Here is a 56423-nt window from a genome sequence, read left to right on the forward strand (position 1 = left end):
ATTCCCGGTCCGCTGTCTTCAATACTCAGCACGCCGTTTCGCACGCTGGCGGTGACCATGCCGTCCGCCGGGGTATATTTCAATGCGTTATCCAGCAGGTTAGCGCACAGCTCGGACAGCAGCAGCGCATCACCGGCCACCCGGCAGCGCTCATCGCCCTCGTAGCCCAGATCGATCTGCCGGCTGCGCGCCTGATTCAGACTGAGCATACAGGCTTCCTGTACCACCGCCACCAGCTCCAGCGGCTGGCGCGAAAGCGCAGCCTGCTGGTGCGCGCGCAGCCGCGACAGCTGGAGCAGGCGATCGGTCAGGGTAATGGTGTCGCTGAGGGTGGCACGCATCCCCAGTAAACTTTCGCGCCACTGCTGGGGATCGTGGCTTTTTAACGCCATTCCCACCTGGGTGTTCAGAATGGTCAGCGGCGTTCGCAGCTGGTGAGAGGCATCGGCGCTGAATCGCGCCTGTCTGTCAACCATCTGCCGCAGCCGCGCCTGGAAGTGGTTAAATGCCAGCATCAGCGGCTGCATCTCCGACCAGGGGATGACCGCCGGCAATGGCCGGAGATCGCCCGGATCGCGGCGCATCAGAATAGCGGAAAGGTGGCGCAGCGGCCGCAGCAGGCGACGAATCAGCAGCGCCACCAGCAGCAGCGTAATCAGCACCAGTGCACTCTGGCTAAACAGTGCGGTCATCAGCAAATTACGGGCAAACTCCCGGCGGGAATTGAGGGTCTCCGCCACGAGGATCAGCGCCATCCCCTCGACGCCCCCCTCATTTACCGGCTGCCAGAGAGCGGCAATCCGAATCGGCTGTCGGCGATAGCGCGCATCATAAAAGTGCACCAGCGCCGGGTAGTGCGGCGACATCTGCGAAGTGATGGGGATCGGTGGCAGATCGTCAAAACCGGACAGAGTGTGGCCGTCCGGTGAGATCACCTGATAAAACAGCTGATCGTTCATGTTGCGCTCGAAAGTGTCGAGTACCACCCAGGGCACATCCACCTCCAGTCGGTGCTCCCTGACCCGCAGGCGTTCCGCCACGGTGCGCGCCGACGCCAGCAGCGAGCGGTCATAGGCCTGCGTCGCCGCCGCCAGCGCGCTCTGATAGTGCGTCCAGACCGACAGCGCCCACAGCAGGAGCAGCGGCAACCCCAGCCACAGCAGCAGCTGCCCACGCAGCGATCGGGTCATTGCGGGCACTCAAGGGTATAGCCCAGACCGCGAAGGGTCACGATCGACACGTTACTGCCGGCCAGCTTTTTGCGCAGCCGGTGAATATACAGCTCAATGCTTTCGAGGCTGGCCTCATCGTCCAGGGTGAACGTCTGCTCATACAGATACTGTCGCGACACCGGTTTACCCGGGCGCTGCATCAGCGTGGTCAGCACGCTGGTTTCGCGCGGCGTCAGCGACAGCGACCGGTCAGCCAGCACGAAGTACCCCTCTTCGTGCAGTACCAGTTCGCCAAAGTGCTGCGCCTCCTGCCCCAGCCCCTGGCTGCGGCGCAGCAGCGCGCGTATCCGTGCCTCCAGCTCCTCCAGCTCGAAAGGCTTGGTCAGGTAATCATCCGCCCCCTGATTCAATCCTTTCACCCGATCGGCAACATCGGCCCGCGCGGTAAGCAGCAATACCGGCGTGCTCTGGCCGCGTTTGCGCATGCGCGCCAGTAAATCCAATCCATTTAGCCGCGGCAGTGAGACATCCAGCACCACCAGCGCATAGCGCTCGCTCAGCAGCACGTGGTCAGCCGCCACGCCGTCGGCTACCCAGTCCACGGCAAAGCCCGCCTGACTGAGCGCTTTCTGCAGCCAGTTGGCCAGTTCAACCGTATCTTCCACCAGTAAGAGACGCATATCACATCCTGTCACATTAATTCCGCATTGAAAGGTAAATGAAAGGTTAAGGGGTTAACAATTCAGCAACCCCCAATTCGCGGGGCGCTTCACAGTCTGAAATAAAAATAACCGGAGTACCCTATGAAAACAGCGATCCGCACCGTCCTTGCCACCCTGACGCTGAGCGTTGCCGTCCCGGCCGCCGTTGCCGCCGATGCCCCGTCGCGTACCGAATGTATTGCCCCCGCGAAGCCCGGCGGCGGCTTTGACCTGACCTGTAAATTACTGCAGGTGTCGCTGCAGGAAACCGGACAGATTACATCGCCGATGCGCGTAACCTACATGCCGGGCGGCGTTGGCGCCGTGGCTTACAACGCCATCATTGCCCAACGCCCGGCGGAAGCCGGCACCGTGGTCGCGTTCTCCGGCGGTTCACTGCTCAATCTGTCGCAGGGCAAGTTTGGTCGCTACAGCGTGGATGACGTGAAGTGGCTGGCCGCCGTGGGCACCGATTACGGCATGGTGGCAGTGCGCGCCGATGCGCCGTGGAAAAATCTCGATGAGCTGCTCGAGGCGATGAAAAACGATCCCAACAAGGTGGTGGTCGGTGCCGGCGCGTCGATCGGCAGTCAGGACTGGATGAAAACCGCGCTGTTGGCCCGGTCAGCGGGCGTGGACCCGCGCAAGATGCGCTACGTGGCATTTGAAGGCGGCGGCGAATCGGTCACCGCACTGTTAGGCAATCACATTCAGGTGGTCTCCGGCGACATGAGCGAAATGGTGCCGCACCTGCAAAGCGGCAAAATGCGCGTGTTGGCAGTGATGTCCGAGAAGCGCCTGCCCGGCGAACTGGCCGCGATCCCCACGGCCAAAGAGCAGGGCTATGACGTGGAGTGGCCGGTCATTCGTGGATTCTACCTCGGACCGAAGGTGAGTGACGCCGATTATCAGTGGTGGCAGCAGGCGTTCGACAAGCTGGCGGCCAGCGACGAGTTTAAAAAACAGCGCGATCTGCGCGGCCTGTTTGAGTTTAACCTGACCGGCGAAGCGCTGGACAGCTACGTGAAAAAACAGGTCGCGCAATATCGCGAGCAGGCTAAATCCTTTGGCCTCGCCAAATAAGCGGAGGCGCGCATGAGTGACAAACTGTTTGGCGGCGTCTGGCTGCTGCTGTGCCTCGGCGGCCTGGTTATCGGCTGGGGCATCACCACCGAATACAGCTATGAGCCGGTCGGACCGCGCCCGTTTCCGCTAGTGATCCTGGCGCTGATGGCGCTGTGCGCCGTCGGCCTGCTGCTGCGTAAGCCCGACAGCGTGCGCTGGCCTGACCGCCGGGTGCTGCGGCGACTGCTGGCGATGATGGTCATGCTGATGGCGTACGGCTGGGTGTTTGAAAGCCTCGGCTTTCCCCTCGCCACCGCGCTACTGACCTGCGGCATCGCGATGTTGTTTGGCGCCAGCTGGTGGGCCGGTGCACTCTCCGGCATCATCAGCGGCCTGCTGCTGTTTTACAGTTTTGACCGCCTGCTTGACGTCACTCTGCCCATCGGCAGCTGGCTTTCCTGAGGAGAGACCATGGAAACCTGGAATTTTTTAATGCAGGGCTTCAGCGTCGCGCTGACGCCCACCAATCTGATGATCGCACTGGTTGGCTGTTTTATTGGCACCATCGTCGGTCTGCTGCCGGGCCTCGGCCCGATCAACGGCGTGGCGATCCTGATGCCGCTGGCATTTGCGCTGCATCTGCCGGCCGAGTCCGCACTGATCCTGCTGGCCACCGTGTACATTGGCTGTGAATACGGCGGCCGCATCTCCTCCATTTTGCTGAACGTCCCGGGAGATGCCGGAGCGATCATGACCGCCCTGGACGGCTACCCGATGGCGCAGCAGGGCCGGGCCGGCGTCGCGCTGTCCATTTCAGCGGTCAGCTCGTTCATAGGCTCGACGATAGCCATCCTCGGCATCATTTTGTTTGCGCCACTGCTGGCTAACTGGTCGCTGGCGTTTGGCCCGGCCGAGTATTTTGCTCTGATGGTGTTTGCCATCGCCTGTCTCGGCGGAATGATGGGCAGCAATCCGGTGAAATCCCTGCTGGCGGCGCTGATGGGGTTGGCCATGGCCACCGTTGGCGTGGATGCGAATACCGGCGTCTACCGCTTTACCTTCGACAGCGTGCATCTCTCAGATGGTATCCAGTTTGTGGTGGTGGTCATTGGTCTGTTCTCGGTCAGTGAAATTTTACTGATGCTGGAATCGACCAGCAGCGGACAAAAAGCGGTACGCGCCAGCGGCCGGATGATGTTTAACGTGAAAGAGGGCCTGAGCTGCCTTGGCACCACGCTGCGCTCCTCATTCCTCGGCTTTTTCGTCGGTATTCTGCCCGGCGCCGGAGCCACCATCGCCAGCGCCATGGCCTACATGAGTGAGAAGAAAATCACCCGCAGTACCGAGTTTGGTAAAGGTGATATTCGCGGCGTCGCCGCCCCGGAAGCGGCGAATAACGCCTCGGCCTGCGGCTCGTTTATTCCGATGCTGACGCTGGGCGTACCCGGCTCCGGCACCACAGCGGTGATGATGGGCGCGCTGACGCTGTATAACATCACCCCGGGGCCGGCCATGTTCACTGAGCAGCCCGATATCGTCTGGGGACTGATTGCCGCGCTGCTGATTGGCAACGTGATGCTGCTGCTGATGAACATCCCGATGATCAACCTGTTTGCGCGCATGCTCACCGTACCGATGTGGATCCTCGTCCCGGCGATTGCCACCATCTCGGCGGTTGGCGTCTACGCGGTGCACAGCACCACCTTTGACCTGCTGCTGATGGTTGGGCTGGGGATCTTCGGCTATATCCTGCGTAAGATGGACTTCCCGATGTCGCCGCTGATTCTCGGCTTCGTGCTGGGCGAGCTGCTTGAACAGAATCTGCGCCGCGCCCTCTCTATCAGCAACGGCCAGCTGCCGATTTTGTGGGAAAGCCCGATCAGCAAAGTACTGCTGGTATTGGCGGTACTGGTTCTGGTCGGCCCGCTGTTCTGGAAGCGCTGGCGCCGCAAACAGCGTCAGCTGCTGGCCAGCGAAGGCAAGTAACTTTTTTGGCCGCCGCAAGGCGGCCGATAATAGGCTTTATCGTGCGGTTTTGTTACCATAGGCGATGCGTTTTTTTCCCGGCGGATCGACCAACAAGGATACCGCGATGCAACCTATTAGTGGACGTGGCGTCCCGCCCGGCGGCGAACGCGCCGTCGTTGACCATCAACCCGGTTCTTCCCGTCCCCACGCTGGCGAACAGCCACTCTCGCCGGCCCAGCGTACTACGCTGGAACGCCTGATCACCCGTATCCTTGCGCTCAGTAATCAGAAGGGGCCCGAACTGTGGGCCGGTATCCGTCACGAGGCTGGCGTCAAGAGTGATACCGAGCTGGTGGCGCATCACTTTCCCGCTGCCGAGCAGTTTCTGCAGGAGCGGCTAACCCAGGCACAAAGCAGCCACGCTACCCGCCAGCTGCTGCAGCAGCTGACCGACCTGCTGCCGCAGGGCAACAACCGCCAGGCGGTGAGCGATTTTATCCGCCAGCAGTTTGGCCACACGGTTCTGAGCGCGCTAAGTCAGGATCAGCTACGCCAGGTGCTGACCATGCTGCAAAACGGCCAGATGGCGATTCCGCAGCCGCAGCACGCCACACCGTCCGATCGCACCCTGCTGCCCGCAGAGCATCATGCGCTGAATCAGCAGATTGCCCGGTTGGCGGCGGCCACCGGAGAACCGCCGGCCACGCTCTGGCAGACGGCGCTCAAGCTGGTTCAGTTAAAACCGGGCGATCCGGTACCGGCCCGCCATTTTCCTCTGCTGACGCAGTATCTGCAGGTGCGTCAAACTCTCAGTCAGGTGGCAGCCCCTACCCTGCAGCGGCTGGAAAGCCTGCTGAAACAGCCGCTCGACGCCGGCGAACGTCAACAACTTGAGCAGTACAGCGAACAGCGCTACCAGATAGCACCCGGCGCGGTGCTGAGCGCTAATCAGGCGCAGGATCTGCTCAGTCAGCTGTTTGCCCGCCGCGCAGAGAAGCTGCGCGAACAGCCACTGGCCAGCAGTGAGCAGGCGCCACAGCCGCTGCTGCATCCCGGCGATACCGCGCGTCCGCCCGTTTTACAACCGCTCAGCCAGCGCCCGGCCCTGATGGTGCTGGCCGCCCTGCTACTGGCGCTGCTGCTGTTCTGGCTGCTGCGCTGATCAGCAGCTGCAGTCAGCCGGCGCCTGCGATGGCCAGCTGCCTGCCTTATCGCCGGTCACCAGCGGGTGACCGTCGCGACGCCAGAAATCCAGCCCACCAATCAGCTCTTTTACCTGCAATCCGGCGCTGGCCAGCTTCCACGCGCCCTTTGTCGATCCATTACAGCCAATCCCATCGCAGTAGGTGACGTACACCTTTTCTCGATCCAGCGTTGCCAGCGTCTGCGCATTCATGGTGCGATGCGGAAAGCAGTGCGCGCCGGGAATATGCCCCGCCAGCCAGGCGCTCTCGGCCCGGGTATCAATCACCACCAGCGCCGTGACGCCGGCGGCCAGATCGGACGCCAGGTCCCAGGCATCGGCATAGTGAGCCAGCTTACCGGCCAGCCACGCCACGCTTTGTACCGGGCTGGCCGGAGGAAACTGCAGAACCTGCGATTCGCTTGTCATGGTGATGCTCCCGTGATGTTTTCGTTATATTAACGTAAAAATGGTCTGGATAATCAGACCATTTCCCGCCGGGAGATAAGACCATGTTGCACCACGACGCCGCGCTGCTGCACGCCTGGCAACAGCATGATGCGCCCACGCGCAAAGCGCGTCTCTGCCTAACGCTGCGCGCGCTGCTGCGTCAGCAGCAGCTGCCCGCCGGCAGCCGCCTGCCTGCTTCACGGCGGCTGGCCAGCCTGCTGTCGCTGTCGCGAGTCACCGTTGAGGCCGCGTATGCCCAGCTGGAGAGTGAGGGCTGGCTGCTCCGTCATACCGGCCGCGGGACCTTTGTTGCCCTGCAGCTGCCGGCGCCCGCGCCGCGCCAGGGGCCCACCGACGCGCTCCCGCTCTCGCCGCGCGCCGCGGCGCTGCTGCGCCAGCCCGGATGCCAGGATCCGCTGTTTCCGCGCGCCTTTGCCGCCGGTTCACCCGATCTGCGTGCCTTCCCGCTGGCGCTGTGGCAGCGCCTGGGAACGCGCAGCTGGCGGCTACAGGGTGATGCCCTGCTGCGCTACGGCGATCCGCAAGGCTATGCCCCGCTGCGCGAGGCGCTCACCCACTATCTGGCCGAAATGCGCGGCGTCCGCTGCCACGCCGGGCAGATCATGGTGTTAACCAGCTCCCAGCAGGCACTGCATATGCTGGGGCTGCTGCTGTGTGACGCGGGAGATCGCGTCTGGCTGGAAGATCCGGGCTACGCCGGAGCGCGGCAGGCGTTTCTCAGCGCGGGCGCGGTGGTGTCCGGACTGCCGCTGGACGCGCACGGCGCCCGCCTGCCCGAGGCAGCGGACGTCGCCGGCGGGCTGGCCTACCTGACGCCCTCCCACCACTACCCGAGCGGCTGTAGCATGAGCCTGTCGCGCCGGCTGGCGTGGCTGGAGTATGCTCGCCAGCGGCAGATCTGGATAATCGAAGATGATTACGACAGTGAGTTTTGCTATGACGGGACGCCGCTACCGGCGCTACAGGGACTTGACCCTCACGGGCGGGTCATTTACGTGGGCACCTTCTCCAAAACCCTGTTCCCTTCGCTGCGGCTGGCGTATCTGGTGCTGCCGGAGGCGCTGGTTACCCCGCTGTGCCAGCTGCGCAGCGTGATCGATGGCCACAGCGCCCAGCAGCCGCAGGCGGTGACCGCGGCGTTTATCGCGGAGGGGCATTTTGCCGCGCATCTGCGGCTGATGCGCCAGCTGTACCGCAGCCGCCGCGATCTGCTTCGGCAACAGCTGGCGGAAAAGCTCGCGGGGGAACTGCAGCTGCTGCCCGCCAGCGGCGGCCTGCAGCTCACCGCGATGCTGCCCGGCGGCGGGGAGTCGCGGCTGCGTCAGCAGGGGCTGGAACACGATTTGCTACTGCCGGGGCTGTCAGGGCTGTCGCAGCAGCCTCACCCGCCACAGGGCCTGATCCTCGGCTACGCCGCCCTCCGTCCGGCGGAGATCACCGCGGCCGTCGATCGGCTGGCGCGCCTCGATTACTGACGGCGGGCAAACGCGCCAATCAGCATCAGCCCGCCCAGCGCCGCAAGGGCGCCGGCAAAAAATACCTCGCGGTAGCCGAAACCGCTGGCCAGCAGCCCGGTCAGCGGACCGCTCAGGCCGTAGGCCACGTCCTGAAACGCGGCATAACCACCCAGCGCGGTTCCGCGCACCTGTGGCGGCACGCGCCTCACCACTTCCACCCCCAGCGCCGGAAAAATCAGTGAACAGCCACAGCCGGTCAGCGCCGCGCCCAGCAGTGCCAGCCCGGCGCCCGGCGCCAGCCCCAGCAGCAGCAGACCGCCGATTTCCACCGCAAACGATACCCCCGCTACCCGAATACCGCCGTAGCGATCCGGCATCCAGCCGAACAGCACCCGCATCGCCACAAACGCCAAACCAAAGGCGCTGAGCGCAAAACCGGCATTTCCCCACTGCTGGCTGGCAAAATAGAGGGAGACAAAGGTGCCGATCACCGCAAAACCCACTCCCTGCAGCGCCAGCCCGGCACCCGGCAGGCTGATTGTTGTCAGCACCGACCACAGCGAAGGCCGCGCGCCGCCGTGGGGCGCCACCGGTCGTACCCCAAGGTTAGACAGCAGCGCCAGCAGCGGCAGGATAAGCGTCGTCACGCCCAGCACGGCGAAACCGCCGTAGCCATACAGCAGCAGGCCCACCGGTGCCCCGACCGCCAGCGCACCGTAAATCGCCATACCGCTCCACGACATGACTTTACCCGCGCGGCCGGCGGCCACCAGCCCCAGTCCCCAGGTCAAATTGCCGGTTAGCAGCTGGCTTTCACCAAATCCCAGTATCAGCCGTCCCAGCAGCAGCAAAGCAAATTTGCCCATCACCGGCAGCGGCAGCAGCGCGGCCAGCAGGTAGGCCACGCCCGCCAGCGAACAGGCCAGCAGCCCCTGGATGGCCGAGCGTTTGGCACCGCGCTGATCCGCCAGGCGTCCGGCATAGCTGCGGGTCAGCACCGTGGCCAGAAACTGGATGCCCACCGCCACGCCCACCATCACATTGTTCAGTCCCAGCTCGTGGTGCACCCAGAGGGGGATCACCGGCAGCGGCAGGCCGACGGTCAGGTAGCCTAAAAACACAGCGAAGGTAATGCGGGCGAGTGAACGGTTTTCGCTGCCGGGCGTGCCGGTAATCATACAGAGGCTCCTTGCCAGATAAAAAAATGCCCCCTGACGCAAGCGACAAGGGGCGGATCTCGCGCGGGCCTGCCGGCCCGGCGCGTCAGGGATCAGTGACGCACATCAGGCGTATTTACGCATCACCAGCGTGGCGTTGGTGCCGCCGAAGCCAAAGCTGTTGGACATCACGGTGGTCAGCTGACGCTCGGTCGGCTGGGTGATGATATCCATGCCCTGCGCGGCCTCGTCCAGCTGCTCAACGTTGATGCTCGGCGCGATAAAGCCGTGCTCCAGCATCAGCAGGGAGTAAATGGCTTCCTGCACGCCGGCGGCGCCCAGTGAGTGGCCGGTCATCGCTTTGGTGGCTGAGATAGCCGGGGTGCGGTCGCCGAAGACTTCGCGGATCGCGCCCAGCTCTTTCACGTCGCCCACCGGGGTGGACGTACCGTGGCTGTTGAGATAGTCAATCGGCGTGTCCACACCGTGCATCGCCATCTGCATGCAGCGCACCGCGCCTTCGCCGGACGGTGCAACCATGTCAGCGCCGTCAGAGGTGGCACCGTAGCCAACGATTTCGGCATAGATGTGGGCACCGCGCGCCAGCGCGTGCTCCAGCTCTTCAACCACCACCATGCCGCCGCCGCCGGCAATCACAAAGCCGTCGCGGTTCGCATCATAGGTGCGGGAGGCCTTTTCCGGCGCATCGTTGTATTTGGTGGACAGCGCGCCCATGGCGTCGAATTCGCAGGCCATTTCCCAGCACAGCTCTTCGCCGCCGCCGGCAAACACCACGTCCTGCTTACCTAACTGAATCTGCTCAACGGCGTTACCGATACAGTGCGCAGAGGTCGCGCAGGCCGAGCTGATGGAGTAGTTAACACCGTGGATTTTGAACGGGGTCGCCAGGCAGGCGGATACGCCGGAGGCCATGGCTTTGGTCACCACGTAAGGGCCAACCGCTTTCAGGCCGCGCGGGCTGCGCATGGCGTCAGCACCAAACACCTGATATTTCGGAGAACCGCCGCCAGAGCCGGCAATCAGGCCGACGCGGGGGTTATTCTGATACTGTTCGTTCGTCAGACCAGCATCTTTAATCGCTTCTTCCATGGAGAGATATGCATAGATGGACGCGTCACTCATGAAGCGTACAACTTTGCGGTCGATGAGACCTGTGGTATCGAGCTTAACGTTACCCCAGACGTGACTACGCATGCCGGAATCTTTCAGCTCCTGGGAGAAAGTAATACCTGAACGCCCCTCACGCAGAGATGCGAGCACTTCCTCCTGGTTGTTACCGATGCTGGAGACGATTCCCAGGCCAGTAATCACTGCACGTTTCATTCAAAACCCCTTCCACTTCATATTCAGGGTCTCAGCCCTGGTTCACAAGAGAGCACAGCCTAGCTTACACTTGTACGCCGAACAAGTCCGATCAGCGATTAACTTTTGTAAATTTGCGTCACGTCACCCCGGGGGGTAAAATCGCGCCATCGCCTGAAATACGAGCCCTTCTTGTGAAATACTCCGCCGTTGAGCACGCCAATTTACGCTGGAACGAACAGGGTACACCTGTTTCCCGAGTCTTTGATGACGTCTACTTCTCGAACCAGGATGGCCTTGAAGAAACCCGCTATGTATTTCTCGGCGGCAACGGCATTCCGGCGCGTTTTGCCGATCACGACCGCGATCGGTTTGTGGTGGCGGAGACCGGTTTTGGTACCGGCCTGAACTTCCTCACGCTGTGGCAGGCGTTCGACGCTTTCCGCCTGCAGCAGCCGGGCGCCGCGCTGCGTCGCCTGCACGTCATCAGCGTGGAGAAATTTCCCCTGCGCCGCGACGATCTGGCCGCCGCGCACCGCCGCTGGCCGACGCTGGCGCGGTATGCAGACGCGCTGCAGCAGCAGTGGCCGGCGGCGCTGCCCGGCGCTCACCGCCTGCAGTTTGCCGACGGCACGATCGTGCTCGATTTGTGGTTTGGCGATGTTAACGCACTGATTGAACAGTTTGATGACAGCCTTCAGCGCCAGGTCGATGCCTGGTTTCTTGACGGCTTCGCGCCGGCGAAGAACCCGGAGATGTGGCACGATGCGCTGTTTCAGCAGATGGCGCGGATGGCGCGCCCGGGAGGGACGCTGGCTACCTTTACCGCCGCCGGCTTTGTCCGCCGCGGCCTGCAGGCGGCCGGTTTTACGATGCAGAAGCGTCAGGGCTTCGGCCGCAAGCGCGATATGCTGACCGGCGTGATGCACGCCCCGCCACCGCTGTCCGACCGCCAGCCGTGGTTCGTGCGGCCCGCCGCGCAGGACGACGACATCGCGCTGATCGGCGGCGGAATTGCCAGTGCCACCCTGGCGCTGGCGCTGCTGCAGCGCGGCCAGCGCGTCACCCTGTACTGCGCCGATGCGCGTGCGGCGCAGGGCGCCTCCGGCAACCGCCAGGCAGCAGTCTATCCGCTACTCAGTCAGCACGATCCGGCGCTGGCGGCGTTCTTTCCCCACGCCTTTACCTTCGCCCGCCGCTTCTATGACGCCTTGCCGCTGCGCGTGGCGCATGCGTGGTGCGGTGTCACCCAGCTGGCGTGGGACGAGAAAAGCGGCGAGAAAATTGCGCGGATGCTGGATATGGCGCTGCCGGACGCGCTGGCGGTCGCGCGGGATGCGGCGGCGGTGGCCAGCGGCTGCGGTCTCGACACCGGCTGCGGGGGTATCCACTATCCGCTCGGCGGCTGGATTGCTCCGGACGAGCTGGTGCCGCAGCTGCTGGCGCTGGCCGGGCAGCGCGGCGCGCGGCTGCACTGGCAGCACCGGCTAACCGCCCTGACCCGCGAGGACAATGAAGGCTGGACACTTCACTTTAGTCACGGCGCGTCCTCCCGTCACCGTCAGGTGGTACTGGCCTGCGGCGAGGCGATCGGCACGTTTGCGCAGAGTGCTGCCCTGCCGGTCTATCCGGTGGCCGGCCAGGTGAGCCACGTCCCATCGCAGGGTGCCCTGAGCGCCCTGAAGGAAGTGCTGTGCTACGAGGGCTATCTGACGCCGGTCAGCCCGACCCACGGTACACACTGCCTGGGCGCCAGCTATCGCCGCGGCCAGACAGACAGGGAGTACCGCGACGGCGATCAGCAGCACAATCGTCAGCGTTTAATCGACTGCCTGCCGCAGGCCGACTGGGCGCAGGAGGTGGACGTTAGCGGCGGCGATGCGCGGGTAGCGGTGCGCTGCGCCTCACGCGATCATTTACCGCTGGTCGGGGCGCTGCCCGATTATGATGCAACACGGCGTATCTATGCCGATCTGCATCGTCGCCCGCAGGAGGCGGAGGCGGCGCCATCGTGGCCGGGGCTGTTTGTGCTGGGTGCGTTGGGATCGCGCGGATTGTGCACCGCGCCGCTGTGCGCCGAAGTACTGGCCGCCCAACTGTGCGGCGAACCGCAGCCGCTGGACCGCGATACGCTGGCGGCGCTCAATCCAAATCGCTACTGGGTGCGTAAGCTGTTGAAAGGACGGCCGATCGGCTAAACCGGCCGGGGGGGCGATCGGCGCGCCGGAGCCGCGGCGCGGAACGCGCCGCCGACGTCCTCCGTCAGCCTGGCTGACGCGCCTGCTGCCAGAGATTATCCCACATGCCAATCACCAGAGCCTGATCGCGGGGCGACAGTTCGCCGCCGCGAATGGCCTCTTCAAGGCTGCTGAGCACCTTGGCCTGCAGCGCCGCCGGGGCGTGCTGGTCGGTCTGCTCCAGTTCCGCCACCGCCAGCGTCAGGTGGCCGCGCAGATAGCCGCTGGCGAACAGCTCGTCATCGCTGGCGTGCTCCACCATGTCATCGATCAGTGCCAGGATTCGCGCTTCAAACTCAGCAATCATCAACCTTTCCTCATAATATGTCGGCCCCACGTCGCTCAGCACAGCGCTTCCGGCCACGGAAACTGTGCCGCGGTCAGCGGCGGCGTGTGATAATAGTCGCGCAGCGCGGCTATAAACCGCGCCGGCCGCGCCGGTATTCCGTCTTCAAGCCAGCGCATCACCTGGGCGTGCACCTTACGCTGAAACGCCACGCGATCGGGTTCACAGTCGCCGTCGAGATTGTCACAGCTGACGTTAAACGGGAAGCCCGCGGCAGCGCAGAACAGCCACTCCAGCGCCTGCGGTTTGATCTCGACGTGCTCAAACCGGCCCTGAGTTTCGGCATCGCGGCCGTCCGGGCAGTACCAGTAGCCAAAATCGACCTGCTGACGACGCGCTTCCCCGGCGATACACCAGTGGGCTATCTCATGCAGCGCGCTGGCGTAAAAACCGTGGGCAAATACGATGCGGTGCCACGGCGAAGATGCGTCAGCGGGAAGATAGATGGGTTCATCATCGCCCTTGATCAGGCGGGTCTGATAATCAGTAAGAAAGCAGCGGTCAAACAGATCAATCAGCTGCTGGTAGTGGTGGCTGGCGGTCATGGCTACTCATCTGTCAACAAAAACGCGCCATTGTGACATTTCGCGCCCGCCGTGACGAGCGCAATCTGCCGCTGGCGCTCAGGCCAGCAGGCCGCTGAGCCAGCTGATGACGTCGCGGCCGTGGCTATCCCACAGCAGTTTGGCACTCATCACCGCCGAGACGATAACGATCATCGGTCGGATCAGCGTCTGTCCTTTACTCAGCACCATGCGCGCCCCGAGGCGCGCACCGAGGATCTGCCCGGCCAGCATCACCAGCCCGGTCCCCCATACCACCTTGCCGCCGAGCATGAATAACAGCAGCCCGCCGACGTTGGAGGTAAAGTTCAGCACCTTGGCGTGGGCGGTGGACTTCGCCAGGTTGTAGCCCGCCAGGGTCACAAACGCCAGGGCGTAAAACGATCCGGCACCCGGGCCAAAAAAACCGTCGTAAAAACCGACGCAGCCGCCGGCCACCAGCGCAAACGGCAGGCCGTGCAGCCGGCGCTGGCGATCGTCTTCGCCAATGCGCGGCATCAGCAGAAAGTAGAGGCCAATAGCGATAACCAGTAGCGGCAGCAGCTGACGCAGCAGCTCTGCCTGCACATACTGCACCAGCAGCGCACCGGTCACCGCGCCGATAAAGGTCATCGCAATGTTGCCCTTTTGCTCGCGCAGATCCACCGCCTTACGCCGAATAAAATAGAGGCTCGCCGAGAACGATCCGCCCACTGCCTGCAGCTTATTGGTGGCCAGCGCCTGCGCGGGCGACATGCCGACGGCCAGCAGCGCCGGCACGGTCAGCAGGCCGCCGCCGCCGGCAATCGAATCAATAAACCCCGCCAGCATGGCCACCAGAAACAATCCCCCCAACAGCGCCGGGGCTACCACAAACCACTCCATCGTTATCCTTATCGCCCACTCAGGCAGGCGTGTTCGAACGGATCAGCAGCGACCCCCAACTCACCGCCGCGCGGCGGCTATGCGTTATGGCAGGCGGTGCGTATCCAGCAGCGCCTGGCAGCCTGCCGGCAGCGGCGGAGGCTCGCGCCTGACCGGCGGCTGACTGCCGGGCGGGGGCGGCTGGAACCAGCTTTGCAGTTCCGTACCGCAGCCATCACCGGCCGGCGGCGGCGCCTGTTCAATGCACTGCGGGCTGTCCGCTGGACAGCGCAGGCGCACGTGCATGTGCGCGCGATGCTGGAACCACGGCCGCACTTTGCGCAACCAGTCGCGATCGCGGCCCGCCTCCAGGCAGAGCTGCTGCTTGATTGCCGGATTGACGAAAATACGCGTGACGTCGCGATCCTGCGCCGCCAGTTTAATCAGACTGGCTACCTCCGGCTGCCAGTGCTGGCGGCGAATACCTTTTCCGTCGGCGCTGACCAGATCCAGCGGCTGCGGCTTCAGCAGCTGCCGGGCGCTCCAGCGGGTTTTAGGCAGCTGCAGCCAGATATCCACGTCCAGTCCGCTCTGGTGGCTGGCGTGACCGCCGTTAAAGCGCCCGCCGGCCGGCATGCCCATATCGCCGATCAGCACTTGTCCCAGCTGCCGCTGGTGCGCCTCCCCGGCCAGCCGCTGGATAAAACGTACCAGATCCGGATGGCCGAAGTAGCGGCGCTGATCCTGGCGCATCACCTGATAATTTGCGGCGTTCAGCGGCAGCGCTTCGGCACCGACGATACAGCCATTGGAGAAGCCTCCGATGCTATCCGGCGCGCCGGGTACGGGATGGGTAATGCGCTGCCACGGCGTCGCGGCGCTGGCCGCGGAGCTGAACAGCAGTGCGCACAGCGCAAGGCGGAGGACGCTCATGGCCTTACCACCGCGGTGCGTTGCTGCGGACGTCGCCGCACTGACCGCGATGGCGCAGCAGGTGGTCCATCAGCACAATCGCCACCATCGCCTCGGCGATGGGCACCGCGCGGATGCCAACGCAGGGATCGTGACGGCCTTTGGTGATCATCTCCACCTCCTCCCCGTCGCGGGTAACGGTTTTGCCCGGAACGGTAATGCTGGAAGTAGGCTTCAGGGCAATGCTGGCAAGAATCGGCTGGCCGCTACTGATGCCGCCCAGAATGCCGCCGGCATGGTTGCTTTGAAAGCCGTCGGCGCGAATCTCATCACGGTTTTCACTGCCGCGCTTGTTGACAACCGCAAACCCGTCGCCGATCTCTACCCCCTTCACCGCGTTGATGCTCATCAGCGCGTGCGCCAGATCGGCATCCAACCGATCAAATACCGGCTCACCCAGTCCGGCGGGCACGTTGTCCGCCACCACACACACTTTGGCACCAATGGAGTCGCCCGCCTTTTTCAGATCGCGCAGCAGCGTATCGAGCGCCTCCAGCTGGTCAGCATCCGGGGAGAAGAACGGATTCTGCTCCACCTGCGCCCAGTCCTTCAGCTCGCAGGTTACGTCGCCCATCTGTGCCAGATAGCCACGTACCTGTACGCCAAAGGTCATGTGCAGGTATTTTTTGGCTATCGCGCCCGCCGCCACGCGCATCGCCGTCTCGCGCGCCGACGAACGGCCGCCGCCGCGGTAGTCACGTACGCCATATTTTTGCTCATAGGTGTAATCAGCGTGACCCGGACGAAACAGATCCTTGATCGCGCCATAATCCTGCGAGCGCTGATCGGTGTTTTCGATCAGCAGGCCGATGCTGGTGCCGGTGGTCACGCCCTCGAAAACGCCAGAGAGGATCTTCACCTGGTCTGGCTCGCGGCGCTGGGTGGTATAGCGGGAGGTGCCTGGACGACGGCGATCCAAATCCTGCTGCAGATCGGCTTCGCTCAGAGGGATCCCCGGCGGTACGCCGTCCACGATGCAGCCCAGCGCCACGCCGTGCGACTCGCCAAAAGTGGTGACGCGGAACAGTTGTCCAAGGGTGTTTGCGGCCATCACGGCTCCTTATTCTGTTTGTCTGGCGGACTCAGTCCCGGTAGATCTTAAAGTGATGCTGTGCATCGACGATTTGCTGGCGAGTCAGCATAAAAACGCCGTCGCCGCCGTTGGAGAATTCCAGCCAGGTGAACGGTACGTCAGGATACTGATCGATCATATGCACCATGCTGTTGCCCACTTCGCACACCAGCACGCCGTCCTCGCTGAGGTAGTCCGGCGCGCAGGCCAGAATGCGGCGAACCAGCTTCAGTCCGTCGCTGCCTGCGGCGAGGCCCAGCTCCGGCTCATGGCGGTACTCGCCAGGCAGGTCGCTCATGTCTTCAGCATCGACGTACGGAGGGTTGGTGACAATCAGATCATACGGCAGCTTGCTCAGGCCACGGAAAAGATCGGCACGCATTGGCGTGACCTGATGACTGAGGCCGTGCGCCTCAATATTTTGCTCGGCAACCGCCAGCGCGGCTTCAGAAATATCCACCGCATCGACTTCTGCTTCCGGGAAGGCGTGGGCGCAGGCGATGGCAATACAGCCGCTGCCGGTGCACATATCCAGAATACGCTGCGGCGCGTGCGGCACCAGGCCGACAAAACGATCGTTAATCAGCTCGGCCACCGGCGAACGGGGCACCAGCACGCGCTCATCGACGAAAAACTCGTGACCGCAGAACCAGGCTTTGTTGGTGATGTAGGCAACGGGAAGGCGTTCGTTAACCCGGCGGATCACCCGCTCCACGATGCGATGACGCTCGCTGGAGGTCAGCCGCGCATTGTACATCTGCTCTGGAATATCCAGCGGCAGCCACAGGCTGGGCAGAACCAGCTGCAGGGCTTCATCCCACGGATTATCCGTGCCGTGACCGTACCAGAGCTGCGCCGCGCTGAAGCGGCTGACCGTCCAGCGCAGCATATCCTGAATGGTATGCAGCTCATTGACTGCTTCGTCGACAAAAATCTTGTCCAAGTGGCCCTCCACAGGCGCTATTCGCGTTTGGCGGTTAATATGCCACGAAGTCAGGCAGAATTCAGCAGCCAGGCCGCGCTGACGACAGGAAAATGCCCCGCTGACTGGAGTCAGTCGCGTAAGCAGGGGTAGAATGGCCGTCCACCGGCTGAGGAAACCCACGATGAAGAAGAAGACGCCCCTGAGCGCCGAAGACCAGGCGCTGTTTCGCCAACTGATGACCGGCACCCGGCCGCTGGCGCAGGACACCATCGTTCACGCCCCGGTGCGTAAGCCGCTGCGTACGATGCCACAAAAGCGCCTGCTGGCTGAACAGGTCGATAACAGCCACTACTTTTCCGATGAGTTTCAGCCGCTGCTGGCCAGCGAGGGCGCGGTACGCTACGTGCGCGAAAACGTCAGTCACTATGAATTAAAAAAGCTGCGCCGCGGCGATTATACTCCGGAAATTTTTCTCGATCTGCACGGGCTGACGCAGCAGCAGGCGAAGCAGGAGCTGGGGGCGCTGATCGCCGCCTGTCGACGCGAGCACATTTTCTGCGCCAGCGTGATGCACGGGCACGGCAAGCACGTTCTGAAGCAGCAAACGCCGCTGTGGCTGGCGCAGCATCCCCACGTGATGGCGTTCCATCAGGCGCCAAAGCTGTTCGGCGGCGATGCCGCGCTGCTGGTGCTGGTAGAAGTGGAAGAGTGGCAGCCGCCGGTGCTGTGATCCCCCGCTCATCACTGAGCGGCGGAGGGCACCGGCGGTAAACGTCGTGGAAGATCAGATGGCTTTGGCTAATTTGGCCGGACTGACCTGCCAGAGCAGCGTGCCGAGGCCAGTGTCCAGATTAACATCGACGCAAGCGATGGCCGAAGTTGCGAACATCGGCGGATTCTCCTGTGGGCAAAGCTCTGACACCAGATAGCCGACCAGCGGCAAGTGCGAGATAACCAGCGCAGATTGCACGCCCTCTGCCGCCAGCGCCAGCAGATAATCCGCCACCCGTTCAGGATTACCGCCCGGCGTCAGTTCCGGCAGTACCTCTTCGCCATCGGGCAGCGTCAGCTGGTCACGCATGCTGGCCAGCGTTTGCTGCGCGCGCAGGTAGGGGCTGACCAGCACGCGATCGATTGACACCGACTGTGAGGCCAGCCAGCGCGCCATCTGGCAGGATTCGTCGCCGCCGCAGTGGGTGAGAGGCCGGACCGAATCACTGGCGGCGTCCAGAGCCGCATCGCCGTGACGCATAATAAAAACTTGCATAGTGCACCACTATAGTTGAGTCACACGACCAGAAAACGGAGTTAACTGGCCTTTCATTCCGGGAATGAAACGACGTGTTTTACCCCAATGCCCTGAGTATAGTCAACCGATTGCGCATTAAATAACCATCAATGCAGAACTGTGCCAGCCGTCCCCTTTTGTCTGACGCCTTCGGACAGCCGGTGCTATCTGCCGGGTCAAGCGCCGTCGGGCGGATAAAAGGTTTCGCCGCTGTTTGCCATCTGCGCCAGCCGCGCGCAGGGGTGAAAGCGATCGCCGTAGCGCGAGGCCAGCGCCGTCATCCGCGCCACTACCTGCGCGGCACCGCGCCGATCGATATCGCGGAATGGCCCCCCCAGGAACGGCGGATAACCGATGCCGAACACCGCGCCAACGTCGCCATCGCGCGCGCTGGCCACCACCCCTTCATCCAGGCAGCGCACCGCTTCGTTCAGCATCAGCAGCATGCAGCGCTCGGCGATCTCCGGCCCGCCCTGCTGGCTGTGCGGGGTGACCCGCAGCACCCGATACAGGCTGTCATCCACTTTGCGCCTCCCCCGGGTAGCGGGGCGGTCGTAACGATAGAAACCGCGGCCGTTTTTGCGCCCTTTACGTCCCTCTGCCAGCACCGCAGCAAACGCCTCCGGCATGGCAAAGCGCGCCCCCCAGGCGTCGGTGAGGATCGGCAGAATCCTGGTGCCAACGTCAATCCCCACCTCATCCAGCAGCTGCGCCGGCCCGACCGGAAAACCGGCCTGCACCAGTGCGCGGTCGACATGGTCGATAGGCTCCCCCTCCAGGATGCAGCGCATCGCTTCATTAATGTAGGGGGCAAGAATACGGTTAACGTAAAAACCGGCGCGGTCGGCGACCACAATGGGCGTTTTGCCCTGCTGTTTCGCCAGCGCAACGGCGGTGGCCAGCGTTTCCGCCGAGGTGCCGGCGTGCGGAATCACCTCTACCAGCGGCATTTTGTCTACCGGGCTGAAGTAGTGCAGGCCGATCACCTGCTGCGGACGCGCGGCCCCGGCAGCGATGTCGCCGATCGGTAGCGAAGAGGTATTCGAGGCAAAAATGGTGTGCGGCGCGCAGTGCGCTTCGACCTCGGCCACCATCTGCTGCTTCAGCGCCAGATCTTCAAAAACCGCCTCAATCACGATGTCACGCCGGGCAAAGCCTTGCCAGTCAGTGCCGCCGGTGATGCGCGCCATCTGCTGCTGACGCTGCGCCGGGGTCAGCCGGCGCTTTTTCAGCTGCGCGGTCAGCCGCGCCCAGCTGGCCTGCAGAGCGTGGTTAATCCCCTCACTGCGGATGTCTTTTAGCCGCACCGGCAGGCCAGCATTGATGGCGGTCACGGAGGCGATACCGCCGCCCATCAGACCGCCCCCCAGCACCCCCACCTGGTGAATCGCGCGCGGGGCCGCCGGCGCACCGGGATCTTTTTTCAGCGCGGTGGTGGCAAAGAACAGTCCACGCAGCGCGGCGGACTGCGGAGTCATCGCCAGCTCGCCGAACGCCTGAGCCTCCGCCTCATATCCGCTGCGGGCTCCCTGCTCGAGTCCGGTACGCACCGCCGCGATGATGTTGCGCGTCGCCGGGTAATTTCCGTGCGTTTTCGCCTCGCTCTGGCGGCTGGCCAGCCGGAACAGCAGCGCGCGCCCAAGCGGACCGCTCAGCAGCCGCTCGCGCAGCGGCAGGCGCCGGCGCGCCGGTGCGCCGGCCAGCACGCGCGCCACTGCCGTTTCCAGTAAAATCTCCCGCGCGACCACCTCATCCACCAGCCCGATCTTTTTAGCCTGGCGCGGCCGCAGCGAGCGCCCGGTCAGCATTAAATCCAGCGCGGTGGAGGCGCCAATTAGCCGCGGCAGGCGCTGGGTACCGCCCGAGCCGGGCAGCAGGCCCAGCTGTACTTCCGGTAGCCCCAGTCGGGTGCGATCGTCATCGCTGCAGACGCGCTGATGGCAGGCCAGCGCCAACTCAAGCCCGCCGCCCAGGCAGGCGCCGTGGATCGCCGCCACTACCGGTACCGGCAGCGCGGCGATCTCCGCCATCACCTTCTGCCCCTGCTGCGCCAGCTGCGTGGCCTCCGCCGCGCTGCGGCAGCCGGCGATCATCGTAATGTCGGCGCCGGCAATAAATGAATCCGGTTTGCCTGATATCAGGACGATGCCCGCCAGTCTCGGATTTTGCCGCGCCTGCTGCAGCACCTCACGGATTTGCGGCACAAACTCGGCCTTCAGGGTATTCATTTTTTCGTCCGGCACGTCCAGGGTAATGACCGCGACCTGATCGTTGCGCTGCGTCAGACGGAATGCGCTTTGCTGTCTCATTATTCGACCTCCACTACCATTGCCGCCCCGAGTCCACCCGCCGCGCAGGCGGTGACCAGCCCCAGTCCACCGCCGCGCCGGCGCAGTTCGTTCAGCGTCTGCGTCACCATGCGCGCGCCGGTGGCGGCAAAGGGATGACCGTAGGCGATCGATCCGCCCAGCACGTTAAATTTTTCTTCATTGACTTCACCCAGCGCGTGCGGCCGCTTCATCACCTCGCGGGCGTAGCGTTCATCGGCAAACAGCTTCAGATTAGCCAGAGTCTGCGCGGCAAAGGCTTCATGCATATCAATCAGGGTAAGATCGTCCAGGGTCACTCCGGCGCGCGCCAGCGCAATCGGTGAGGCCCATGTGGGCCCCAGCAGCATATCGTGCCAGACATCGATAGCCGTGAAGGCGTAGCTGCGCAGATAGCCCAGCGGGGTAATACCCAGCTCGCGGGCGCGCGTTTCGGTCATCATCACCACCGCCGCCGCGCCGTCGGTCAGCGGCGTGCTGTTGGCCGCGGTGACGCTGCCGTGCTGGCGATCAAACGCCGGGCGCAGGCGGGCATAATCCTCTGGCTTGCTGTTCTCGCGCACGTTATTGTCGCGCTCAAACGGGATTTTCCACGGCGGTACGCAGGCGGTCATCACCTCATCGCGCAGCTTGCCCTGCGCCCAGGCCTGCGCGGCCCGCTGGTGCGATCGGTGCGCCAGCGCATCCTGCTGCTCGCGGGTCACGCCGTGCGTTTTTGCCATCTGTTCGGCGGTGTCGCCCATGCGCAGGCCGGTGGAGTACTCGGCCACCGCCGGCGGCACCGGCAGCAGATCGCGGGGACGCAACCGGCTGAGCAACCGGACCTTTTGCCCAAAGCTGCGCGCCTTGCTGAGATCCAACAGCGTGCGGGCCAGCGTTTTACTGACGCCAATGGGCAACACCGAGGAGGAGTCGGCGCCGCCGGCGATCCCGGCCTGCACCGTGCCGGCCATCAGTGCGTCGGCCACGTTGGCCATCGCCTGAAAACTGGTGGCGCAGGCGCGGCTAACGCTGTAGGCGTCAATGTGCACCCCCAACCCGCTGGCCAGCACGATCTCCCGGGCAATGTTCGGCGCGGCGGGCATCTGCACCACCTGACCGAACACCAGCTGTTCAATCACGTCGGCGGGCAGTTCGCTGCGCGCCATCAGCTCGCTGATCAGCAGGGTACCCAGCTCGACGGCGGCGAGGCCCTGAAAGGCGGTCGCCTGACGGGCAAAGGGAGTGCGAAGTCCGTGCGTGATCGCGATGCGATCGCCCTGACGCGTACGCAAAGGGGAGGCCTGGTTCATCGTAGGATCCTGTTAACAGTCTGAAGTCGCTGGCATCACTGCCTGAAAAGTAAGAGGTCTGACCTGATCAGTGTTAAACAGAACGCCGCATTTCGCCAAGCCCGGAGGGGAAAAAATGCGAGTGGCAGCACGCTTTGTCGGGCGCTGCCGGCGTGTCAGCGCAGGGCCAGTTGAAAAATCATCGCCTCAGCCTGACAGCAGAAATCGACGCTGGCCCGCAGGGCGTAGCCATCGGACTCTGCCAGGATCGTCGCGTCAATCTCACAGGGTTCGGAGGCAACCGCCTGCGCTTTGCAGCGCAGCGCGTCGAGCATCGCCTGCGCCGCGGCTTCGCTGGCAAAGTGCCCCTGCCACTCTGCGCGACAGTCGCGGTTATCGATAATCGTGCCAACATCAACGCAGCAGCAGGCGGCCGTTTCCACAGCCCGCTGACCGGAAGTGATCTTATCCATTTCGCTTCTCCTCGCGGCCCACGACCGCTCCGTACAGACAGGGCTTCAGTCTATCCCGCCGCCCTTTGCGTCCTCCACGCCAACGCATGCCTGCGCAGGTGATAAGCGCCGTTTCCATGATCCACAACAATCTCCCGGCAGACGCGCCTGGTCCCTCCCGGTTTATTTGTTACAGAGATCGCTTTTCTGCTATCAAAGTAGCAATATTTATAAAACATCGTTGCAACATGTGTAGAGGTCAGACCTATACTGAGCGCACTGGTCTGATTTGTCAGTGGTACTTCAGTCCCTAGAATCCGCCGTCCATGTTACTCAATGTAACAATGTTAATAAAAAATCAGATAAATGAGGTTGTGGTTATGAACCATAAAAACCTGTTTGCAAAGTCGGCGCTCGCCGTCGCAGTGGCCATCGCTTCAACACACGTTTTCGCCGCAGGCTTCCAGCTCAACGAGTTTTCCTCGATTGGCCTGGGCCGCGCCTACTCCGGTGAAGGCGCTATGGCGGATACCGCCGCCTCCGCCAGCCGCAACCCGGCCACCATGGCGCTGATGGATCGCCCCATGTTTTCCATCGGCGGGGTGTTTATCGATCCCGACGTAAACCTGGATGGCACTACCGGCTCAGGAAACAGCCTGAAGGCCGATAATATTGCCCCCACCGCGTGGGTACCGAACATTCACTATGTCCAGCCGATTAACGATCAGTGGTGGGTCGGCGCCTCGGTGACCAGCAACTACGGCCTGGCTACCGAATTTAATGATGGCTACGCGGGCGGCCCCTTTGCCGGCAAAACCGATCTCACCACCGCCAACCTGAATCTTTCCACCGCCTGGCGCATGAACGAGCACCTGAGTTTTGGCGTCGGCTTTGATGCGGTATATGCCAAAGCGAAAATTGAACGCTATGCCGGTGAACTGTCGCGGCTGGTGCCCGGTGCTCGCCCGGATACGCAGATTGCCCACCTGAAGGGCGATGAGTGGGGCTACGGCTGGAATGCCGGCATCCTGTATGAGGTGGATAAAGATAACCGCTTCGGTTTCACCTACCGTTCCGAAGTGAAGGTCGACTTTGATGGCGACTACCGCAGTGATATACCGCCGGCGCTGAATCCGGCCGGTCAGCGCCTCGGCCTGCCGTTCGGCACCGGTGGCCAGACGATCCCGGGGTCACTGTCGCTGCACCTGCCTGAAATGTGGGAAGTATCCGGCTTTCACAAAGTGGCACCGCAGTGGGCCGTGCACTACAGCCTGGCCTACACCAGCTGGAGCCAGTTCCAGGAGCTGAAAGCCACCGGCAACAACGGCCAGCAGCTGTTCTTTAAAGATGAAAGCTATCGTGACGCTTACCGCATCGCGCTGGGTACCACTTACTACTATGACCAGAACTGGACCTTCCGCACCGGTATTGCCTTTGATGACAGCCCGGTTCCCGCCGACAAGCGCTCCATCTCTATCCCGGACCAGGACCGCCTGTGGCTGAGCGCCGGCGCGTCTTACGCCTTTAACGACAATGCGTCGGTAGACGTCGGCGTCTCTTATATGCACGGGCAGAAGGTCACCATTAAAGAGGGCACCGACCCGGTCGCTACCGCGCGTAACGGCTCACCGACCCCTTACACCTTCGATTCTGAAGGCAAGGCCTGGCTGTACGGCGCCAGCTTCAACTATAAATTCTGATCCGCCGCGGCGGTCAGAAATAACAAGGGCGCCTTCCGGCGCCCTGTTCTTTTACGGTGAATCAATGTCCTTCAAATCATCCTGAATCGCCGAAGCATTGGGATTTTCCATCGGTTTCAGCCGCCCGCCGCTGGCGAGGAAATCATGCCGCTGGAAGTACGCATTGCGCACAAACGCATAGGGGTCGGTGCTGTTTTTCAGCATCGCATCGGAGTCCAGCAGCTGCGCGCGGGTTTCCACCCCTTCCAGCGCCCACTTAACCGGCGCCATCCACCAGTTTAACCAGCTCAGCGCCGGGTAGAGGTCGTCCGCCAGGTCACCGATATCCTCACGCGGCGTCGCACTGCCGTACGCCGGCACGACGACGTACGGACCATAGCCTACACCCCAGGTGCCCAGCGTGCCGCCAAAACGCGGTGCTTCTTCGCGCGCCAGTTTTTCGTTCGCCATGCCCGCGACGTCGATAAAGCCACCGAGGCCGAGCACGGTGTTAAGAAAGAAGCGGTTGAAGTGCTTCATCCCGCGGTAGGGATCGCCACGCAGGAAGGAGTTAACCATTGCTGCCGGCTCTTCCAGGTTACCGAGGAAATTGCTGACGCCGGTGCGCGCCGGCATCGGCACGTAATTGCGCCAGGCGACGGCCACCGGCCGCACCACCCAGGGATCCAGCACGTTGTAGTTAAAGTCAAACATCGTGCGGTTGAAGCCCTCCAGCGGATCGCTGCGTCCCTGAGTGTCGCTGGCGTCTTTCGAGCTGGCACAGCCGACAAGCATCAGACTTGCCAGTACCAACCCGGGCAGGCGGTATTTCATAAGGTTCTCCCTGTACTGTTTTTTTGGGCTATCACTTCAGGGCTGGCGCTGATTCACGTTAACCTGCAGCGCCTGCGCCGGGATGAACGGCATGACGGGCGTTTCACCGTACCAGTCTCCCGGCTGCGGCGCAGCGCGGCCATCACGCGCAATGCGCGCACGCACCTGAACCCGCGTCTGCGCCGAGAGCAGGCGTTCCGGCGTCATGGCATCGCTGTCATCCAGCGTAAGCGATAATGGAAAGTGGCTCAGCGGCAGGCGCTTAACGGCAACCGGCACGGCAGATTCACCGTCTGTCACAGAAATATACAACACTCCGCCCGCCGGTAACATGTTTTGTGCGGCGGTCGACAGCGTCACCGTCAACGGTAAGCGGCCATCGCTTTGTCCGGCCGTCGATTGGGCCGCATGCAGTGCACGCGCTACCGCCTCTCGCCGGGTGTCTCCCGCCGGCAGACGGGCCAGCATCGCCTGCCAGAGGGCGATCGCCTGCCCGGTATGCTGCAGCGCTTCGGCATTTAGCGCCGCCAGCGCCAACAGCCGCACATCGTCCGGATGCGCGTTGAGCATGTCCCGCAGCAGCAGCCCGGCCTCACGCTGGTCGCGCTCATCGCCGGCACGCGTCATTATGTCAGCATAGTCCAGCCTGACGCTTTCATTATCCGGCGCCAGCGCCATCGCGCGGCGAAAGGCCGCTTTCGCCTGCGGCCCGTCGTTCAGTACCACGGCGATGCGCCCCAAAAGTCGCCAGTCTTCAAGGCGCTCAGGATGCTGCTGCAGCGCGCTGCGCAGGCCCAGAGAAAAGCGCCTGAGCATCGCCGCATCGGGCACAACGTCGCTCCCCTGCAGCAGCTGCCGGCGCAGCGCCGGATAGTCGGCCTGCGCCTGCTGCCAGGCGCGCACCTGCGCGTAGCCGCCGGTCAGGGCGTACAGCCCGAGGCTGCCCGCCACCAGCAGCAGCATACCGGGTAGCAGCACCGCCCGGTGAACGCACCGTTCTGCCGCCGGGGGGCGCACCGGTACATCCTGCAGCAGAGCCAGCTGCAGCTCCTGCTCCATCTGCTGACGCTGCGCAACCACGCCCTGCGCCTCCTCTTCATCCAGCTCGCGCAGGCGCTGCTGATAAAAGCGGGCATTCAGCGTCGCGCGCTGCGGGCCGATCGCCCGCGCCTGCGGGCGGCATACCCGGATCATCCCGACGCACAGCAGCGTCAGTATCGTGATGATAACCAGCCAGAACAGCATCATTGCGGTGTCCTTTTTTCCTCATCCAGTAGCTGGCGTAGCCGCTGCGCTGCCGCGGCATCCAGCACGACCGTGTCCGCCCGCCGCCGGCCGCGGCGGACAATCACTGCGCCACCCAGCACCACGCACAGCAGCGGCCCCAGCCAGAGCAACAGGGTTCCCGCGGTGAGCGGCGGATCGTAGGTCACAAAGTGGCCATACCGCGCCACCATGTAGTCCGTGATCTGCGCCGGCGTTTGCCCCTGCTGCAGCAGTTGCCAGACCTTGTGCCGCATATCGGCAGCAATCATCGCGTTAGAGTCCGCGATGCTGTTGTTCTGGCACTTCGGACAGCGCAAGGCAGCGGTCAGGATGCGGTACTGCTGCTCTTGCGCCGCCGACTGGAAGCGGAGCGTTTCAATTTCCGCGTGGGCCAGCGGCGTCAGTAGCAGCAGCAGAGTGAGCCAGATCCCCTTCACGATCCGCTCTCCCGCTGATATTGCTGCCACAGCGGGCGCAGCTCCTGTTGCCAGACCCGCGCGTCTATCTCACCGGCGTGGCGATAGCGAATGATGCCGTGACCGTCGATCAGAAATGTCTCCGGCGCGCCATACACGCCGAGATCCAGCCCCAGCATCCCGTCGCCATCGTACAGGCTGAGCGCATAGGGATTGCCCAGCGTGTTGAGCCAGCGTACGGCCTTCTCGCGGTCATCTTTATAATTCAGCCCAACCACTCTGACGCCCTGCTCTGCCAGACCATTCAGGTACTGATGCTCTGCCCGACAGGTGGGGCACCAGGTGGCCCAAACGTTGAGCAGAAACGGCTGACCGTTAAGCAGCATCGCCCGATCGACCGGTCTGGAAGGCGACGACAGCCCGGTCAGCGTAAAGTTTGGCAAGGGATGCCCGATCAGCGCCGACTCCAGCCGGGTAGGATCGTCCCCTCCAGCGTTGCGCAACAGCTGCCAGATCAGCGCCGCCGCCAGCAGCAGGAACAGCCCCAGCGGAATAAACAGGATCTTTTTCTTCATACTGTTCTCTTTTTGGCCGCTTTGCGGGCGCGATAGCGCGGGTCGAGAAGGCAGCACACGCCGCCCAGCGCCATCAGCAGCCCTCCGCCCCATATCCAGCGCACAAAGGGTTTATAGTAGAGGCGCACCGCCCAGCTGCCATCGTCCAGCTGCTCACCCAGCGCCGCATAAAGATCGCGGGTCAGGCCGCCGTCGATCGCCGCTTCGGTCATCATGGTGCGCGTGACGCTGTAAAAACGCTTTTCCGCACGCAGGGTGGCGATCGGTTGCCCGTCACGCGTGACCGTAAACACCCCGGCGCCGCCGACGTAATTGGGGCCGGTCAGCTCGGTGACGCCGCGAAACGTCACGCGGTAGCCCTGTAGATCAAGGTGGTCGCCGCGGGCCATGCGCACGTCGCGCTCCACGCTATACTGACTGCTGAAGACAATTCCCACCACGGTCACCGCCACACCCACATGCCCGAGCACCATGCCCCAGTGGCTGCGCGACAAATGACGCAGCCCGCTCCAGAACCTGTGGCGATGGGTCGCGCGCTCGTGCACCTCCAACAGCGTCAGCAGCCCCACCCACAGCGCCATGCACAGCCCCACCACGCTCATCGCGGTGATCCGATCGCCGATCAGCCACGGCAGCCATATCGCCAGCGCCAGGGTTAACAGCGCCGCCAGCAGCAACCGCTTGCGCAGTTTCTGCGGCTCATCACGCCGCCAGCGCACCAGAGGAGCAATCCCGAGCAGCAGTGCAAAGGGCGCCATCAGCCAGCTAAACAGCTGATTAAAGAAGGGCTCACCGACGGAAATCGTCCCCAGCCCCAGCTCTTTGTGCACCAGCGGCAGCAGCGTACCGAGCAGCACCACCAGCACCGCCGCCATCAGCAGCACGTTGTTACCCAGCAGAAAAGACTCGCGCGACCAGAGCGCATTTTGTATCCGACTGCGTACCTGTCCCCCGCGCAGCGCATACAGCAGCAGCGAGCCGCCGACCACCAGCACCATAAAAGCCAGAATAAACAGGCCACGCGACGGATCGGCGGCGAAGGCGTGTACGGACACCAGCACGCCGGAACGCACCAGGAAGGTGCCGAGCAGACAGAGTGAGAAGGCGGCAATCGCCAGCAGCACCGTCCAGGCTTTAAAGCTGCCGCGCTTCTCGGTCACCGCCAGCGAATGCATCAGCGCGGTTCCGGCCAGCCACGGCATGAGCGAGGCATTCTCAACCGGATCCCAGAACCACCACCCTCCCCAACCGAGCTCGTAATAGGCCCAGCCGGAACCCAACACGATCCCCACGGTGAGAAACACCCACGCCGCCTGCGTCCACGGTCGCGACCAGCGTGCCCAGGCGGTATCCAGCTGCCCGGCAATCAGCGAGGCGATGGCAAAGGCAAACGCCACCGAAAAGCCGACGTACCCCATATACAGCAGCGGCGGATGGACGATCAGGCCCGGATCCTGCAGCAGCGGATTAAGATCGCTCCCGTCTACCGGAAAGTCCGGCAGCGTTCGGGTAAAAGGGTTGGAGGTGACAATAATAAACAGCAGGAAACCGCTGCTGATCATCCCCATGACCGCCAGTACGCGGGCCACCGCATCCAGCGGCATCGCGCGGCTGAATATTGCCACCGCCAGCGTCCACCCGCTCAGCATCAGCAGCCACAGCAGCAGCGATCCCTCATGCGCCCCCCAGGTGGCGGCGGCGCGATAGATCAGCGGCAGCTGACTGTTGGCATTCGCGGCCACGTAGGCCACGGTGACATCGTTAACCACCAGCGCATGCATCAATATCAAAAACGCGGCGGCCACGGCGAGAAACAGCGCGCCGCTCAGCGGCCGCGCCAGTGCCATCAGCGCCGGCAAACCGCGCTGCGCGCCCCACAGCGGATAAATGGCCAGCAGCAGTGCCAGCGCCAGCGCCAGGCAGAGCAGCCAGCTGCCCAGTTCCGGCATCATGTGCCACCGCCCGCGCGCGCCGGGGCCGGCTTCAGCGCTTCGCTTATCTCCGGCGGCGTGTATTTTTCATCGTGTTTCGCCAGCACCTCCTGCGCGGCTATCACGTTCCCCGGCTGCAGCACGCCCTGGGCCACCACGCCCTGCCCTTCGCGGAACAGATCCGGCAGAATTCCGGTGTAGCTGACGGCCACGGTACCGCGGCCATCGTAGAGTTGAAAGTGCACTGCCAGGGTTGTGCTGTCGCGCCTGACGCTGCCGGGCAGCACCACGCCGCCCACCCGCAGGCGCTGACCGGGATGCGGTACCTGCTGCTCCACTCCCTTGCCATACACAATCTCACCCGGGGTGTAGAACAGATCAATATTGGCGCGCAGCGCGTACATCATTAGCCCGGTGGCCAGCCCCAGGCCGGCCAGCAGCCCCAGCCCGACCAGCAGACGAGTTTGTCGCCGCCGGTTCATCGCGGCCCCACGGCATCAGCCCGACGCTGGCGGTACTGCGCGCGCCGCTGCTGCTGACGCACGTCACGCAGTATCCGACGGCGCTGCCAAATACCGTGACCCAGCAGCGCCGCCAGCGACAGCAGCGTCACCGCAACCGCCAGCCACACATAGCGGGCGTAGCCGCCCATCAGCCAGAAATCGTGTAGAGAGGAAAAGGCAGGGGTCATGATTGAGGATCTCCTTTCGCCGCGATAGCGGCGACCCAGGGACGGTGACGTTCGCTGTACAGCAGCAGATTGCGCAGGCGCTGCAGGGTCAGGGTGATCAGCAGACAGAGAAAGCCCACTATCGCCCAACGCAGCGGCACGCGCATCGCTGGCGCAATCGCCTGCTGCAGCACGCCGGATGAACCCTGATGCAGGGTATTCCACCACGCCACCGAATAGTGAATGATCGGTAAATTGACGACGCCCACCAGAATCAGAATGCCGGCCGCGCGCCCGGCCATGCGGCGATCGTCAACGGCGTGCCACAGCGCGATCGCTCCGCCGTACAGGAACAGTAAGATCAGCTCAGAGGTGAGACGGGCATCCCAGATCCACCAGGTCCCCCACATCGGTTTCCCCCACGCCGATCCGCTTACCAGCGCGATAACCGTGAATACCGCGCCCACTGGTGCCATCGCCGCGGCGGTCAGGTCAGCCGTTTTCCACTGCCACACCAGCCCGACAAAGGCCGCCACCGCCATTGCCGCATAGATGCCCATCGACCACATCGCCGCCGGCACGTGCACATAAATAATGCGGTAGCTCTCTCCCTGCTGATAATCGGCGGGGGCAAACGCCAGTCCCCAGACCAGACCGATCGTCAGCGTTACCGCGCTCAGCACGGCGCACCACGGCAGCAGCCTGCCGCACAGTTGGTAAAGTCGCTCTGGCTGCGCCAGACGCTGCAGTTTTTTCCACATCTCTCTTTTGCTCACAGTCAACATCGCGATCCACGCTGCGCTAATGCAGCGTCATCCGCAGCGCCGCCGCCGTGGCAAACGGGGCCAGCATTGCGCTAATCAATAACAGGGCGCCCAGCATCGCCAGATGGCCGCCGATGGGCAGCCCAAGGGCCGCCGCCTCCATCGCCGCGGTGGCAAAAATCAGCACCGGGATCGCCAGCGGCAGCATCAGCAGGCTTTGCAGTACGCCGCCGCGGCGCAGTCCCACCGTCAGGCCGCAGCCGATTGCCCCCAGCAGGCTGAGCGTTGGCGTGCCCAGCAGCAGGGTCAGCGCCATGGCCCGCCAGCCGGCGGCGTCGAGCGACAGCAGCAGCGCCACCAGCGGCGACAGCAGCAGCAGTGGCAGGCCGCTAACCAGCCAGTGGGCCAGTACTTTGATCATCACCACCAGCGGCAGCGGCGTGGGCAGCAGCAGCAGCTGTTCCAGACTGCCGTCGGCCAGGTCGTCGCGAAACAGCCGCTCCAGCGCCAGCAGCGAAGCCAGCAGCGCCGCCACCCACACCACGCCGGGCGCGACCCTGGCCAGCAGCGGCGGCGCCGGGCCGATGCCCAGGGCGAACAGGGTGATGACGATCAGGAAAAACCACAGCGGGTTAATCAATTCTCCGGCGTGGCGAGAGGCCAGGCACAGTTCGCGGCGCAGCAGCTCGCGCATCATATTGTTGTCCCCTGCACCGCGAGCGTCAGCCGGCGAACCGGTTCCATCAGCGGCGGCAAAGGCTGGTGTGAAGTGATGACCACTGCCCCTCCCTGCCGCCGGTGCGAGTTCAGCCGGGCCAGCAACCGATCGATCCCATACCGGTCCAGCGCGGTCAGCGGCTCATCCAGGATCCACACCGTCGCCCGGGTCAGCCACAGCCGCGCCAGCGCCACCCGCCGCTGCTGACCGGCGGACAAGCGCCCCGTCGGCAGCGTTTCGTAGCCGGTTAAATCCACCGCATCCAACGCCTGCAAACGCGCGGCAGCGCTGGCCTGAGGAAACCAGAAACGCAGATTCTCCAGCGGAGTCAGGCTGCACTTGACGCCGGGCTGATGCCCCAGCCACAGCAGCGCGCGATGCCAGTCCGCGCGGCAGCGGGCCAGCGGCTGCCGCTGCCAGCGCACGTCGCCGGCGTCGGGCTGACTGAGGCCCGTTAAAATACGCAGTAAAGAGGTTTTCCCGGCGCCGTTTTCCCCCTCAACCTGCATCACATCCCCGGCGCAAAGGGTAAAACTGAGTTGGGCAAACAGCACGCGTTCATCCCGCACGCAGGTGAGATTATGGGCTTCCAGCATCAGACTCTTCAGAATGGCAAGATTGGAACCCGAGTCTACCACAGCCCCTTATGCCCTGCCGAAAGTCACCGCACGTTATCACCCTGATAAATTGCGTACTATCGCAGCAGCGCCGCCGCATTTTGCCGATGAAATGACCAAGTTTTAACTTTTGTTACATTTAGTCGATCCCGGCGACACATTCCCCATCCGCCGATCGCCGTCTATGCTTAAACAGCAACCGTGATCACTGGGGAACCCTATGAACCAACATAATAAAAACGAGCGCGAAGTCGAAGATGACACCAGCACGCAGGAAGATGAAATTGAAGTCGACGAGGAGCAACTGCCCTCCGCCGCCGCGGCGGTGCATGAGCAGATTCGTCAGGATGGGCAGAAGGAGTTAGAGCGTGACGGGATGGCGCTGCTGTGGTCAGCCATAGCCGCCGGTCTGTCAATGGGCGCGTCGCTGATGGCGAAAGGCATTTTTTTAGCCAACCTTGAGGGGGTACCCGGCGCCTTCCTGCTGGAAAACCTTGGTTACACCTTTGGATTTATTATCGTGATTATGGCGCGCCAGCAGCTGTTTACGGAGAATACCGTCACGGCGGTGCTGCCGATTATGCACACGCCGAGCGCCGGAAATTTTCTGCTGCTAATGCGCCTGTGGGGGCTGGTGCTGCTCGGTAACCTGGTCGGCACCGCGCTGGCCGCGCTGGCCTTCACCTGGATGCCGATTTTTGATGAGGCGACGCGGGCGGCGTTTCATGACATCAGTATGAAGGTCATGGAAAATACCCCCGGCGAGATGTTCGCTAACGCCGTGGTCTCCGGCTGGATCATTGCCACGATGGTGTGGATGTTTCCTTCAGCCGGATCCGCCAAGCTGGTGGTGATCATACTGATGACCTGGCTGGTCGCACTGGGCGATCTGGCGCATATCGTGGTGGGATCGGTGGAAGTGCTGTACCTGGTCTTTACCGGTGCTATCTCCTGGCAGGGGTTTCTCTGGCCGTTTGCGCTGCCGACTCTCGCAGGCAACATCGTTGGCGGTACCTTTATTTTTGCGCTGATAAGCCACGCGCAGATCCGCAGCGACCTGGGCGAAAAGGCGCGCGCCGAAGCGCAGGCCAAGGCGCGTCGCCGGGCAAAAAAAGAGCAGGCTGACTGACGCACAGCGCCGCACTTGCTGGCGGATTGCGCAGTCAGTCTGCTAAGCGCTTAATTTTAATCCCGGCGGCTGCTATACTGCCGCCGCTGTCTCCTTAGTTAAATGGATATAACGAGCCCCTCCTAAGGGCTAGTTGCAGGTTCGATTCCTGCAGGGGACACCATATACACGTCCTGACGTGCAGGCAGCAGAGTGCACCGACAGACGGGCCTGGCAGGCACACCCGTTATGCCATCCGCTTTAGTACGTGGCCTGTCGTCATCCTCCCCCCATCGATACCTTATCTCCCAGCCCGCCGCTGGTTCAGCGGGATCGTCACTCCGATACATCACGGTTTTTTCTGGCGGCTGCCGATGGACAGCCCGCGTTTCCGAAGGTCATCACTGCCGCTTACCGGCTGATTCGCGACCGCAGGGTGGTGCTCAGGGTACATGTCTGGTGAAGAGTGAGACCGCTTCGTGGCCGGAGAAATAAGCAGCTGCGCACGTTGGCTGACCGGACCGTCGGCGGCAGGGCCGCACATGATGAGGCCCCGCTCCCCCGCGCATGACCAGTTGGCCGCATCAGGGTAAATCGCACTTTATCATCTCAGCGGTAGCCTGCGCCCCAGGGGGCGCCGCGCGGCGGTGCCACCGCACGGTGGCGAGCGCCAGTTCATCCCGCTTCGGCCGCGTCCTCCAGCCCGGCGATCAACGATTGGCGTTACCTGCCCGATACCCGCTCAGCGCATACTCTGCCTCTACCGTGCGGATACCGCGGTGTAACATGGCGCAAGCGCGCGTTGAGTATTTTCCGCTTGTGAGGGCTTTCTCTGCGCCGGCAGCGATGGCTATCGTGCTGTGGCAATAGCGCCGCTGGCCGCATCACTATCATTCGATTTGCGCTGCGCTATGTCCGTGTCGGGAGTGGCAGAACAGGATGAAAGTGGATATCGAACTGCGTACTGGCTTCGGCAGGCTTTCTATGTCGCGTTCATTTAACTTGCAGCGATGCTCTCCCTGCTACACTTGCGACATCACAGGTGCCAGGGTAAGGCGAATACCTCACGAAGAATGCTATCCGTTGGTTGTTTTCTTTCACTGTCATTGACACACAATAAAGAAGGCCTCTTATTATGCTCAATTTAGATCGTAACAGCTTGCCAGAACTGGACAGCATGCTGCTAAAAAAACAGCGTGTCCCGCTAAAGATTATCGCTTTTATTCTGTTGATTGGCGGCATTTTTTGCCTGATGAACCCTTTCGTTTCAGGGATTGTACTGAGCAGCCTGGTGGGTGTGATATTTATTCTCAGTGGGATAAGCCTGGCGTTCGTGATGTTCAATAATCGTAACGGTAATTTCTGGCCGGTGTTAGCCGCGATCGTTATGGCGGCGGCTTACGTCATCATAGGTTATGTATTTATGACTAATCCGGCGGTGGGTATTTTCACCCTGTCGGTCATTCTGGCCGCGCTGTTTGCCGTCGCCGGGGTCATTCGCCTGAGCGCCGGATTGAAGATGCGCGGTATCCATAACGGCTGGCTACAGAGTGTTATTGGTGTGCTTGATTTGATTATCGCGGTGATGTTTATTACTGCCGGGCCGGTAGCGTCTGTCACCCTGGTGACCACCATTGTCGGCATCGAAATGCTGTTTAGCGCGTTCGCCTGTTTCCAGCTGGCGCAGTTTCTGAAAAGTCAGGTTTAACCGATCGCGTCTCTGCGCAGAGGGCGATTCGTTTTGACAGGATGACGGGGCGTGAACTGGACTCCGTCGTCGATGGCTTCCATCATCCGATTGGCTGCGCCGTGGATACCGGCTGACTGCAGCGGCCGTTCATCGTTATTATCCCCCTCCCGGCGGTGGAGAGTAAGAGCATGGGTAACCGCGTCGTGTGACATGCGGCTGTCAGAATACCGGGGTGTCCTGCAGCCGGTAAGATCGCGAGCGCGGTTTCGTTCCGTCAGCCGGGCTCTGCGCCCGGCTGATTATCCCGCCCCGCAATGATTACCACAACGCCGCCATCGCCGCGCGCGGAGGGTGCTGCACGCGCCTCTCTGGCTGCAGCAGCAGCATCGCCAGCATGCTGACAAGCGCCACACCGCCGGTGACGGTAAACATCGCGCCATAGCCATAATACTGCGCCAGCCAGCCGCACAGCATCGGTGCTATCACCGCCGACAGATTCGCCACCGCCAGCGTCATGCCACTGTAGGCCCCGACGGAGGACTTCGGCGTGACGTCAATCACCACCGACCAGTAAACGTTATTCACCAGCGCATTCAGCGCATTTCCCAGCGTCATCAGGGCGATAATGCCGGCCGCCGAGTGTACCCACGGGATCGCCATAAAACAGCAGGCGGTGGCCAGCAGCGCGGAGGCGGCAAAGCAGTTGCGGGCCAGCCGCAGGTTGTTAAACCGCGAGAGCAGAAAATCCGCAATGCGCCCGCCCAGCAGCACGGTGACGCAGGCGCCGCTCCAGGGGATCATCGCTACGTACCACAGCGAATGCAGATCGTAATGAAAGCTGTCCTGTAAATACTTCGGCAGCCAGGTGACCAGCGTAAAGGTGATATAGAGGAAGCTAAAGTAGCCCAGCGCGTTACACACCAGCGTGCGGCTGGTGAAAAAGCGCCACCACGGCAGGGGCTCGCCGCCCTCTTCGCGCTGCTGCTGCCCCCGAAGGATCAGCTGGCGCTCCGCGGCGTTCACGCGCGGATGCTGATGCGGCGTATCGGTAAAATAGCGCGCGAACAGCAGCATCGCCAGCAGCGACAGCGCCCCCAGCAGCATAAACATCATCCGCCAGTCGTTGGTCAGCAGCAGCAGGCCTACCGCAATCGGCGCGGTCAGCAGCGAGCCAATCTGCGTACTGAGCAAGCCGATGCCCAGCGCCGTGCCGCGTTCGTTATCGGGCGCCCAGTGGGCGATACTTTTGTTCATTAGCGCATAAGCCGGCCCTTCGCTAAAACCGAACAGGATCCGCAGCGCGGCGAAGCCCATAATCGCCGAGCCACCAAACAGGGCCGCACCCAGCTCACCGGCCCAGGCAGTGGCGATCTCCAGCAGTGACCAGAGGATCCCCGCGGCCAGCCACACCTTTTTGGTCCCCAGACGATCGGCAAGGAAGCCGCCGCACAGCGAGCCAAACAGATAGCCGAAACCGAAATAGCCGAGCACCGCACCGAGCTGAACCTTATTGAAGTGAAATTCGTTGCTGATGGCGGTCGCGGCAAAAGAGAGCGCGCCGCGATCGATATAGTTGATGAGTGCAATCAGAAACAGCAGCGAGAAGATGCTGTAGCGGGTGGAAGAGGCTTTCATGGCACAGCTCCTGAAAAAACAACGTGCAGGTTGTTAAGCAAGAGCGGTGCCAGAACGTAAAGCGGTGGGCTGCGCGCCTCTGCGCTCCCCGGCCGCGCCGCGCTGCACCAGCACGGCGCGCCAGTGACCGGTTAGCGTGCAGCGGCGCGACTCAGGCGGCTGCCTGAGACCCCGGGGCTTCACCGCTTTTGGCATTGGCCAACATTCGCCGCACCGGGACAATCAGGACGGTCAGCACCGCCGCGCAAATCAGCAGGGCGATGGCGCAGCGGGCAAACAGATCGGGCAGCAGTTCAAGCTGATCTGCCTTAACGTGGCCGCCAATCAGGCCCGCCGCGAGATTCCCCAGCGCGCTGGCGCAAAACCACAGTCCCATCATCTGACCGCGCATTTTTTCCGGCGCCAGCAGGGTCATGGTCGCAAGACCAATCGGGCTGAGGCACAGTTCACCCAGCGTCAGCATCAGGATGCTGCCTATCAGCCACAGCGGTGATACCGCGGCTCCCCCCCCGGCCAGTACGCCCTGCGCGGCCAGCATCATCAGACCAAAGCCCGCCGCGGCAAACAGCACGCCGATGGTGAACTTGGCGATACTGCCCGGACGAATGTGATGGCGGGCAAGCCACGGCCACGCCCAGCTAAACAGCGGCGCCAGCAGGATGATAAACAGCGCGTTGACCGACTGAAACCACACGGCCGGGATCTCAAAGCCGCCCAGCATTCGGTTGGTATAATCGTTCGCAAACAAGTTAAAAGAGGTCGGCTTCTGCTCAAAGGCCGACCAGAAGAAGGCAGCAGCGATCAGCAGGATAAAACAGACCAGCAGCCGGGCGCGCTCGCGGCGCGTCAGTCCGGCAAAGACAAACAGCCAGATAAAATAGATAGCCACCGCGGCAGCAATGACGTACACCAGTGCGCCAGCCACCACTACGGGATTGAAAACGACCATGCCACGGGCAATCAGTACCACCAGCGCCGCCAGGCCCAGCGCCAGCGCCAGCAGCCAGCCGGCGACGCCGCGGCGCTTCACCACCGGGCTGTTCCAGGTGGAATCGAGCCCCACTTCCGCGTCATAGCGCCGCATCGAGGGCACGGCCACCAGGCGGAAGATGATCAGCGCAATTAACATGCCGATCCCGCCAATCCCAAAGCCCCAGTGCCAGCCGTGCGTTTTCACCAGCCAGCCGGAGAGCAGCGGCGCAATGAACGACCCCAGGTTAATCCCCATATAAAACAGGGAAAAGCCTCCGTCTCGGCGGGAATCCCCCTGTTTGTACAGGGTGCCTACCATCACCGAAATGCAGGTTTTAAACAGCCCGGAGCCGAGGACGATAAACATCAACCCGATAAAGAACAGCGTATTGCCCAGCAGTGCAGACAGTGCAATTGAGAGGTGGCCGAGGGCAATCAACAGTGAACCGTACCAGACGGCGCGCTGCTGCCCGAGCCAGTTATCAGCCAGCCAGCCGCCCGGCAGGGCCGCAAGGTACATGGAGCCGGCAAAGATTCCGACGATAGCTGAGGCGTTTTCACGGGCCAATCCCATACCGCCATCGTAAACAGTGGCGGCCATAAACAAAATCAGCAGCGGACGGATGCCGTAAAAGGAGAAGCGCTCCCACATTTCGGTAAAAAACAGTGCCCCAAGAGGATAGGGGTGCCCGAGGAAGGTTCGGCTCTCGCGGTGTTTGGCAGAGGACTGCATAGATTCTCCTGAAAAAGGGGATTGTCTGTATTCGGGATATGTCACCGTCCTGCGCAGGATGGCGAATTTTTACGTATTTTCTTAACCACTCGGGAATAGATGCATGCTTTTAAACTGTAAAAACATAAAACTCAAGATGAAAAAGACACATATGAGGGATTAGTTAGATTTTTTACCCAAGAAAAATGAAAATAGCGCGCGGATAGTGTAAGAGTGATGTCACGGCGGATCCCCTGCCCTGTCGGCCTCTCCTGCCCGAAGCGTTGGGATCCGCGACGCGGCGCGCCGGTGCCCTGACGGCCCGCGCCGCAGGCGGGTGGACAGCCACCGTCTCGCCGGCCCGGTTTGGCACACCCGCCGGTTTCCCGGCCGCTTCGGCGGTACAGGCGAAGCCGCGCCGCAGCACGCTGATTAACGGGCCCGGCAGGCTCAGGTTGAAGTGTTGCGGAGAAGCGCCATTGTGTATGTTAAACCCGCCGCGGCGCCGCAGCGTTTGCCGCAGGGGCGTCTGACTCCGCGCGGCTGTCCGACCGGCCAGCCACATCACCGATCGCGCTCAGCGTTATCCGCACGCGAAGCGGCGCGCCATGTTTATCCGCCGCCAGCGGCAGCGGCCTGGTGGAACAACGGCCCCTGAACGCTGGCGGTATCGACCAGGCTGCGCCGCCAGGGCGGGCGCAGCGCGATAAGCCAGCCGCATTTGCTCCCCTGCCCGCCCCGGGGCATCCCGCCTCATCAACGTACGATGCCGACGCCCGCGACGCGGCGATGCAGCCCTGCGCGTCGGCAACCGCCAGGCAGCCCTCTGCCGGGCCGCGCGGCAGGTGCTGAGGATTGTTCTGGCCAGGGAGCGCTGCGGGGCTACGGTTGCGTTCAGCCCGGGCTTTCCTGAAGGTGATGCCCACCACTACCCGCTATCACCCGCCCGGCATGAGCGGGTAGCGGTGGGCGGTGAACCCGCTTCACCGGCGCGCAGACGGGAGGGCGGGACGCCGTGCTGCAGGCGAAAGCGGTGGCTGAAATGGCTGGCCGAGCTAAAACCGCAAAGCAGGGCAATCTCAGTCAGCGGCAGCCGGCTGTTACGCAGCAGATCCCCGGCCCGCACCATCCGGCGCTGCATGACATACTGATGAGGCGCAATGTGCATACTGTGGCGAAACATCCGCGCAAAGTGATATTCGCTCAGCCCGGCGCGATCGGCGAGCGATTTTAACGTCAGCGGTTCGGCAAGATGATCATCAATCCACGCGATGATTTGACGCTGTATCGCCGGCGCCAGCCCACCGCGCACCGCCGGCAGCCGCCACTGCACGCTGCTGTAATGCTGAAGCAGATGAATCAGGAGCAGCGAGGCCGCACTGCTGAGCATCAGCTGGCTGGCCTGCTGCTGCCAGTCTGCGCTGAGCAAAAACTGGCGATAGAGCTGCGTGATACGATCATCTTCCGCAAAGATGCGCTCCTCGAGGGTGACCGAGCGCGGACTGCGATCCCAGATTTTCTCCGCCAGGTCGCGCAGGTGCGCATCGGTGCAGTACAGGTGCACAAACGTAAAAGCTCCGCGGATATCCCAGCTGGATTCACTCTCCGCCGGCATCAGGCAGAACCGGTCAGTGCCGCCGCCGTTTTTCCAGCCTCCGGGGGTGCGATGCCAGGTATGCTGCCCCTGATGGGTATAAAGGCTCAGCGTGTGGTGGTCGCACAGCTGGGTGACGCGGTCGCACTCATTGGACCAGGCCGCGAGCTGAATGTCGGCCGCTAAAGCCACGCTGTTATGCAGGCGGGCGCGGTGCCGCTGTAAGGTGTCAAAAGCCTGATAGGTTTTCATGGTTTCTGCAGTGATTATCCTTTGACAGTGAGTGTACGAATCTCCGCCGCCCACCGCCAGCGCCGCCCCCCGCCGCCGAAAAAAAAACCGCAAGAATATGCAAGCCACCGCAGCCGGCTGAAAGCCAGCGCGCTCGCCGGCGGGCATACTGCCGCCTATTAACACATCGGGAGAATTCGCATGAATACGCTGCTGTATATGGTGGTCGTGGTTATTTGGGGGACCACCTGGCTGGCGATCGGTCTGCAGCAAGGGGAAGCCGCGGTGACCGTCGCGATATTTTGGCGCTTTTTACTGGCCAGCGTGACGCTGCTGCTGGTGCTGAGGATCCTCGGCAAGCTGCAGCGGCTCGGCTGGCGCGATCAGGGATACTGTTTGCTTCAGGGTTGCTGCGTCTTCGGTTTTAACTTCGTCTGTTTTTATCAGGCCGCCGCCTGGATGCCGGCCGGCCTCGAGTCGGTGATCTTTTCAATGGCGGTGCTGTTTAATGCCCTGAATAACTGGCTGTGCTTTCACCAGCGCCCTCCGCGCCGCCTGCTGCCGGCGTCACTGCTTGGTCTTTGCGGTATGCTCGCGCTGTTCTGGCCGACGCTCACCGCAAGCCAGCTCAACGGCGGCTGGCTGATTGGGATCGGGCTGAGCCTGCTGGGCACCTGGGGATTTTCCCTCGGCAATATGCTTAGCCAGCGTCATCAGCGTCACGGCCTGGACGTGCTGTCAACCAACGGCTGGGCGATGGCATGGGGGTGTGCGGTAATGGGGCTGCTCAGCCTGATCCGCGGTGAGGACTTCTTACCGGCGGTGTCCCTGCGCTGGCTGGGCGCGCTGCTGTGGCTGGCGATCCCCGGCTCGGTGATCGCTTTCGGCGCCTACTTTAGCCTGCTGGGACGCATCGGTGCCGCCCGGGCGGCCTACAGCACGCTGCTGTTTCCGCTGGTGGCTCTGGGGCTGTCAACCTTATGGGAAGGCTATGTCTGGCACCGCCATGCGGTACTGGGGCTGGGGCTGATCTTGCTGGGAAACCTGGTGATGTTTTATCGCCCGGCCACGTCACGTACTGCCGCGGGCGCCGCCGCCCAATAGCGCTCGTCAGCCGCTGCGCCCGGGCCCCTTCCCGTGATTTCCGTTCGGGAAGGGGGGATGCGTAAATTTTCGGAGAATTCTATTTGCCATTGACAGAAACTCGCCTTTTTCTTATTTTGTTTATCAGGATAAGATAAAAAAACCGCCACAGAAATATTTTGAAATACTGATTATCATATCTCTACACTGACCGCATTATTTCTCCACCTTTAGCCGGTACTTTGTCCGTATCGAAAAGGCCGGAGTCGTAACCATGCAAAAAATAATTAAATGTTCCTCACTACTGGCGGTCGTCCTCATGCTGAATGGCTGTATCATCGATGGCGGTCACCACCGCGGTGGCGGCTGGGGTGGACACGGCTGGGGCCACCACCACCATCATGGATACCGCTAATTTTGTGGGCAAAGCCTGTACACAGCAATATAAAAATGAATAAAAATCACTCATAAAAAAGCGGAGAAACTCTCCGCTTTTTCTTTTTTTAAGATTCACTAGCCTTTAATAGCGTAATTACACTGATACCATTTCTTTTCCAGCCCCGGAATGGTGCTGTCCTGCGTCGGTAATTCATCCACTTTATCAAAGCCACGCTGATTACAGTAGGATGAGATATCCGATAGCATCGCGTCGCGGTCAACTTTTTCCGGGTTAAAACGGTATTGCACAGTATTAACCCTGGGATCTTCATCCACGCGTTCAAATGCCCCCGGTTTACCGGAAGTACAGCCCGCCAGCAGGCTGAGCGCAACAAGGCTAAAGGCCAGTTTCTTCATTGTCATATCCTCTCTGTTTGCCGGGCAGCATACCTTTTTGCCGCCGACAGACAATCGGAAAAACGGAGAATCGGACCGGATTGACAAAGTTTTACCAATCACATCAATTTACCGCACCGCATTGCGTGGGGAGTGGCGCTTAGGACATACTGCCCGTCGGCGAGTGTAGCTCGCCGGCTGGCACCACTTTTTGCTTACAGAGCAGTTATGCCCGCGGCGAGCGGGCTTTTTTTAAGCCTTTATACTGCGACCCCGCTGCCGCAACGGTGCATAAATTTGTGACCTTGCTCTCAGAACAATCTCCTTTATTTCCGGCGAAATAACGAGTACATTAGCGCCGATCCTGCCCGATAGTCACTATCCGGGCGGCCTGAGCAGAGCCTAACAAACTGATTGGGCTTAACTTATCTGTTCAGATTACGCGGAAGGGGATCGCCGCGACGAGAATCGCACAGAGGAGCACAGTGGTGAAATATGCCTTAATGGGAGTGTCATTTTTCCTGTTAGTCTGGGTAGGCACCTTCTACCTGATGGTGTAGCCTGCGTGGGCGACGGCGCGTCGCCCGCCGTGATGATTTAGCGTGTGCCGTCAGGCCGCACGCCATCTGCTCGAAACATGGCTTTTATCCCCCGCACCGCCTGACGAATGCGATCGCTGTTTTCAATCAGCGCAAAGCGCACGTGTGTATCCCCGTAATCGCCAAAGCCTACCCCCGGGGAGACGCAGACTTTCGCCTCCTGCAGCAGCCGTTTAGCAAACTCCAGCGAGCCCAGGTGGGCATAGTGTTCGGGAATTTTCGCCCAGACGTACATTGAGGCCTTCGGCACCTCAACGTTCCAGCCCGCTTCATGCAGCCCTTTGGTCAGCACATCGCGCCGGCGTTTGTACTGTTCAGCAATGTCGCGCACGCACTGCTGATCCCCCTCCAGCGCGGCAATCGCCGCCACCTGCAGCGGCGTAAACGTGCCGTAATCGTGATAGCTTTTGATGCGCGCCAGCGCGCTGACCAGCTCGGCATTCCCGACCATAAAGCCAATGCGCCAGCCGGCCATATTGTAACTTTTTGACAGGGTAAAAAACTCCACGGCCACGTCGCGCGCGCCCGGCACCTGCATGATTGACGGCGCCTTCCAGCCGTCGTAGACGATATCGGCGTAGGCCAGATCGTGAATCACCAGAACGTTATACTGCTTCGCCAGCGCAATCACTCGCTCGAAAAAGTCCAGCTCAACGCACTGTGAGGTGGGATTGGAGGGGAAGCCGAGGATCATCATCTTCGGTTTTGGATAGCTTTCGCGGATCGCCCGCTCCAGCTCGGCAAAAAAATCGACGCCGGCCACCAGCGGAACCGAGCGAACCTGCGCACCGGCAATCACCGCGCCGTAGATATGGATCGGATAGCTGGGATTCGGCACCAGTACCGTATCCCCGTGATCAAGCGTGGCCAGCATCAGGTGCGCCAGCCCCTCTTTCGAGCCGATGGTCACGATGGCTTCACTTTCCGGATCGATCTCGACCTGATAGCGATCGGCATACCAGCGGGCGATGGCGCGACGCAGCCGCGGGATGCCGCGTGAGGTCGAGTAGCCGTGGGTATCCGGGCGCTGGGCGACGGTGCAGAGCTTTTCTACGATATGCGGTGGCGTCGGGCCATCCGGATTGCCCATGCTGAAATCGATAATGTCTTCACCGCGCCGGCGCGCCGCCATTTTCAGTTCGGCGGTGATGTTAAATACGTAGGGCGGGAGACGTTCAATGCGGGAAAAACGACGAGACGAACTGGAATCAGCCATAGTGTCCTCTGAATAACGTGAGCGCCCGGACCGTCCGAGCGACGCTGACCACAAAGGGGTCTGTACAGAACCTATCCTGTCTTCCGTGCCGTTGTCGAGAGGCAGCTGAAAAAAAACTCAGTCGTGACGCAGCCGGCCGAATAGCCAGTCGTTAACCCACTCCCCGCGCAGCAGGTAATTCTCCCGCAGCAGCCCCTCCTGCCGGAAGCCATTTTTTTCCAGTACCCGCCGCGAGGCGTGGTTGCCCTCAATCACCAGGGCACGCAGCTTCCAGAACTCACACTCCGTTAGCAAAAACTGGCACAGGGCGCCCAGCGCCTCGCTGGCGTATCCCTGACCCGCCTGCGCCGGCAGCAGTTTATAACCCACTTCGGCCTGACGATGGGGCTGCCACTCGGCATTACAGCCGATCAGGCCCACCGGCGCGCCGCCACCGCGCTGGCGAATCACCAGGCAGAGCATGTGATAACTGGTGACCCGCCACGGCTCCAGCCGCTCGCGGAAGCGTCGCTCAATCTCGGCATCATCGGGAATCTCACCGATCCAGCGCATCGCCACCGCGTCAGTGTGCAGCTGGCGAAACAGGCGCCAGTCTTCAGGCCGCAGCGTGTCGATCACCAGCCGGGGTGTCGTCAGCCGCACGGGTCGCTCCCTGAAACCGACAGTATCACCATGGTTTCCCTCTCTTTTCTTCTCGTCGCAATGCCATCAGATAAGCCAGATATTTCGCTTTTCCCGGCGCCGCGATCCGCGTTCTGACTTTTCATCACGCCGCCGGCACACTCCGGGATATTCCGGCGATTAAAGCACAACCGCGCGCCGGAATACCGGACCGCACCGCGTTTTTTGAGCCGCAGAAGGGGAATTGCGCTTCAGACGCGCAAAAATGCAGCGTGTACACCGCCTGCAGGCCGGCCAGCGGGCGGCGAGGCGTCACGTTGCTCCGCCCGGTAGACGAAACATCCTGCGATCGGCCAGTCAGAAGCCGGAGACCATCACCGAATTTACCGCCGGTGATGCCATTAATGGCGAGATAGCACGATCGCGCCGACTCGCGGAGCCGGGTCCCGTCGGTGGTGGACGAGCCGCAGGCAGCCGGCGGGGATATCGAAGGGCGCCGTGCGGCGCCGTCTGTTACAGCACGCTGCCGAGAGTTTGACGCAGGTGAGCGCCGGCTCCCAGCAAACCGGGCTGATCGTGGGTGATCAGATAGACCGGGATATCCTGCACGTAGTCGCGAAAGCGCCCTTTATCTTCAAACGCCGCGCGAAAGCCGGAAGATTTGAAGAAATCCAGGAAGCGCGGCACGATGCCGCCGGCGATATATACGCCGCCGAAGGTGCCCAGCGTCAGCGCAAGGTTACCGCCAAAGCGGCCCAGCGCCACACAGAACAGCGACAGCGCGCGGCGGCAATCGAGGCAGCTGCCCGCCAGCGCCCGCTGGCTGACGTCTTTTGGCTTCAGCGCTTCCGGTTCGCGGCGATCGGCCTTCACGATTGCCCGGTACAGGTTTACCAGCCCGGCACCGGAGAGGACCCGCTCCGCCGAGACGTGGCCCAGCTCGGCGCGCAGCACCTGCAGGATCATATCTTCCTCTTCGCTGTTGGGCGCGAAATCGACGTGTCCGCCCTCGCCCGGCAGGCTCACCCAGCGCTTATCCACATGCACCAGATGCGCAACCCCCAGCCCGGTACCGGCGCCGTAGACGGCAATCGGCTTGTCCTGTATCGGCGCTTTACCACCAAACTGCATCACATCGGTTTCACCCAGCATCGGGATAGCCATGGAGACGGCGGTGAAATCATTGATGATCTCGAGGCTGTTTAGTCCGAGATTCGCCTGCATTTCTGCGGTTGAAAATGCCCAGTCGTGGTTGGTCATCTCCACCCAGTCCCCGGTGATCGGGCAGGCAATCGCAATGCAACCATCTTTTACGTCTTGCTTTTGTGCGTCGAGAAAGTGCCGGACGACCGCTTCCAGGCTGGCGAACTCCTGGGTGGAGTACGTCTCAATGTGTGAAATCGCGCCGTTATCGACGTCACATAGGGCCAGGCGTGCGTTGGTTCCGCCAACATCACCGACCAAAGCATATGTTGTCATTCTGCTGCTGCTCCGCTTATGTCGTGAATAGTCTTTATGGCTGCTGCGCGGCGTGAAGCGGTGCCGGGACAGTCCAGCAGCCCTGCCAGTGTACACTGACGCAGGAGAAGCGACACGCGCCTCTCCGCCCCTCCCGCAGACCCGAGCGGCGCGAGGGGACGGGATAAGATAACCCACTCACTCACACAGGCAAGTGTCAGCACTCCTGGTTTGCGGAATTTCGTTGTTGCAGTGCACGGGAAACGGCCTGCAGCAGCGGAGGGGTATCCTCACGCGGCAGCATCACCTCCACCAGTGACAGCGCCTGCGGCTGATCCATCTCCGTCATGGCCGCCGTCAGCGCTGCCGGATCGCTCACGCGCAGGCTGCGTGCCGGAGCATCGCGACTCAGCGCCTGCGGCAGCCGGGTCCAGTTCCAGGCGGCAATGTCATTGTAGCGCTGATTCGGACCGTGAATCGCCCGTTCCACCGTATAACCGTCATTATTCAGCAGGAAGATGATCGGTGTCAGGCCATCCCGCAGCATCGATCCCAGCTCCTGAATCGTCAACTGGGCCGAGCCGTCACCGATAATCAGGATCACCCGCCGCCCGGGAGCCGCGGTCGCGGCCCCGAACGCCGCCGGCAGCGAAAAACCGATAGATCCCCACAGCGGCTGCCCAATCAGCGTCACCCCCGGTGGCAGCCGCAGCGCAAAGGCGCCAAAGGCTGACGTGCCCTGCTCGACGACGACGATATCGTCCGGGCGGAGAAAGTGCTGAATCGCGTACCAGAACGCCTGCTGCGTCAGGCCAGAATCCGCTGGCGGCGGTGGCGGTGGCGTCGGCGCGGTGGCGGTACAGGGTAGCCAGCCAGCAGCGTAATCACGGCTCAGCCCGCGCAGGACGGTCAGCGCTTCGGCCATGCCGATCCCAGGAAACGCGCGATCGCCGACGTTAACGCCGTCCGGCATTAATGCCAGCGTACGCGCCGGGGCAAGCTGCTGAGTAAAGCCGGCGGTGATGGTATCGGTGTATTTTACCCCGGCGGTGATTATCAGATCGGCGGTTTCAATGGCCTCGCGGGTCACCGCCGCGCAGGCCTGCCCGGCATAGGTGCCGACAAAACCGCGGCGCTGCTCATTGAACAGCCCTTTGCCCATCAGCAGCGTAGCGTGCGCCATTGGCACCTCCGCTACCCACTGATTCAGCGCGGCGGATAAGCCAAAGCGGTCGGCCAGAAAGTCGGCCAGCAACGACACCCGCCCGGCTCGGGCAAGGCGTTCGGCCACCGCTTCGCGAAACGCCAGCGGTACCGTGGCTGCCGGGGTGTGTTGACACAGCGGCTGCCGCGGCGGCGCGGCGGGTACCGCCGCGGCCGTGGTGGAGAGCAACAGGTAACCCGGTCGCCGCGCCCGCCAGGCGGTCAGCAACACGCGATCGATTTCGCCGCAGGCGTTATCGGCCGTCAGTACTGCCCGCGCCGCCGTCACCGGGTCACTCATGCGGACGAAGTGGCGAAAATCGCCGTCGCCCAGCGTATGATGCAGTAATTCGCCGCCCTGCTGCGCTCGCTCGGCGGGTGCGCCAACGATGTGGATCACCGGCAGGTGTTCGGCATAGCTACCGGCAATGCCGTTGATAGCGCTCAGTTCGCCCACGCCAAACGTGGTCAACAGCGCCGCCGCGCCGCGACAGCGGGCGTAGCCATCAGCGGCATAGGCGGCATTAAGCTCATTGGCGCAGCCCACCCAGCGCAGCCGCGGATGGGCAATCACCCGGTCGAGAAAAGAGAGGTTATAATCGCCCGGCACGCCAAACAGGTGTTCAATGCCAAGCTCGTCCAGCCGCTGCAGCAGGTAATCCCCTACGGTATAGTCGCGCATACTGTGGTCTCCGCCGTTTCGATATCCTCAGTATGGGAGAAGACGTGGAAATCTCGCGTCCGCCTCGCCCGGGCGCAGAGGAAACCGGCGGCCTCCGCTGGCAAGCGATCGTTACGCGCGACCGGCGGTGAAAATTGAGAGCTTTCCCCGCTCTTACGCGCGTGTAACCGTATACACTCGGCTTTTACGCTGGCTTACCCTACTGAGGACTCCCCATGCGCTATTCGGCTTCGCCTGACCGCTATCACGCGATGGCTTACCGCCGCTGCGGCCGCAGCGGTTTAAAACTGCCGGCCATTTCACTCGGCCTGTGGCATAACTTTGGCGATGCCACGCGGGTGGATAACAGCCGGGCGCTGATCCGCCACGCGTTTGATGCCGGAATCACCCATTTCGACCTGGCCAATAATTACGGCCCGCCGCCGGGCTCGGCGGAGCTGAATATCGGCCGCATCCTGCGCGAGGATCTGCGCCCGTACCGCGATGAGCTGGTGATCGCCACCAAGGCAGGCTACACCATGTGGGAAGGCCCCTATGGCGACTGGGGATCGCGCAAATACCTGATTGCCAGTCTCGATCAGAGCCTGCAGCGCATGGGGCTGGAGTACGTAGATATCTTCTATCACCACCGTCCCGATCCGGAAACCCCGCTGGAGGAGACCTTGCGCGCCCTTGACCACGTGGTACGCCAGGGCAAAGCGCTGTACGTCGGGCTCTCCAATTATCCTGCCGAGCTGGCGGCGCGCGCCGCCGCGCTGCTGGCGGAAATGGGCACTCCCTGCGTGATCCATCAGCCAAAGTACTCCCTGTTTGAACGTACGCCGGAAAACGGGCTGCTCGATACGCTGGCGCACCACGGGGTGGGCTGTATTGCCTTCTCACCGCTGGCCGGTGGCCTGCTGACCGATCGCTACCTGCAGGGAGTGCCTGCCGATTCGCGGGCGGCCAGCGGCAGCCGTTTTTTGACGCCGGACGGCCTGACGGAGGCGAAAATGGCGAAGGTACGTCAGCTGCAGGCGCTGGCCAGCCGGCGGGGGCAAAAGCTGGCGCAGCTGGCCCTCAGCTGGGTTCTGCGCAGGCAAACGGTGACCAGCGTACTGATTGGCGCCAGTAAAACCGCGCAGATTGACGACGCGGTGGCGATGCTGAGCCAGCCGCCGCTGAGCGCCGGGGAGCTGAGTGATATCGACGCGATCCTGAACGACGCGCCAGGCGCGCCTGATGGGAAACACAGATAACTCTCAAACCCGACTCACCGCCGCGTTTTCGGAGTGGTGCGGCTGTTCGCGCACCGCGCAAGCGCTATGCTGGCAGGACAGCGGCACCTGATGACCGCTGGTGAGGAGAGACCATGATTCGAGCAATACTTATTGCCGCGGCGCTGACTACCCTGGCGCCTTTGACTATCAGCACAGCACACGCGGACAGCGCCAGCATTGCCCTGCTTCCCGGCGTTCGGCTGCAGATCGGTGATAGCGATAACCGCGGACACCGCTGGGACGGCGGCCGCTGGCGTGACGACCGCTGGTGGCGCGATCACTACGCCTGGGAACGCGGGCGCTGGTGGCGTCACGAAGAGTGGCGACGCCATCAGGCCTGGGAGCGTGAGCAGCACCGGCGTCACAAAGCCTGGGAGCGGGAGCGCCGTCACGAGCGGCACGAGCGGAAGCACGATCGCCACCACTGGAAACACCCCCATCACGATTAGCGGCGCGCCGGCGACTGGGGCGATTTATTCCCCCAGCGCCATCCCCACCAGCAGATAGAGATTTAATCCCACCACCACCAGCACAATGCCCCGGCCAAGGTAGTGCATCGTCCGGGAGTTCACCATGTCTCCCATCAGGGCGCGATTGCCGGTAAATGACAGCAGCGGCAGCAGCGCCAGTGCAATGCCAAAACTCAGCAGCACCTGGCTCATCACCAGAATACGGGTGGGATCCCAGCCGGCAAAGATGACGATAAAGGAGGGCAGCATGGTCACCACCCGCCGTACCCACAGTGGAATGGAGAAGCGGATAAAGCCCTGCATCACTACCTGACCGGCCAGCGTACCGACCACGGTAGAGGAGAGGCCCGCCGCCACCAGGCTCAGACCGAATACCGTGGCGGCCGCCTGACCTAACAGCGGCTCCAGCGTCAGGTAGGCCTGGTCGAGATCGGCAATACCGGTATGGCCGCTAAAGTGAAACGCCGCAGCGGCGGTCGCCATCATTGCCAGATTGACGAAACCGGCGATGGTCATGGCAATCGCCACGTCCATTTTCGTGGCCGCGTAGCGATCGGCGCGGCTGTCGCCATTCGAGGTCTGCGTCAGCGACGAATGCAGATAGATCACGTGCGGCATAATGGTTGCCCCCAGCACCCCGGCTGCGAGGAACACCGCTTCCTGCGTGGGCAGGCTGGGCAGGGCCATTCCGACCGCCAGCCCGGCGATGTCCGGCTGGGAGAAGAACAGCTCAACGATGTAGGCCGCCGCCACAAACAGCAGTAATCCGGCAATCACCCGCTCCAGCGGACGCTGGCCCCGCCGCTGCAGCGCGAGGATCAGGAAGGTCGCAATGCCGGTCAGCACCGCCCCCTGTAGCAGCGAGACGCCAAACAGCAGCTTAAAGCCGATGGCCGCGCCGATAAATTCCGCCAGGTCAGTGGCCATAGCGATGATCTCCGCCTGCACCCACCAGAACCACACCGCCGGACGCGGAAAGCGATCGCGAATGTGCTCCGCCAGGTTTTTGCCGGTGGCGATCCCAAGCTTGGCTGACATCAGCTGAATCAGCATCGCCATCAGATTAGCCCATACCACCACCCACAGCAGCGTATAGCCGTACGAGGCGCCGGCCTGTATATTGGTGGCAAAATTGCCCGGATCGATATAGCCGATAGCGGCAATAAACGCCGGCCCCATCAGCGCCAGTTTTGCTTTACGCCCGCCGCTGGCCTGCTGCGCAGCTGTGCGACTCTCCAGCATAATTACCCCTTGCCCTCTCTTCAGCGGGCATTGTCGGTTAAGCGACAGTGATGATCAATTTCATAACGGACGGTTAAACACATCGCTGCCATCGCCGAGACCTTAGCCGCCGCTATAAAGTATAGCTACTGCTATATCACAACGTCGCGCCGCTGGCTGCGACTTTTTTGTGTGGCGGCATGTCAGGCGCTACGCCCCCTGCTAAGGGCATAAATGTGATCGCGGGTAAACTTCCAACCAGACGCGGGCCAGGTCAACAATAGGGAATGGTTATAATGTGGCGCCGATCTCGTTTTTACATCCCCCGTTACATAGAATGTGCAGCAAAATACTACCTCCCTCATATTTGGAGCTTTCATGTCCCGCATTCTTCATTTTGTTCTGGCTCTGGCGGTGATCGCCCTGCTGGCGCTGCTGATCAGCCGCGATCGCCAGCACATCCGCTTCCGTTTTGTACTACAGCTGCTGGTGATTGAAGTTCTGCTGGCCTGGTTCTTCCTGAACTCGGACATCGGACTCGGTTTTGTGCAAGGCTTCTCCGGGCTGTTTGATAAATTGCTGAAATACGCCGCCGAAGGAACTAACTTCGTGTTTGGCGGCATGAGCGATAAGAACCTCGCCTTCTTCTTCCTGAACGTGCTGTGCCCCATCGTGTTTATCTCTGCGCTGATAGGCATCCTGCAGCACTTCCGCATTTTGCCGCTGGTGATCCGCGCGATCGGTACCGTGCTGTCAAAAGTTAACGGAATGGGCAAACTGGAGTCGTTTAACGCCGTCAGCTCGCTGATTTTGGGACAGTCTGAAAACTTTATCGCCTACAAGGATATCCTTGGCAAAATGTCGGAGCGTCGGATGTATACGCTGGCGGCCACGGCGATGTCGACGGTATCCATGTCAATCGTCGGCGCCTACATGACCATGCTGCAGCCGAAGTACGTGGTCGCGGCGCTGATCCTGAATATGTTCAGCACCTTTATCGTCTTATCCCTTATCAACCCCTACCGCGTCGACAGCGAGGACGATCTGCAGCTGCAAAATCAGCATCGGGGGCAAAGCTTCTTCGAAATGCTGGGCGAATATATTCTCGCGGGCTTCAAGGTGGCGATTATCGTCGCAGCGATGCTGATTGGTTTTATCGCGCTGATTTCCGCCATCAATGCGCTGTTCGATACCCTGTTCGGCATCAGCTTCCAGGGGATTCTGGGCTATCTGTTCTATCCGCTTGCCTGGATAATGGGCGTACCCAGTCATGAAGCGCTGCAGGTTGGCAGCATCATGGCAACCAAGCTGGTGAGTAACGAGTTTGTGGCGATGATGGATCTGAAGAAAATCGCCGATACGCTGTCGCCGCGCGCGGAAGGGATCCTGTCGGTCTTCCTGGTCTCTTTTGCAAACTTTTCATCAATCGGCATCGTAGCCGGCGCGATCAAAGGGCTCAATGAGGAGCAGGGTAACACCGTGTCGCGCTTCGGCCTGAAGCTGCTGTATGGCTCCACGCTGGTTAGCGTACTGTCAGCCTCGGTGGCCGGACTGGTGCTCGGCTAACCGGCGACGCGTACAGGGCGCGAGCTGTCGCGCCCTTTTTTTTGTCTTCCACCGGACGAACACAGCAAAACGCCGCGGCGTAAACGGCAGCGAATGCGGTAGTTCATCAGGAAAATTGTGGTTGCGTGCGCTGACAGCGCCAGAGAGTGATACCAGAGAAGTGATTGGTGGAGATAAGCGGGATCGAACCGCTGACCTCTTGCATGCCATGCAAGCGCTCTCCCAGCTGAGCTATACCCCCACACCAGAGGTGCCGTTTTTTCGATGTTCCAAACTCTCCGGGTGAAAGTTTGGTGGAGCTAAGCGGGATCGAACCGCTGACCTCTTGCATGCCATGCAAGCGCTCTCCCAGCTGAGCTATAGCCCCGTACCGAAAAACCGTGTCGTGTTGACGGCGGGGATAATATGCAACCCCGCGCGGGGTGTCAACGGCAAATTGCGGATTGCGGTGCGATCGCTGAAAAAGCCGCCATTGCGTTTAAAATGCGATCGCCGCGCGCGCGTAGCGGGCGATTTTTCGTGATGGCTATCACCTATCTGTTGGGCTATGTCGTTAAAATTTCACGTAAGATGGTGTTATTACTTTATCCCCTGACGACATATTGTAAGATGTTCTCCTGTCAAATCGTACAGGGAATGCACTTGTGAAAAAGGACTGGTTAACACCGGATGAGTTAGCAAAGGTGACAGGGTATAGTCGCCAGACAATCAATAAATGGGTTAAAAAAGAGGGTTGGGAGACCGTCCCCAAGCCGGGCGTTCAGGGCGGTAAGGCCCGCCTGATTCATATTGATGAACGCGTAAAAACCTTTCTTAGCACCACCCGGCATGCGTCCGAGTCGACAGCAGGTTACGTAGTCGGGCACGATGGCTTAGCGGCATTAATCCTGAAGTCGCTGAATCAGATGACCCCGCAAGAGCAGGAGAAGCTATACACGATGCTGCTGCGCGAGGGGATTCAGGGATTATTAACACGACTGGGGATCGATAATTAAAAAAAAGCCAGCTGCTGAGCTGGCTTTTTGTTGCGCTGCCGCTGCCGTTAGCCGGCTTCACGCTCGCTGATAAACGCCAGCGCGCGATCGATTCGCGCCGCACAGCGCGCCTGACCAATGGCATGCACCGTCACGTCCAGCCCCGGAGACTGGCCGCCGCCGGTGACTGCCACGCGCAGCGGCATCCCTACCTTACCCATCCCCACGTCCAGCTCATCGGCGGTGGCCTGAATCGCCTGATGAACGTGCTCCGGCGTCCACTGCTCCAGCGCCTTCAGTTTATCCCGCACCCGTTCCAGCGGCTGACGCGCCACCGGACGCAGGTGCTTTTTCGCCGCGTCGGCATCAAAGGCCTCAAACTCTTCATAGAAGTAGCGACACGAGGCCGCTATCTCTTTCAGCGTTTTGCAGCGATCGCCAAGCAGCCTGACCAGCTGCGCCAGCTCCGGGCCGGTGCGGGTATCGATGTTGGCCTGTTCAATGTGCCACTGCAGCTGGGTGGCGACGTATTCCGGCGGCAGATGGTTAATGTAGTGATGGTTCAGCCACTGCAGCTTTTCCGTGTTGAACGCACTGGCAGATTTGCTTACCGCATGCAGATCAAACAGCGCAATCATCTCCTCGCGGGAGAAGATTTCCTGATCGCCGTGCGACCAGCCCATCCGCACCAGGTAATTGAGCAGCGCTTCCGGCAGATAACCATCATCCCGATACTGCATCACGCCGACCGCTCCGTGGCGCTTAGACAGCTTCTTACCATCATCGCCCAAAATCATTGAGACGTGCGCATAGGTCGGCACGTGCGCGCCAATCGCCTTCAGGATATTGATCTGGCGCGGCGTGTTGTTGATATGGTCTTCGCCGCGAATCACGTGGGTAATGCCCATATCCCAGTCATCAATCACCACGCAGAAGTTATAGGTCGGCGATCCATCGGTACGGCGAATAATCAGATCGTCCAGCTCCTGGTTACTGAATTCGATCGGACCGCGGATCTGATCGTCAAATACCACCGCACCTTCCTGCGGATTACGGAAGCGGACCACACAGGGCTCATCTTCACCGTGGTGCGCGTGATTATCGCGGCAGCGGCCGTCATAACGCGGCTTCTCACCGTTCGCCATCTGCGTTTCACGCAGGGCCTCCAGCCGCTCTTTCGAACAGTAACACTTATAGGCCGTGCCCTGCTCCAGCATCTCATCAATCACCGCGTTGTAGCGGTCAAAGCGTTTAGTCTGGAACCACGGGCCCTCATCCCAGTCGAGATTCAGCCAGTTCATGCCATCCATAATGGCTTCGATCGCCGGCTGGGTAGAGCGCTCCAGATCGGTATCCTCAATTCGCAGCACAAATTCGCCCTGATGATGACGGGCAAACAGCCAGGAGTAGAGAGCGGTACGCGCGCCCCCCACGTGCAGATAGCCGGTGGGGCTGGGCGCAAAACGGGTTTTGATTTTCATTGGGCGTTGCCTTAATACGCAGTATTCCGGGATGAAACACAAGGATTCGCGGGAAATGCCCCGCTGTTAACGTACACATATTCTACCAGCCAGCCCTGATTCCTCAATCTTCTTCCCGGTGGTTTGCGGGCCGCAGGCGGTAAAATCCCCCATTTACCGGCAAGGTTGTTTAAATGGGCGCCAGACTGCCTAAATTTACGGCGAACACACATTTTCGTTTTAAAAACCGTTGACTCATTTGGCGCGATCCCTATAATGCGACTCCACACAGCGGGGGTGATTAGCTCAGTTGGTAGAGCATCTCCTTTACACGGAGGGGGTCGGCGGTTCGAGCCCGTCATCACCCACCATCTCAATGATGGCCTGCAGTGTAGTGAGACTTGATGTGTGAGATGGGTGATTAGCTCAGTTGGTAGAGCATCTCCTTTACACGGAGGGGGTCGGCGGTTCGAGCCCGTCATCACCCACCATCAGCCTTAAGTGTCATGATTTCCGAAGTGGGTGATTAGCTCAGTTGGTAGAGCATCTCCTTTACACGGAGGGGGTCGGCGGTTCGAGCCCGTCATCACCCACCACTTCGGGTCGTTAGCTCAGTTGGTAGAGCAGTTGACTTTTAATCAATTGGTCGCAGGTTCGAATCCTGCACGACCCACCAATGTAGAAAGGCGCCCTAAAGGCGCCTTTTTGCTATGCGTCACTGGTCAGCATCTGAACCGGCCGCGAGAGCGGATCAGGCATAGTGAGACCGCGCAGCAGCGCCTCGCGCAACCAGACGCCGCCGAATCTTCCTGGATCCCCCCTACAGAAAGGGCGCCCTGTGGGTGCCTTGCGATCGGCCGGCTCCGGTCAGGATGTGCTCCTGCCGCCTTCCCTGCTTTACATATGGGTACCGCCATCGATTCGCAGCTCCGTTCCGGTGATAAAAAGGCCATCATCTGAAGCAAACAGTGCAACCACCGCCGCCACGCAATCGGGCGAGCCCATTCCCTGCCCCAGCGCCGGCACCAGCTTAGCAAACAGCGACATATCGGCGTCCGCCGGCAGTCCCGGATCGCGGGTCATCCCGGAAGCAATACTGCCGGGCGCCACCGCCAGCGCGCGCAGCCCCTGTCTGGCATATTCACCGGCAATGGCATGGGTAAAGGCCTGGATACCCCCTTTGCTTGCGGCGTACGCCGCCATGTAGGGATGGGCAAAACTGGCTGAGGTGGAGCTGAAGTTGACGACCACGCCCCTGCCGCTGGCCAGCAGTGCGGGCAGCGCGGTGCGGGTCACCAGGAACGTGCCGGTCAGGTTAACCGCCAGCAGCGTGTTCCAAAACTCCAGCGTGGTCAGATGGGTATGCGACGCGCGCAGGATCCCGGCGGCGTTCACCAGGATATCCAGTTCACCGGTGGCGGCGATCGCCGCGCCAATCTGCTCCCTGACCGCCGCTTCCTGGGCAATATCCACCTCCAGCAGGGTGAGGCGCGCATCAATACCGGCCTGCTGGGCCTGCAGTCGCGTCTCCTGCAGCCCCGCCGTCGACACATCTACCGCCACCACCCGCGCGCCCTCCTGTAGAAAGCGCTTCACCGTTGCCTGCCCAATTCCCGATCCCGCGCCGGTGAT

53 protein-coding genes and 7 tRNA genes (2 of these 60 only partly in view) are annotated in these 56423 nt (G+C 61.9%); 21 read left to right on the forward strand and 39 right to left on the reverse strand.

What is annotated here, in order from left to right; all coding sequences use genetic code 11:
• Both BS626_RS05250 and tctD read right to left on the reverse strand, forming a co-directional pair.
• Positions 1-1190: the 5' portion of a sensor histidine kinase gene (locus BS626_RS05250; protein ID WP_075181344.1), read on the reverse strand. The gene continues 265 nt to the left of window position 1, outside the view; the window shows 1190 of its 1455 coding nt (coding positions 1-1190); its start codon is at positions 1188-1190; its stop codon lies beyond the left edge, outside the window.
• Positions 1187-1852, reverse strand: a complete 666-nt coding sequence (tctD, locus tag BS626_RS05255; RefSeq protein WP_075181345.1) for a transcriptional regulator TctD — start codon at positions 1850-1852, stop codon at positions 1187-1189. Before tctD ends, BS626_RS05250 begins: the two co-directional genes overlap by 4 nt.
• Before the next feature lie 123 nt (positions 1853-1975).
• On the opposite strand from tctD, the gene BS626_RS05260 reads away from it, so the two are divergent.
• From BS626_RS05260 to flk, 4 genes are all read left to right on the forward strand, one after another.
• Positions 1976-2956, forward strand: coding sequence for a tripartite tricarboxylate transporter substrate binding protein (locus BS626_RS05260; protein WP_075181346.1), 981 nt, complete (start codon positions 1976-1978; stop codon positions 2954-2956).
• 12 nt (positions 2957-2968) lie between these two features.
• Positions 2969-3400: a tripartite tricarboxylate transporter TctB family protein gene (locus tag BS626_RS05265; RefSeq protein ID WP_075181347.1), complete on the forward strand. Its 432-nt coding sequence runs from the start codon at positions 2969-2971 to the stop codon at positions 3398-3400.
• 9 nt (positions 3401-3409) lie between these two features.
• Positions 3410-4924 (forward strand): tripartite tricarboxylate transporter permease, encoded by a 1515-nt coding sequence (locus BS626_RS05270; RefSeq protein ID WP_075181348.1) that lies wholly within the window; start codon positions 3410-3412, stop codon positions 4922-4924.
• A gap of 106 nt (positions 4925-5030) precedes the next feature.
• Positions 5031-6068, forward strand: coding sequence for a flagella biosynthesis regulator Flk (flk, locus tag BS626_RS05275; protein WP_075181349.1), 1038 nt, complete (start codon positions 5031-5033; stop codon positions 6066-6068).
• On the opposite strand, the gene BS626_RS05280 is transcribed toward flk, so the two are convergent.
• Positions 6069-6518 (reverse strand): rhodanese-like domain-containing protein, encoded by a 450-nt coding sequence (locus tag BS626_RS05280; RefSeq protein WP_075181350.1) that lies wholly within the window; start codon positions 6516-6518, stop codon positions 6069-6071.
• Positions 6519-6601: 83 nt separating this feature from the next.
• Between BS626_RS05280 and BS626_RS05285 the strand changes: the two genes are divergently transcribed.
• Positions 6602-8035, forward strand: a complete 1434-nt coding sequence (locus BS626_RS05285) for a PLP-dependent aminotransferase family protein (protein ID WP_075181351.1) — start codon at positions 6602-6604, stop codon at positions 8033-8035.
• Here the strand turns inward: BS626_RS05285 and BS626_RS05290 are convergent.
• Together BS626_RS05290 and fabB are read right to left on the reverse strand one after the other, a co-directional pair.
• A complete protein-coding gene (locus BS626_RS05290) occupies positions 8029-9195 on the reverse strand; it encodes an arabinose transporter (RefSeq protein ID WP_075181352.1) in 1167 nt (388 codons plus the stop codon). The genes BS626_RS05285 and BS626_RS05290 overlap by 7 nt on opposite strands.
• Positions 9196-9300: 105 nt before the next feature.
• A complete protein-coding gene (gene fabB / locus BS626_RS05295; RefSeq protein ID WP_075181353.1) occupies positions 9301-10518 on the reverse strand; it encodes a beta-ketoacyl-ACP synthase I in 1218 nt (405 codons plus the stop codon).
• Positions 10519-10691: 173 nt separating this feature from the next.
• On the opposite strand from fabB, the gene mnmC reads away from it, so the two are divergent.
• A complete protein-coding gene (gene mnmC, locus BS626_RS05300) occupies positions 10692-12695 on the forward strand; it encodes a bifunctional tRNA (5-methylaminomethyl-2-thiouridine)(34)-methyltransferase MnmD/FAD-dependent 5-carboxymethylaminomethyl-2-thiouridine(34) oxidoreductase MnmC (protein ID WP_075181354.1) in 2004 nt (667 codons plus the stop codon).
• A gap of 64 nt (positions 12696-12759) precedes the next feature.
• On the opposite strand, the gene BS626_RS05305 is transcribed toward mnmC, so the two are convergent.
• The 6 genes from BS626_RS05305 to prmB form a co-directional block, all read right to left on the reverse strand.
• Positions 12760-13041 (reverse strand): YfcL family protein, encoded by a 282-nt coding sequence (locus BS626_RS05305; protein WP_075181355.1) that lies wholly within the window; start codon positions 13039-13041, stop codon positions 12760-12762.
• A 35-nt stretch (positions 13042-13076) separates the two neighbouring features.
• Positions 13077-13625, reverse strand: a complete 549-nt coding sequence (locus BS626_RS05310) for an elongation factor P hydroxylase (protein ID WP_075181356.1) — start codon at positions 13623-13625, stop codon at positions 13077-13079.
• 78 nt (positions 13626-13703) lie between these two features.
• Entirely contained in the window at positions 13704-14507 is an 804-nt protein-coding gene (locus BS626_RS05315) for a sulfite exporter TauE/SafE family protein (protein ID WP_075181357.1), read from the reverse strand.
• 84 nt (positions 14508-14591) lie between these two features.
• Entirely contained in the window at positions 14592-15419 is an 828-nt protein-coding gene (gene mepA / locus BS626_RS05320; RefSeq protein ID WP_075181358.1) for a penicillin-insensitive murein endopeptidase, read from the reverse strand.
• Positions 15420-15423: 4 nt separating this feature from the next.
• On the reverse strand, positions 15424-16509 hold the full coding sequence (gene aroC, locus BS626_RS05325; protein WP_075181359.1) for a chorismate synthase: 1086 nt from the start codon (positions 16507-16509) through the stop codon (positions 15424-15426).
• Positions 16510-16540: 31 nt separating this feature from the next.
• On the reverse strand, positions 16541-17473 hold the full coding sequence (gene prmB / locus BS626_RS05330) for a 50S ribosomal protein L3 N(5)-glutamine methyltransferase (protein WP_075181360.1): 933 nt from the start codon (positions 17471-17473) through the stop codon (positions 16541-16543).
• A 163-nt stretch (positions 17474-17636) separates the two neighbouring features.
• On the opposite strand from prmB, the gene smrB reads away from it, so the two are divergent.
• Positions 17637-18185, forward strand: coding sequence for an endonuclease SmrB (smrB, locus tag BS626_RS05335; RefSeq protein WP_075181361.1), 549 nt, complete (start codon positions 17637-17639; stop codon positions 18183-18185).
• A 54-nt stretch (positions 18186-18239) separates the two neighbouring features.
• Here the strand turns inward: smrB and sixA are convergent, their stop codons facing one another.
• The 4 genes from sixA to BS626_RS05355 form a co-directional block, all read right to left on the reverse strand.
• Positions 18240-18722 (reverse strand): phosphohistidine phosphatase SixA, encoded by a 483-nt coding sequence (gene sixA, locus BS626_RS05340; protein WP_075181362.1) that lies wholly within the window; start codon positions 18720-18722, stop codon positions 18240-18242.
• Positions 18723-18919: 197 nt separating this feature from the next.
• Positions 18920-21052: a fatty acid oxidation complex subunit alpha FadJ gene (fadJ, locus tag BS626_RS05345; RefSeq protein WP_075181363.1), complete on the reverse strand. Its 2133-nt coding sequence runs from the start codon at positions 21050-21052 to the stop codon at positions 18920-18922.
• Positions 21052-22362 carry an acetyl-CoA C-acyltransferase FadI gene (gene fadI, locus BS626_RS05350; protein ID WP_075181364.1) on the reverse strand — a complete coding sequence of 437 codons (1311 nt, stop codon included), beginning with the start codon at positions 22360-22362 and terminating at the stop codon, positions 21052-21054. The genes fadJ and fadI overlap by 1 nt, the downstream gene beginning before the upstream one ends.
• A 155-nt stretch (positions 22363-22517) precedes the next feature.
• Entirely contained in the window at positions 22518-22814 is a 297-nt protein-coding gene (locus BS626_RS05355; RefSeq protein WP_075181365.1) for a DUF406 family protein, read from the reverse strand.
• A 359-nt stretch (positions 22815-23173) separates the two neighbouring features.
• Between BS626_RS05355 and fadL the strand changes: the two genes are divergently transcribed.
• Positions 23174-24493 (forward strand): long-chain fatty acid transporter FadL, encoded by a 1320-nt coding sequence (fadL, locus tag BS626_RS05360; RefSeq protein WP_075181366.1) that lies wholly within the window; start codon positions 23174-23176, stop codon positions 24491-24493.
• A 51-nt stretch (positions 24494-24544) separates the two neighbouring features.
• On the opposite strand, the gene mlaA is transcribed toward fadL, so the two are convergent.
• From mlaA to ccmA, 10 genes are read right to left on the reverse strand one after another with little or no spacing between them, the layout of a single operon-like run.
• The gene (gene mlaA / locus BS626_RS05365; protein WP_075181367.1) at positions 24545-25306 is read right to left on the reverse strand and encodes a phospholipid-binding lipoprotein MlaA; all 762 of its coding nucleotides are present in this window, start codon (positions 25304-25306) and stop codon (positions 24545-24547) included.
• 36 nt (positions 25307-25342) lie between these two features.
• On the reverse strand, positions 25343-26554 hold the full coding sequence (ccmI, locus tag BS626_RS05370) for a c-type cytochrome biogenesis protein CcmI (RefSeq protein ID WP_075181368.1): 1212 nt from the start codon (positions 26552-26554) through the stop codon (positions 25343-25345).
• The gene (locus tag BS626_RS05375) at positions 26551-27012 is read right to left on the reverse strand and encodes a cytochrome c-type biogenesis protein CcmH (protein WP_075181606.1); all 462 of its coding nucleotides are present in this window, start codon (positions 27010-27012) and stop codon (positions 26551-26553) included. The genes ccmI and BS626_RS05375 overlap by 4 nt, the downstream gene beginning before the upstream one ends.
• Positions 27006-27563, reverse strand: a complete 558-nt coding sequence (locus tag BS626_RS05380; protein ID WP_075181369.1) for a DsbE family thiol:disulfide interchange protein — start codon at positions 27561-27563, stop codon at positions 27006-27008. The genes BS626_RS05375 and BS626_RS05380 overlap by 7 nt, the downstream gene beginning before the upstream one ends.
• Positions 27560-29515, reverse strand: coding sequence for a heme lyase CcmF/NrfE family subunit (locus tag BS626_RS05385; RefSeq protein ID WP_075181370.1), 1956 nt, complete (start codon positions 29513-29515; stop codon positions 27560-27562). Before BS626_RS05385 ends, BS626_RS05380 begins: the two co-directional genes overlap by 4 nt.
• Positions 29512-29976: a cytochrome c maturation protein CcmE gene (ccmE, locus tag BS626_RS05390; protein ID WP_075181371.1), complete on the reverse strand. Its 465-nt coding sequence runs from the start codon at positions 29974-29976 to the stop codon at positions 29512-29514. Before ccmE ends, BS626_RS05385 begins: the two co-directional genes overlap by 4 nt.
• Positions 29973-30185 (reverse strand): heme exporter protein CcmD, encoded by a 213-nt coding sequence (ccmD, locus tag BS626_RS05395; protein ID WP_075181372.1) that lies wholly within the window; start codon positions 30183-30185, stop codon positions 29973-29975. The genes ccmE and ccmD overlap by 4 nt, the downstream gene beginning before the upstream one ends.
• Complete coding sequence (locus BS626_RS05400) at positions 30182-30925, reverse strand: heme ABC transporter permease (RefSeq protein WP_075181373.1); 744 nt, start codon at positions 30923-30925, stop codon at positions 30182-30184. The genes ccmD and BS626_RS05400 overlap by 4 nt, the downstream gene beginning before the upstream one ends.
• 40 nt (positions 30926-30965) lie before the next feature.
• Complete coding sequence (gene ccmB, locus BS626_RS05405) at positions 30966-31625, reverse strand: heme exporter protein CcmB (RefSeq protein ID WP_075181374.1); 660 nt, start codon at positions 31623-31625, stop codon at positions 30966-30968.
• Positions 31622-32242, reverse strand: coding sequence for a cytochrome c biogenesis heme-transporting ATPase CcmA (gene ccmA, locus BS626_RS05410; protein WP_075181375.1), 621 nt, complete (start codon positions 32240-32242; stop codon positions 31622-31624). The genes ccmB and ccmA overlap by 4 nt, the downstream gene beginning before the upstream one ends.
• Positions 32243-32483: 241 nt before the next feature.
• Between ccmA and BS626_RS05415 the strand changes: the two genes are divergently transcribed.
• The 3 genes from BS626_RS05415 to BS626_RS05425 all read left to right on the forward strand — a co-directional run bounded on the left by BS626_RS05415 (position 32484) and on the right by BS626_RS05425 (position 35079).
• The gene (locus BS626_RS05415) at positions 32484-33392 is read left to right on the forward strand and encodes a formate/nitrite transporter family protein (protein WP_075181376.1); all 909 of its coding nucleotides are present in this window, start codon (positions 32484-32486) and stop codon (positions 33390-33392) included.
• A gap of 88 nt (positions 33393-33480) precedes the next feature.
• Positions 33481-33555: transfer RNA gene (locus BS626_RS05420), tRNA-Arg, on the forward strand.
• 951 nt (positions 33556-34506) lie between these two features.
• Positions 34507-35079 carry an HdeD family acid-resistance protein gene (locus BS626_RS05425; RefSeq protein WP_075181377.1) on the forward strand — a complete coding sequence of 191 codons (573 nt, stop codon included), beginning with the start codon at positions 34507-34509 and terminating at the stop codon, positions 35077-35079.
• 300 nt (positions 35080-35379) lie between these two features.
• On the opposite strand, the gene BS626_RS05430 is transcribed toward BS626_RS05425, so the two are convergent.
• The 3 genes from BS626_RS05430 to BS626_RS05440 form a co-directional block, all read right to left on the reverse strand.
• Positions 35380-36696 (reverse strand): MFS transporter, encoded by a 1317-nt coding sequence (locus BS626_RS05430; RefSeq protein WP_075181378.1) that lies wholly within the window; start codon positions 36694-36696, stop codon positions 35380-35382.
• A gap of 151 nt (positions 36697-36847) precedes the next feature.
• A complete protein-coding gene (locus BS626_RS05435; protein WP_075181379.1) occupies positions 36848-38401 on the reverse strand; it encodes a peptide MFS transporter in 1554 nt (517 codons plus the stop codon).
• Between the two features lie 907 nt (positions 38402-39308).
• Complete coding sequence (locus BS626_RS05440) at positions 39309-40226, reverse strand: helix-turn-helix domain-containing protein (protein ID WP_075181380.1); 918 nt, start codon at positions 40224-40226, stop codon at positions 39309-39311.
• A 180-nt stretch (positions 40227-40406) separates the two neighbouring features.
• Here BS626_RS05440 and BS626_RS05445 point away from each other — a divergent pair, with 180 nt between their 5' ends.
• A complete protein-coding gene (locus BS626_RS05445; protein WP_075181381.1) occupies positions 40407-41309 on the forward strand; it encodes a DMT family transporter in 903 nt (300 codons plus the stop codon).
• Between the two features lie 280 nt (positions 41310-41589).
• Here the strand turns inward: BS626_RS05445 and BS626_RS18570 are convergent, their stop codons facing one another.
• Together BS626_RS18570 and BS626_RS05450 are read right to left on the reverse strand one after the other, a co-directional pair.
• Complete coding sequence (locus tag BS626_RS18570; RefSeq protein ID WP_170870438.1) at positions 41590-41802, reverse strand: hypothetical protein; 213 nt, start codon at positions 41800-41802, stop codon at positions 41590-41592.
• Complete coding sequence (locus BS626_RS05450; protein ID WP_075181382.1) at positions 41802-42083, reverse strand: hypothetical protein; 282 nt, start codon at positions 42081-42083, stop codon at positions 41802-41804. Before BS626_RS05450 ends, BS626_RS18570 begins: the two co-directional genes overlap by 1 nt.
• 467 nt (positions 42084-42550) lie before the next feature.
• On the opposite strand from BS626_RS05450, the gene ypdK reads away from it, so the two are divergent.
• On the forward strand, positions 42551-42622 hold the full coding sequence (ypdK, locus tag BS626_RS19050; protein ID WP_139308773.1) for a membrane protein YpdK: 72 nt from the start codon (positions 42551-42553) through the stop codon (positions 42620-42622).
• A gap of 37 nt (positions 42623-42659) precedes the next feature.
• Here the strand turns inward: ypdK and alaC are convergent, their stop codons facing one another.
• The 4 genes from alaC to BS626_RS05470 all read right to left on the reverse strand — a co-directional run bounded on the left by alaC (position 42660) and on the right by BS626_RS05470 (position 47841).
• Positions 42660-43877, reverse strand: a complete 1218-nt coding sequence (gene alaC, locus BS626_RS05455; protein ID WP_075181383.1) for an alanine transaminase — start codon at positions 43875-43877, stop codon at positions 42660-42662.
• Between the two features lie 117 nt (positions 43878-43994).
• Positions 43995-44519: a GNAT family N-acetyltransferase gene (locus BS626_RS05460; RefSeq protein WP_075181384.1), complete on the reverse strand. Its 525-nt coding sequence runs from the start codon at positions 44517-44519 to the stop codon at positions 43995-43997.
• A 492-nt stretch (positions 44520-45011) separates the two neighbouring features.
• A complete protein-coding gene (glk, locus tag BS626_RS05465) occupies positions 45012-45977 on the reverse strand; it encodes a glucokinase (protein ID WP_075181385.1) in 966 nt (321 codons plus the stop codon).
• A 196-nt stretch (positions 45978-46173) separates the two neighbouring features.
• Positions 46174-47841, reverse strand: coding sequence for an alpha-keto acid decarboxylase family protein (locus tag BS626_RS05470; RefSeq protein ID WP_075181386.1), 1668 nt, complete (start codon positions 47839-47841; stop codon positions 46174-46176).
• A gap of 215 nt (positions 47842-48056) precedes the next feature.
• Here BS626_RS05470 and mgrA point away from each other — a divergent pair, with 215 nt between their 5' ends.
• Positions 48057-49079 carry an L-glyceraldehyde 3-phosphate reductase gene (gene mgrA, locus BS626_RS05475; protein ID WP_075181387.1) on the forward strand — a complete coding sequence of 341 codons (1023 nt, stop codon included), beginning with the start codon at positions 48057-48059 and terminating at the stop codon, positions 49077-49079.
• 113 nt (positions 49080-49192) lie between these two features.
• Complete coding sequence (locus BS626_RS05480) at positions 49193-49549, forward strand: DUF2502 domain-containing protein (RefSeq protein ID WP_075181388.1); 357 nt, start codon at positions 49193-49195, stop codon at positions 49547-49549.
• 24 nt (positions 49550-49573) lie between these two features.
• Here the strand turns inward: BS626_RS05480 and BS626_RS05485 are convergent, their stop codons facing one another.
• Positions 49574-50812 (reverse strand): Nramp family divalent metal transporter, encoded by a 1239-nt coding sequence (locus tag BS626_RS05485; protein ID WP_075181389.1) that lies wholly within the window; start codon positions 50810-50812, stop codon positions 49574-49576.
• 357 nt (positions 50813-51169) lie between these two features.
• Here BS626_RS05485 and BS626_RS05490 point away from each other — a divergent pair, with 357 nt between their 5' ends.
• Complete coding sequence (locus BS626_RS05490; RefSeq protein ID WP_075181390.1) at positions 51170-52357, forward strand: NupC/NupG family nucleoside CNT transporter; 1188 nt, start codon at positions 51170-51172, stop codon at positions 52355-52357.
• Between the two features lie 165 nt (positions 52358-52522).
• Here BS626_RS05490 and BS626_RS05495 read toward each other — a convergent pair.
• Together BS626_RS05495 and BS626_RS05500 are read right to left on the reverse strand one after the other, a co-directional pair.
• Positions 52523-52598 (reverse strand) — tRNA-Ala (locus BS626_RS05495).
• Positions 52599-52648: 50 nt separating this feature from the next.
• Positions 52649-52724: transfer RNA gene (locus BS626_RS05500), tRNA-Ala, on the reverse strand.
• A 277-nt stretch (positions 52725-53001) separates the two neighbouring features.
• Between BS626_RS05500 and BS626_RS05510 the strand changes: the two genes are divergently transcribed.
• Complete coding sequence (locus tag BS626_RS05510) at positions 53002-53352, forward strand: YfeC-like transcriptional regulator (protein ID WP_075181392.1); 351 nt, start codon at positions 53002-53004, stop codon at positions 53350-53352.
• 47 nt (positions 53353-53399) lie between these two features.
• Here BS626_RS05510 and gltX read toward each other — a convergent pair whose 3' ends face one another.
• Positions 53400-54812: a glutamate--tRNA ligase gene (gltX, locus tag BS626_RS05515; protein WP_075181393.1), complete on the reverse strand. Its 1413-nt coding sequence runs from the start codon at positions 54810-54812 to the stop codon at positions 53400-53402.
• A 274-nt stretch (positions 54813-55086) separates the two neighbouring features.
• Between gltX and BS626_RS05520 the strand changes: the two genes are divergently transcribed.
• The 4 genes from BS626_RS05520 (at position 55087) to BS626_RS05535 (ending at position 55467) form a co-directional block, all read left to right on the forward strand.
• A tRNA-Val gene (locus tag BS626_RS05520) sits at positions 55087-55162 on the forward strand.
• A 44-nt stretch (positions 55163-55206) separates the two neighbouring features.
• Positions 55207-55282, forward strand: a tRNA-Val gene (locus BS626_RS05525).
• Between the two features lie 29 nt (positions 55283-55311).
• Positions 55312-55387, forward strand: a tRNA-Val gene (locus BS626_RS05530).
• 4 nt (positions 55388-55391) lie between these two features.
• Positions 55392-55467, forward strand: a tRNA-Lys gene (locus BS626_RS05535).
• 221 nt (positions 55468-55688) lie between these two features.
• On the opposite strand, the gene BS626_RS05540 is transcribed toward BS626_RS05535, so the two are convergent.
• Positions 55689-56423 carry the 3' portion of an SDR family NAD(P)-dependent oxidoreductase gene (locus BS626_RS05540; protein ID WP_075181394.1) on the reverse strand. It continues 30 nt past the right edge of the window, so 735 of the gene's 765 nt are visible here — the last part of the coding sequence; the start codon falls outside the window, past its right edge — the gene reads right to left on this strand; the stop codon is at positions 55689-55691.

Source organism: Pantoea sp. 1.19, assembly GCF_001922585.1.
Taxonomy (GTDB): Bacteria; Pseudomonadota; Gammaproteobacteria; order Enterobacterales; family Enterobacteriaceae; genus 1-19.

Coding starts and splice junctions, on each gene's coding strand:
- BS626_RS05480 (WP_075181388.1), top strand. CDS start 49,193: ATGATTCGAGCAATACTTATTGCCGCGGCGCTGACTACCCTGGCGCCT.
- BS626_RS05385 (WP_075181370.1), bottom strand. CDS start 29,515: ATGATGCCGGAACTGGGCAGCTGGCTGCTCTGCCTGGCGCTGGCGCTG.
- fadJ (WP_075181363.1), bottom strand. CDS start 21,052: ATGAGACAGCAAAGCGCATTCCGTCTGACGCAGCGCAACGATCAGGTC.
- BS626_RS05355 (WP_075181365.1), bottom strand. CDS start 22,814: ATGGATAAGATCACTTCCGGTCAGCGGGCTGTGGAAACGGCCGCCTGC.
- BS626_RS05305 (WP_075181355.1), bottom strand. CDS start 13,041: ATGATTGCTGAGTTTGAAGCGCGAATCCTGGCACTGATCGATGACATG.
- fadL (WP_075181366.1), top strand. CDS start 23,174: ATGAACCATAAAAACCTGTTTGCAAAGTCGGCGCTCGCCGTCGCAGTG.
- BS626_RS05425 (WP_075181377.1), top strand. CDS start 34,507: ATGCTCAATTTAGATCGTAACAGCTTGCCAGAACTGGACAGCATGCTG.
- BS626_RS05400 (WP_075181373.1), bottom strand. CDS start 30,925: ATGTGGAAAAAACTGCAGCGTCTGGCGCAGCCAGAGCGACTTTACCAA.
- fabB (WP_075181353.1), bottom strand. CDS start 10,518: ATGAAACGTGCAGTGATTACTGGCCTGGGAATCGTCTCCAGCATCGGT.
- BS626_RS05310 (WP_075181356.1), bottom strand. CDS start 13,625: ATGACCGCCAGCCACCACTACCAGCAGCTGATTGATCTGTTTGACCGC.
- flk (WP_075181349.1), top strand. CDS start 5,031: ATGCAACCTATTAGTGGACGTGGCGTCCCGCCCGGCGGCGAACGCGCC.
- BS626_RS05470 (WP_075181386.1), bottom strand. CDS start 47,841: ATGCGCGACTATACCGTAGGGGATTACCTGCTGCAGCGGCTGGACGAG.
- mgrA (WP_075181387.1), top strand. CDS start 48,057: ATGCGCTATTCGGCTTCGCCTGACCGCTATCACGCGATGGCTTACCGC.
- BS626_RS05260 (WP_075181346.1), top strand. CDS start 1,976: ATGAAAACAGCGATCCGCACCGTCCTTGCCACCCTGACGCTGAGCGTT.
- gltX (WP_075181393.1), bottom strand. CDS start 54,812: ATGAAAATCAAAACCCGTTTTGCGCCCAGCCCCACCGGCTATCTGCAC.
- ccmE (WP_075181371.1), bottom strand. CDS start 29,976: ATGAACCGGCGGCGACAAACTCGTCTGCTGGTCGGGCTGGGGCTGCTG.
- BS626_RS05450 (WP_075181382.1), bottom strand. CDS start 42,083: ATGAAGAAACTGGCCTTTAGCCTTGTTGCGCTCAGCCTGCTGGCGGGC.
- alaC (WP_075181383.1), bottom strand. CDS start 43,877: ATGGCTGATTCCAGTTCGTCTCGTCGTTTTTCCCGCATTGAACGTCTC.
- ccmD (WP_075181372.1), bottom strand. CDS start 30,185: ATGACCCCTGCCTTTTCCTCTCTACACGATTTCTGGCTGATGGGCGGC.
- BS626_RS05380 (WP_075181369.1), bottom strand. CDS start 27,563: ATGAAGAAAAAGATCCTGTTTATTCCGCTGGGGCTGTTCCTGCTGCTG.
- sixA (WP_075181362.1), bottom strand. CDS start 18,722: ATGCAAGTTTTTATTATGCGTCACGGCGATGCGGCTCTGGACGCCGCC.
- BS626_RS05290 (WP_075181352.1), bottom strand. CDS start 9,195: ATGATTACCGGCACGCCCGGCAGCGAAAACCGTTCACTCGCCCGCATT.
- smrB (WP_075181361.1), top strand. CDS start 17,637: ATGAAGAAGAAGACGCCCCTGAGCGCCGAAGACCAGGCGCTGTTTCGC.
- BS626_RS05285 (WP_075181351.1), top strand. CDS start 6,602: ATGTTGCACCACGACGCCGCGCTGCTGCACGCCTGGCAACAGCATGAT.
- ccmA (WP_075181375.1), bottom strand. CDS start 32,242: ATGCTGGAAGCCCATAATCTCACCTGCGTGCGGGATGAACGCGTGCTG.
- mepA (WP_075181358.1), bottom strand. CDS start 15,419: ATGAGCGTCCTCCGCCTTGCGCTGTGCGCACTGCTGTTCAGCTCCGCG.
- BS626_RS05490 (WP_075181390.1), top strand. CDS start 51,170: ATGTCCCGCATTCTTCATTTTGTTCTGGCTCTGGCGGTGATCGCCCTG.
- ccmI (WP_075181368.1), bottom strand. CDS start 26,554: ATGATGCTGTTCTGGCTGGTTATCATCACGATACTGACGCTGCTGTGC.
- mlaA (WP_075181367.1), bottom strand. CDS start 25,306: ATGAAATACCGCCTGCCCGGGTTGGTACTGGCAAGTCTGATGCTTGTC.
- BS626_RS05435 (WP_075181379.1), bottom strand. CDS start 38,401: ATGCAGTCCTCTGCCAAACACCGCGAGAGCCGAACCTTCCTCGGGCAC.
- ccmB (WP_075181374.1), bottom strand. CDS start 31,625: ATGATGCGCGAGCTGCTGCGCCGCGAACTGTGCCTGGCCTCTCGCCAC.
- BS626_RS05445 (WP_075181381.1), top strand. CDS start 40,407: ATGAATACGCTGCTGTATATGGTGGTCGTGGTTATTTGGGGGACCACC.
- BS626_RS05315 (WP_075181357.1), bottom strand. CDS start 14,507: ATGGAGTGGTTTGTGGTAGCCCCGGCGCTGTTGGGGGGATTGTTTCTG.
- tctD (WP_075181345.1), bottom strand. CDS start 1,852: ATGCGTCTCTTACTGGTGGAAGATACGGTTGAACTGGCCAACTGGCTG.
- BS626_RS05265 (WP_075181347.1), top strand. CDS start 2,969: ATGAGTGACAAACTGTTTGGCGGCGTCTGGCTGCTGCTGTGCCTCGGC.
- aroC (WP_075181359.1), bottom strand. CDS start 16,509: ATGGCCGCAAACACCCTTGGACAACTGTTCCGCGTCACCACTTTTGGC.
- BS626_RS05430 (WP_075181378.1), bottom strand. CDS start 36,696: ATGAAAGCCTCTTCCACCCGCTACAGCATCTTCTCGCTGCTGTTTCTG.
- BS626_RS05280 (WP_075181350.1), bottom strand. CDS start 6,518: ATGACAAGCGAATCGCAGGTTCTGCAGTTTCCTCCGGCCAGCCCGGTA.
- BS626_RS05440 (WP_075181380.1), bottom strand. CDS start 40,226: ATGAAAACCTATCAGGCTTTTGACACCTTACAGCGGCACCGCGCCCGC.
- fadI (WP_075181364.1), bottom strand. CDS start 22,362: ATGAACCAGGCCTCCCCTTTGCGTACGCGTCAGGGCGATCGCATCGCG.
- BS626_RS05270 (WP_075181348.1), top strand. CDS start 3,410: ATGGAAACCTGGAATTTTTTAATGCAGGGCTTCAGCGTCGCGCTGACG.
- glk (WP_075181385.1), bottom strand. CDS start 45,977: ATGACAACATATGCTTTGGTCGGTGATGTTGGCGGAACCAACGCACGC.
- BS626_RS05485 (WP_075181389.1), bottom strand. CDS start 50,812: ATGCTGGAGAGTCGCACAGCTGCGCAGCAGGCCAGCGGCGGGCGTAAA.
- BS626_RS05415 (WP_075181376.1), top strand. CDS start 32,484: ATGAACCAACATAATAAAAACGAGCGCGAAGTCGAAGATGACACCAGC.